Source organism: Variovorax paradoxus (assembly GCF_030815975.1).
Classification (GTDB): domain Bacteria; phylum Pseudomonadota; class Gammaproteobacteria; order Burkholderiales; family Burkholderiaceae_C; genus Variovorax; species Variovorax paradoxus_N.
The window spans coordinates 5167086-5222812 of the sequence record NZ_JAUSXL010000002.1 but is presented as its reverse complement, the minus strand read 5'-3'; the positions used below and the strand labels follow the sequence as shown (position 1 = coordinate 5222812).

The 55727-nt window shown below is 68.1% G+C and carries 53 protein-coding genes and 1 pseudogene (2 of these 54 cut by a window edge); 32 read left to right on the top strand and 22 right to left on the bottom strand.

Annotated elements, in window-relative coordinates:
- The 5 genes from QFZ47_RS28385 to QFZ47_RS28365 all read left to right on the top strand — a co-directional run.
- Positions 1 to 590: the 3' portion of a Bug family tripartite tricarboxylate transporter substrate binding protein gene (locus QFZ47_RS28385; RefSeq protein WP_307658795.1), read on the top strand. It extends 379 nt beyond the left edge of the window; 590 of the gene's 969 nt are visible here — the last part of the coding sequence; its start codon lies beyond the left edge, outside the window; the stop codon is at positions 588 to 590.
- A gap of 90 nt (positions 591 to 680) precedes the next feature.
- Entirely contained in the window at positions 681 to 2072 is a 1392-nt protein-coding gene (locus QFZ47_RS28380; protein ID WP_307658794.1) for an acyclic terpene utilization AtuA family protein, read from the top strand.
- Positions 2069 to 2437: an AtuA-related protein gene (locus tag QFZ47_RS28375; protein ID WP_307658793.1), complete on the top strand. Its 369-nt coding sequence runs from the start codon at positions 2069 to 2071 to the stop codon at positions 2435 to 2437. Before QFZ47_RS28380 ends, QFZ47_RS28375 begins: the two co-directional genes overlap by 4 nt.
- A 44-nt stretch (positions 2438 to 2481) precedes the next feature.
- Complete coding sequence (locus tag QFZ47_RS28370; protein WP_307658792.1) at positions 2482 to 3450, top strand: Bug family tripartite tricarboxylate transporter substrate binding protein; 969 nt, start codon at positions 2482 to 2484, stop codon at positions 3448 to 3450.
- A gap of 61 nt (positions 3451 to 3511) precedes the next feature.
- Complete coding sequence (locus tag QFZ47_RS28365; protein WP_307658791.1) at positions 3512 to 5596, top strand: alpha/beta hydrolase domain-containing protein; 2085 nt, start codon at positions 3512 to 3514, stop codon at positions 5594 to 5596.
- Positions 5597 to 5605: 9 nt separating this feature from the next.
- Here QFZ47_RS28365 and QFZ47_RS28360 read toward each other — a convergent pair whose 3' ends face one another.
- Complete coding sequence (locus tag QFZ47_RS28360; protein WP_307658790.1) at positions 5606 to 6412, bottom strand: NAD(P)H-dependent oxidoreductase; 807 nt, start codon at positions 6410 to 6412, stop codon at positions 5606 to 5608.
- An 89-nt stretch (positions 6413 to 6501) separates the two neighbouring features.
- On the opposite strand from QFZ47_RS28360, the gene QFZ47_RS28355 reads away from it, so the two are divergent.
- On the top strand, positions 6502 to 7395 hold the full coding sequence (locus QFZ47_RS28355) for a LysR family transcriptional regulator (RefSeq protein WP_307658789.1): 894 nt from the start codon (positions 6502 to 6504) through the stop codon (positions 7393 to 7395).
- 227 nt (positions 7396 to 7622) lie between these two features.
- Positions 7623 to 9128: a PPC domain-containing protein gene (locus tag QFZ47_RS28350; RefSeq protein WP_307658788.1), complete on the top strand. Its 1506-nt coding sequence runs from the start codon at positions 7623 to 7625 to the stop codon at positions 9126 to 9128.
- Positions 9129 to 9211: 83 nt separating this feature from the next.
- Here the strand turns inward: QFZ47_RS28350 and QFZ47_RS28345 are convergent, their stop codons facing one another.
- The gene (locus QFZ47_RS28345; protein WP_055805010.1) at positions 9212 to 9649 is read right to left on the bottom strand and encodes an Lrp/AsnC family transcriptional regulator; all 438 of its coding nucleotides are present in this window, start codon (positions 9647 to 9649) and stop codon (positions 9212 to 9214) included.
- A 122-nt stretch (positions 9650 to 9771) separates the two neighbouring features.
- Here QFZ47_RS28345 and ilvB point away from each other — a divergent pair, with 122 nt between their 5' ends.
- Positions 9772 to 11565: a biosynthetic-type acetolactate synthase large subunit gene (ilvB, locus tag QFZ47_RS28340; protein WP_307658786.1), complete on the top strand. Its 1794-nt coding sequence runs from the start codon at positions 9772 to 9774 to the stop codon at positions 11563 to 11565.
- Positions 11566 to 11648: 83 nt separating this feature from the next.
- Here the strand turns inward: ilvB and prpR are convergent, their stop codons facing one another.
- Complete coding sequence (prpR, locus tag QFZ47_RS28335; RefSeq protein WP_307658785.1) at positions 11649 to 13598, bottom strand: propionate catabolism operon regulatory protein PrpR; 1950 nt, start codon at positions 13596 to 13598, stop codon at positions 11649 to 11651.
- A 215-nt stretch (positions 13599 to 13813) separates the two neighbouring features.
- Here prpR and QFZ47_RS28330 point away from each other — a divergent pair, with 215 nt between their 5' ends.
- The 3 genes and pseudogenes from QFZ47_RS28330 to QFZ47_RS28320 all read left to right on the top strand — a co-directional run bounded on the left by QFZ47_RS28330 (position 13814) and on the right by QFZ47_RS28320 (position 16548).
- A complete protein-coding gene (locus QFZ47_RS28330) occupies positions 13814 to 14791 on the top strand; it encodes a Bug family tripartite tricarboxylate transporter substrate binding protein (protein WP_370880623.1) in 978 nt (325 codons plus the stop codon).
- 11 nt (positions 14792 to 14802) lie between these two features.
- A pseudogene (locus QFZ47_RS28325) lies at positions 14803 to 15664 on the top strand (isocitrate lyase/PEP mutase family protein).
- A 473-nt stretch (positions 15665 to 16137) separates the two neighbouring features.
- The gene (locus QFZ47_RS28320) at positions 16138 to 16548 is read left to right on the top strand and encodes a PaaI family thioesterase (protein ID WP_307658784.1); all 411 of its coding nucleotides are present in this window, start codon (positions 16138 to 16140) and stop codon (positions 16546 to 16548) included.
- A 44-nt stretch (positions 16549 to 16592) separates the two neighbouring features.
- Here QFZ47_RS28320 and hydA read toward each other — a convergent pair whose 3' ends face one another.
- From hydA to QFZ47_RS28280, 8 genes are all read right to left on the bottom strand, one after another.
- A complete protein-coding gene (hydA, locus tag QFZ47_RS28315; protein ID WP_307658783.1) occupies positions 16593 to 18023 on the bottom strand; it encodes a dihydropyrimidinase in 1431 nt (476 codons plus the stop codon).
- A 22-nt stretch (positions 18024 to 18045) separates the two neighbouring features.
- A complete protein-coding gene (locus tag QFZ47_RS28310) occupies positions 18046 to 18726 on the bottom strand; it encodes an amino acid ABC transporter permease (RefSeq protein WP_307658782.1) in 681 nt (226 codons plus the stop codon).
- 21 nt (positions 18727 to 18747) lie between these two features.
- Entirely contained in the window at positions 18748 to 19584 is an 837-nt protein-coding gene (locus QFZ47_RS28305) for an ABC transporter substrate-binding protein (protein ID WP_307658781.1), read from the bottom strand.
- Between the two features lie 64 nt (positions 19585 to 19648).
- Positions 19649 to 20110 (bottom strand): MaoC family dehydratase, encoded by a 462-nt coding sequence (locus QFZ47_RS28300; RefSeq protein WP_307658780.1) that lies wholly within the window; start codon positions 20108 to 20110, stop codon positions 19649 to 19651.
- Positions 20107 to 21711, bottom strand: coding sequence for an acyl CoA:acetate/3-ketoacid CoA transferase (locus QFZ47_RS28295; RefSeq protein ID WP_307658779.1), 1605 nt, complete (start codon positions 21709 to 21711; stop codon positions 20107 to 20109). The genes QFZ47_RS28300 and QFZ47_RS28295 overlap by 4 nt, the downstream gene beginning before the upstream one ends.
- A 13-nt stretch (positions 21712 to 21724) precedes the next feature.
- On the bottom strand, positions 21725 to 22867 hold the full coding sequence (locus QFZ47_RS28290) for an acyl-CoA dehydrogenase family protein (RefSeq protein WP_307658778.1): 1143 nt from the start codon (positions 22865 to 22867) through the stop codon (positions 21725 to 21727).
- Positions 22868 to 22872: 5 nt separating this feature from the next.
- Complete coding sequence (locus tag QFZ47_RS28285; RefSeq protein ID WP_307658777.1) at positions 22873 to 23256, bottom strand: tautomerase family protein; 384 nt, start codon at positions 23254 to 23256, stop codon at positions 22873 to 22875.
- Between the two features lie 17 nt (positions 23257 to 23273).
- Positions 23274 to 24284, bottom strand: a complete 1011-nt coding sequence (locus QFZ47_RS28280) for a LacI family DNA-binding transcriptional regulator (protein WP_307658776.1) — start codon at positions 24282 to 24284, stop codon at positions 23274 to 23276.
- Between the two features lie 177 nt (positions 24285 to 24461).
- Between QFZ47_RS28280 and QFZ47_RS28275 the strand changes: the two genes are divergently transcribed.
- Genes QFZ47_RS28275 through QFZ47_RS28260 form a run of 4 tightly spaced genes read left to right on the top strand, consistent with a single transcriptional unit; the run spans position 24462 to position 27549 of the window.
- Positions 24462 to 25415, top strand: coding sequence for a dihydrodipicolinate synthase family protein (locus QFZ47_RS28275; protein ID WP_307658775.1), 954 nt, complete (start codon positions 24462 to 24464; stop codon positions 25413 to 25415).
- 12 nt (positions 25416 to 25427) lie between these two features.
- Positions 25428 to 26321: a dihydrodipicolinate synthase family protein gene (locus QFZ47_RS28270; protein WP_307658774.1), complete on the top strand. Its 894-nt coding sequence runs from the start codon at positions 25428 to 25430 to the stop codon at positions 26319 to 26321.
- A gap of 12 nt (positions 26322 to 26333) precedes the next feature.
- Positions 26334 to 27116 carry an amino acid ABC transporter ATP-binding protein gene (locus QFZ47_RS28265; RefSeq protein WP_307658773.1) on the top strand — a complete coding sequence of 261 codons (783 nt, stop codon included), beginning with the start codon at positions 26334 to 26336 and terminating at the stop codon, positions 27114 to 27116.
- Positions 27117 to 27138: 22 nt separating this feature from the next.
- Positions 27139 to 27549, top strand: a complete 411-nt coding sequence (locus QFZ47_RS28260; protein WP_307658772.1) for a DUF3830 family protein — start codon at positions 27139 to 27141, stop codon at positions 27547 to 27549.
- 21 nt (positions 27550 to 27570) lie between these two features.
- On the opposite strand, the gene QFZ47_RS28255 is transcribed toward QFZ47_RS28260, so the two are convergent.
- From QFZ47_RS28255 to QFZ47_RS28245, 3 genes are read right to left on the bottom strand one after another with little or no spacing between them, the layout of a single operon-like run.
- Positions 27571 to 27909 carry an antibiotic biosynthesis monooxygenase gene (locus QFZ47_RS28255; RefSeq protein WP_307658771.1) on the bottom strand — a complete coding sequence of 113 codons (339 nt, stop codon included), beginning with the start codon at positions 27907 to 27909 and terminating at the stop codon, positions 27571 to 27573.
- Between the two features lie 35 nt (positions 27910 to 27944).
- Positions 27945 to 28844 (bottom strand): NAD(P)-dependent oxidoreductase, encoded by a 900-nt coding sequence (locus QFZ47_RS28250; RefSeq protein ID WP_307658770.1) that lies wholly within the window; start codon positions 28842 to 28844, stop codon positions 27945 to 27947.
- Positions 28845 to 28846: 2 nt separating this feature from the next.
- Positions 28847 to 29608, bottom strand: coding sequence for an SDR family oxidoreductase (locus tag QFZ47_RS28245; RefSeq protein WP_307658769.1), 762 nt, complete (start codon positions 29606 to 29608; stop codon positions 28847 to 28849).
- Positions 29609 to 29816: 208 nt separating this feature from the next.
- On the opposite strand from QFZ47_RS28245, the gene QFZ47_RS28240 reads away from it, so the two are divergent.
- Both QFZ47_RS28240 and QFZ47_RS28235 read left to right on the top strand, forming a co-directional pair.
- Positions 29817 to 30737, top strand: coding sequence for a 2-hydroxyacid dehydrogenase (locus tag QFZ47_RS28240; protein WP_307659038.1), 921 nt, complete (start codon positions 29817 to 29819; stop codon positions 30735 to 30737).
- Between the two features lie 21 nt (positions 30738 to 30758).
- On the top strand, positions 30759 to 31832 hold the full coding sequence (locus tag QFZ47_RS28235) for an L-idonate 5-dehydrogenase (protein WP_307658768.1): 1074 nt from the start codon (positions 30759 to 30761) through the stop codon (positions 31830 to 31832).
- Between the two features lie 6 nt (positions 31833 to 31838).
- On the opposite strand, the gene QFZ47_RS28230 is transcribed toward QFZ47_RS28235, so the two are convergent.
- From QFZ47_RS28230 to senB, 3 genes are all read right to left on the bottom strand, one after another.
- On the bottom strand, positions 31839 to 32849 hold the full coding sequence (locus QFZ47_RS28230; RefSeq protein WP_307659037.1) for a LacI family DNA-binding transcriptional regulator: 1011 nt from the start codon (positions 32847 to 32849) through the stop codon (positions 31839 to 31841).
- Between the two features lie 208 nt (positions 32850 to 33057).
- Positions 33058 to 34131, bottom strand: coding sequence for a selenophosphate synthetase SenC (senC, locus tag QFZ47_RS28225; protein WP_307658767.1), 1074 nt, complete (start codon positions 34129 to 34131; stop codon positions 33058 to 33060).
- Complete coding sequence (senB, locus tag QFZ47_RS28220; protein WP_307658766.1) at positions 34128 to 35120, bottom strand: selenoneine biosynthesis selenosugar synthase SenB; 993 nt, start codon at positions 35118 to 35120, stop codon at positions 34128 to 34130. Before senB ends, senC begins: the two co-directional genes overlap by 4 nt.
- Here senB and senA point away from each other — a divergent pair.
- The 7 genes from senA (at position 35108) to QFZ47_RS28185 (ending at position 41810) form a co-directional block, all read left to right on the top strand.
- The gene (senA, locus tag QFZ47_RS28215) at positions 35108 to 36367 is read left to right on the top strand and encodes a selenoneine synthase SenA (RefSeq protein WP_307658765.1); all 1260 of its coding nucleotides are present in this window, start codon (positions 35108 to 35110) and stop codon (positions 36365 to 36367) included. The two genes, senB and senA, sit on opposite strands and share 13 nt — an antisense overlap.
- Positions 36368 to 36420: 53 nt before the next feature.
- Positions 36421 to 37278 carry a putative selenate ABC transporter substrate-binding protein gene (locus QFZ47_RS28210; protein ID WP_307658764.1) on the top strand — a complete coding sequence of 286 codons (858 nt, stop codon included), beginning with the start codon at positions 36421 to 36423 and terminating at the stop codon, positions 37276 to 37278.
- A gap of 25 nt (positions 37279 to 37303) precedes the next feature.
- Positions 37304 to 38122 carry a phosphonate ABC transporter ATP-binding protein gene (locus QFZ47_RS28205; protein ID WP_307658763.1) on the top strand — a complete coding sequence of 273 codons (819 nt, stop codon included), beginning with the start codon at positions 37304 to 37306 and terminating at the stop codon, positions 38120 to 38122.
- A gap of 2 nt (positions 38123 to 38124) precedes the next feature.
- The gene (locus QFZ47_RS28200; RefSeq protein WP_307658762.1) at positions 38125 to 38961 is read left to right on the top strand and encodes a PhnE/PtxC family ABC transporter permease; all 837 of its coding nucleotides are present in this window, start codon (positions 38125 to 38127) and stop codon (positions 38959 to 38961) included.
- Between the two features lie 18 nt (positions 38962 to 38979).
- Positions 38980 to 39819, top strand: a complete 840-nt coding sequence (phnE, locus tag QFZ47_RS28195) for a phosphonate ABC transporter, permease protein PhnE (RefSeq protein ID WP_307658761.1) — start codon at positions 38980 to 38982, stop codon at positions 39817 to 39819.
- Positions 39820 to 39870: 51 nt separating this feature from the next.
- On the top strand, positions 39871 to 40872 hold the full coding sequence (gene dusA, locus QFZ47_RS28190; protein WP_307658760.1) for a tRNA dihydrouridine(20/20a) synthase DusA: 1002 nt from the start codon (positions 39871 to 39873) through the stop codon (positions 40870 to 40872).
- 152 nt (positions 40873 to 41024) lie between these two features.
- On the top strand, positions 41025 to 41810 hold the full coding sequence (locus QFZ47_RS28185) for an IclR family transcriptional regulator (protein ID WP_307658759.1): 786 nt from the start codon (positions 41025 to 41027) through the stop codon (positions 41808 to 41810).
- A 124-nt stretch (positions 41811 to 41934) separates the two neighbouring features.
- Here QFZ47_RS28185 and QFZ47_RS28180 read toward each other — a convergent pair whose 3' ends face one another.
- The gene (locus QFZ47_RS28180) at positions 41935 to 42582 is read right to left on the bottom strand and encodes a GntR family transcriptional regulator (RefSeq protein WP_307658758.1); all 648 of its coding nucleotides are present in this window, start codon (positions 42580 to 42582) and stop codon (positions 41935 to 41937) included.
- Positions 42583 to 42711: 129 nt separating this feature from the next.
- Here QFZ47_RS28180 and scpA point away from each other — a divergent pair, with 129 nt between their 5' ends.
- The 7 genes from scpA (at position 42712) to QFZ47_RS28145 (ending at position 51725) form a co-directional block, all read left to right on the top strand.
- Entirely contained in the window at positions 42712 to 44874 is a 2163-nt protein-coding gene (gene scpA, locus QFZ47_RS28175) for a methylmalonyl-CoA mutase (protein WP_307658757.1), read from the top strand.
- An 8-nt stretch (positions 44875 to 44882) separates the two neighbouring features.
- Positions 44883 to 45356: a GNAT family N-acetyltransferase gene (locus QFZ47_RS28170; RefSeq protein WP_307658756.1), complete on the top strand. Its 474-nt coding sequence runs from the start codon at positions 44883 to 44885 to the stop codon at positions 45354 to 45356.
- 47 nt (positions 45357 to 45403) lie between these two features.
- Positions 45404 to 46402: a methylmalonyl Co-A mutase-associated GTPase MeaB gene (gene meaB, locus QFZ47_RS28165; RefSeq protein WP_370880651.1), complete on the top strand. Its 999-nt coding sequence runs from the start codon at positions 45404 to 45406 to the stop codon at positions 46400 to 46402.
- A gap of 40 nt (positions 46403 to 46442) precedes the next feature.
- Entirely contained in the window at positions 46443 to 47987 is a 1545-nt protein-coding gene (locus QFZ47_RS28160) for an acyl-CoA carboxylase subunit beta (protein ID WP_307658754.1), read from the top strand.
- Positions 47988 to 48005: 18 nt separating this feature from the next.
- On the top strand, positions 48006 to 50054 hold the full coding sequence (locus QFZ47_RS28155; protein ID WP_307658753.1) for an acetyl-CoA carboxylase biotin carboxylase subunit: 2049 nt from the start codon (positions 48006 to 48008) through the stop codon (positions 50052 to 50054).
- 139 nt (positions 50055 to 50193) lie between these two features.
- Positions 50194 to 51240 carry a biotin synthase BioB gene (gene bioB / locus QFZ47_RS28150; RefSeq protein ID WP_307658752.1) on the top strand — a complete coding sequence of 349 codons (1047 nt, stop codon included), beginning with the start codon at positions 50194 to 50196 and terminating at the stop codon, positions 51238 to 51240.
- Positions 51237 to 51725, top strand: a complete 489-nt coding sequence (locus QFZ47_RS28145; protein ID WP_307658751.1) for a VOC family protein — start codon at positions 51237 to 51239, stop codon at positions 51723 to 51725. Before bioB ends, QFZ47_RS28145 begins: the two co-directional genes overlap by 4 nt.
- On the opposite strand, the gene QFZ47_RS28140 is transcribed toward QFZ47_RS28145, so the two are convergent.
- Positions 51715 to 52212 (bottom strand): Lrp/AsnC family transcriptional regulator, encoded by a 498-nt coding sequence (locus QFZ47_RS28140; protein ID WP_307658750.1) that lies wholly within the window; start codon positions 52210 to 52212, stop codon positions 51715 to 51717. The genes QFZ47_RS28145 and QFZ47_RS28140 overlap by 11 nt on opposite strands.
- A 117-nt stretch (positions 52213 to 52329) precedes the next feature.
- Here QFZ47_RS28140 and yedA point away from each other — a divergent pair, with 117 nt between their 5' ends.
- The gene (gene yedA, locus QFZ47_RS28135; RefSeq protein WP_307658749.1) at positions 52330 to 53256 is read left to right on the top strand and encodes a drug/metabolite exporter YedA; all 927 of its coding nucleotides are present in this window, start codon (positions 52330 to 52332) and stop codon (positions 53254 to 53256) included.
- 12 nt (positions 53257 to 53268) lie between these two features.
- Here yedA and QFZ47_RS28130 read toward each other — a convergent pair whose 3' ends face one another.
- The 3 genes in view from QFZ47_RS28130 to QFZ47_RS28120 are tightly spaced (each overlapping or abutting the next) and all read right to left on the bottom strand, a layout consistent with a single transcriptional unit that may run on beyond the window.
- A complete protein-coding gene (locus tag QFZ47_RS28130) occupies positions 53269 to 53907 on the bottom strand; it encodes a LysE family translocator (RefSeq protein WP_307658748.1) in 639 nt (212 codons plus the stop codon).
- A complete protein-coding gene (locus QFZ47_RS28125) occupies positions 53904 to 54539 on the bottom strand; it encodes an RnfABCDGE type electron transport complex subunit B (protein ID WP_307658747.1) in 636 nt (211 codons plus the stop codon). The genes QFZ47_RS28130 and QFZ47_RS28125 overlap by 4 nt, the downstream gene beginning before the upstream one ends.
- Positions 54536 to 55727: the 3' portion of a polyhydroxyalkanoate depolymerase gene (locus QFZ47_RS28120; RefSeq protein ID WP_307658746.1), read on the bottom strand. Its footprint extends 224 nt past the window's final position; only the last 1192 of its 1416 coding nucleotides appear in the window; the start codon falls outside the window, past its right edge; it ends in the stop codon at positions 54536 to 54538. Before QFZ47_RS28120 ends, QFZ47_RS28125 begins: the two co-directional genes overlap by 4 nt.

Genomic DNA, 55727 nt, shown 5'->3' with positions numbered 1-55727 from the left:
CCGTGCAGGCGGGCAATCCGGCAAACAGCCTGAAGGAGTTCGTGGCGTGGGCGAAGAAGCAGGGCCACCAGTTCAGCTATGCCTCGGTGGGCGCGGGGAGTTCGTCGCACCTGACGATGGAACTGTTTCGCGGCGTTGCAGGCATCGAGGCGGTGCACGTGCCCTATGCCGGGTCGCCGCCCGCGGGGCTCTCGGTGGCAGCGGGCGACACCCAGGCGCTGTTCACCGTGGCGCCTGCGCTGCTGCCGCTCATCCAGGGCAAGCGCATCAAGCTGCTCGCAGTCACGAGCGCGAAGCGCTCCGAGCTCATGAAAGACCTGCCGACCGTCGCGGAGTCGGGCTACCCGGGCTTCGAGGCGCTGGCCTGGAACGGCCTCTTCACCGCGAGCGGCACGCCGCCCGATGTCGTCCGCCGCATCAACGCCGATGTGAACACCGTGCTGCAGGAGCCCGCCGTGCGCGAACTGCTGGCCAACCAGGGCCTGGTGGCGGGCGGCGGGTCCGCCGAAGAATTCAGGTCGTTCATCGACAGCGAGGGCCGCAAGTGGGGCGCGATCATCGCCAAGCGCGGCATCCGGCTCGACCAGTGAGCGAGAATTTTTGGATGATTTGAAATCCAGATCAATTGATCCGAATTTTCGATTTTACGGATGGTGGCGGCCTGCCTAGAGTCCGCCCCAATGAATGCCAACGCACCGCCCCCACTGCTGATCGGCTGCGCGGCCGGCTTTTCCGGCGACCGCACCGATGCGGCCGGGCCGGTGGTCGACACGCTGATCGCGCGGCTTGCCAGCGGCCCGGCCGGCCAGCGCGCTTTCCTGATCTTCGAAACGCTGGCCGAACGCACGCTCGCGCTCGCCCAGCTGCGCCGCCGCGACAACCCTGACGCCGGCTACGAGCCCTTGCTCGACGCCATGCTGCGGCCCGTGCTGGCGCGCTGCCTGGCGCACGGCATCCGCATCGTGAGCAACTTCGGCGCGGCCAATCCGCGCGCCGCGGCCCGCCACATCGCCCGCATGGCGCGCGAGCTCGGCACCGATGCGCCGCGCATCGCGGTGGTGGAGGGCGACGACCTGTCCGGCGCCGCGCACCGCGCGCTGTTGCATGAAACGCTGGGCGCGCAGATGGAGGGCCTGCGCATCGTCAGCGCCAATGCCTATATCGGGGCCGAGCCGATTGCCGCCGCGCTCGACGCCGGCGCGCAGATCGTGGTGTGCGGCCGCGTGGCCGATCCTTCGCTCGCGGTCGGTCCCGCCATGTCGCACTTCGGCTGGCGCGCCGACGACTGGCACCGGCTGGGCCGCGCCACCATGGCGGGCCATCTGCTCGAATGCGGCGCGCAGGTGTGCGGCGGCTACTTCGCAGACCCCGGCTACAAGGATGTGCCGGGGCTCGACACCGTGGGCTTTCCGATTGCCGAGATCGATGCCGACGGCCACAGCAGCATCGGCAAGGCCGACGGCACCGGCGGCCTCGTGAGCGAAGCCACGGTGAAGGAGCAGCTGCTGTACGAGGTGCACGACCCGAGCGCCTACCTGACGCCCGACGTGGTGGCCGACATTGCCGAAGCCGAGGTGCGCGCGCTGCCCGGCCGAGACCGCGTCGAACTCTCCGGCGTGCGCGGCCACGCGCGGCCGAGCCACTACAAGGTCAACGTCTGCCATGAAGGCGGCTGGCTCGCCGAGGGAGAAATCTCCTACGCGGGGCCGCGCGCCGAGGCGCGTGCCCGGCTCGCGGCCGAGGTGCTGCGCAAGCGCCTCGACGGGCTCGCGCTGCGCGTGGACCTGATCGGCGCGCTCAGCATCCTGGGCGACGACGCCGGCCGCATGCTCGCGGACACGCCCGACACCGGCCTGCGCGACGTGCGCCTGCGCGTGGCGGCCACGCATGCGGAGCGCGCGCAGGCCGAGCGCCTGGCGCGCGAGGTCATGGCGCTCTACACCTGCGGACCCGCAGGCGGCGGCGGCGTGCGCACCGCGCTCACGTCGCGGCTCAACACCTTGTCCTGCCTGCTGCCGCGAGAAGCCGTGCCGGTGCGCTTCGAACTGCTCGGCGCGGAGGCCCTGGCATGAACACATCGACAGACGACATGATCGAAGTGCCGCTCTACCGCGCGGCCCACGGCCGTACCGGCGACAAGGGCGACCGCTCCAACATCAGCGTGATCGCCTGGCATCCGGAGCTCTATGCCTTGCTGGCCGAACAGCTCACGCCCGAGCGCGTGTCGATGCAGTTCCGCCATCGCGCACCGGCGCGGGTGCAGCGTTTCCTGCTGCCCCGGCTGCACGCGATGAACTTCGTGCTCGACGCGGTGCTCGACGGCGGTGTCAACGATGCGCTGAACCTCGATGCGCACGGCAAGGCGCTGTCGTTCCTGTTGCTCGACATGCCCATTCGCGTGCCGCGCGCGCTTGCGCCGCTGCTGGCGGGGCCGTAACAGCCATCCATTTTTTCCTTAGCCATCCATCCGGAGACAAAACAATGAAACGACGTTCCCTGACCCTTTCGGCCGCTGCGCTGGCCCTGGCGCCGCTGCTGGCCCACGCGCAGCAGGCCTTTCCCGAAAAGCCCATCACCTTCGTCGTGCCCTTCGCAGCCGGCACGGCCACCGACCAGATCGCGCGCGCACTGGGCAACAGCATCACGGCCGAAACAAAGCAGCCCGTCGTGATCGACAACAAGGCCGGCGCCAGCGGCTTCATCGCCTCGCAGCAAGCGGCCAAGGCCGCGGCCGACGGCTACACCGTGCTGATCACCACCAACACCACGCACGCCGCCAACGAGCATCTGTTCAAGAAGCTGCCCTACGATCCGGTGAAGGACTACGCGCCCATCACCGCGCTGGGCAAGGGCGGGCAGATCATGGTGGTGAATCCGTCCTTCCCCGCGAAGAACGTGGCCGAGTTCGTGGCGCTCGCGAAGAAGGAGCCGGGCAAGTACAGCTTCGGCAGCGGCAGTTCGTCGAGCCGCATGGCGGGCGAGTTGCTGCAGCAGATGGCCGACATCAAGCTGCTGCACGTGCCCTACAAGAGCAACACGCTCGCCGTCACCGACCTGCTGGGCGGGCAGATCCACATGATGATCACCGACGCGGCCACGGGCCTGCCGCAGGTCAAGGCTGGCAAGCTGCGCGCGCTGGGCGTGTCGAGCGCTGCGCGTTCGCCGCTCGCACCCGACGTGCCCACCATTTCCGAAGCCGGCGTGAAGGGCTACGAGATGGGCTACTGGTTCGCGGCCTATGCGCCCGCCAAAACACCGCCGGCCGTGGTCAAGCGGCTCAACGAACTGCTGGTGAAGGCCGCGAAGAGCGAATCCGCGAAGACGGCGTTCTACGAACCCACCGGCACCGAGGTGTTCACGACGTCGCCCGAAGAGCTCGCCAAATTCCAGACGGCCGAGTCGCAGAAGTGGGGCCGCATCGTGAAAGCCGCCGGCATCGAGGCCGAGTAGGCGCGCGCTGGCCGTAGCGGAGATCGGCACCGCGCAGACACCACAACGAAGGAGACAAACCATGAAACGCTGGAGCCTGTTGGCTGCCACGGTGGCTTCGGCCGCCCTTTTTCTGAGCGCTTGCGGCGGGAGCGGTGGTGGAGGCGGTGGCTTCGCGCTGCCGCCGCCGGCCGCAACGACACCGCCGCCGGCGGCCGCCGCGGTAGCACCGAAGTTCAAGCTCGCCATCTCGAAGACCGAGGACGTTGCCGGCACCTTCGGCAACACCGGTGCCTACGAGAAGATCACCGGCACCTTCACGGGCGAGGTCGATCCGAAGGACGCGCACAACGCCATCATCCAGGACCTGTCGCTCGCGCCGCTCAATGCCAACGGCAAGGTCGAGTACAACTCCGACTTCGTGCTCTTCAAGCCCAAGGACATGGGCAAGGCCAACGGCGTGCTGCGCTATGACGCACCGAACCGCGGCAACATCGTCAACCTCGATCCGTACTTCGCCTCGCGCGGCTACGTGTTTCTCACGGCCGCCTGGCAGGGCGACGTGCCGGCCGCGGCGGGCAAGCTCACGCTCAAGGTGCCCGTGGCCAGGAATGCGGACGGCAGCACCATCACCGGCACCTACCGCGCCGAGCTGCTGCCCACGGCGGCCACCAGCGATTCGCTGCCGCTGCCTGGCGGTCCGTACAACGCGGCCATGCAGGCCTATGCGACGGCGAGCCTCGACAACACCCAGCCCGGCTATGTGCTCACGCGGCGCATCAACGAAGCCGATGCGCGCCAGCTCATTCCCGCGAGCGACTGGAAGTTTGCCAAGTGCAGCGCCGCCGCGCCATTCCCCGGCACGCCCGATGAGACGAACGTGTGCCTCAGGGGCAAATGGGACCCGGCCTACATGTACGAGCTGGTCTATGTCGCGAAGGACCCGAAGGTCATGGGCCTGGGGCTCGCGGCCGTGCGCGACATGATCGCCTTCTTCCATCGCGAGGCGAGCGATGCTGCGGGCACCGCCAATCCGGTGGCTGCCGCCATCAAGAACACCATTGCTTCGGGCGTTTCGCAGTGCGGCAACTTCATGAAGACCTTCGTGCACCTCGGCTTCAACGAGGACCGCGCGGGGCGCAAGGTGTTCGACGGGGTGTTTGCGCAGATCGCGGCGCGGCAGACCAACATCAACATGCGCTTCTCGATTCCCGGCGGCGGCGGGGGCGTGCGCACCGACCACACGGCCTTCGGCCAGTCCGGCACGCGCGGCCTTTCGAAAGACTATGTGGACGACGTGGCGCAGCGCCGCGGCGGCATCCTGTCGCGCTGCGAGGCGAGCGGCACCTGTCCCAAGCTCTTCATCGGCTTCAGCGGCACGGAGTTCTACGTGCTGCAAGGTTCGCCGCTGCTGACCGACGCCTGGGGCACGGCCGACCTCGTGCAGCCAGACAACGCGCGCATCTACTACTACGCGAGCACGCACCACCTGCTGGGCCTTCCCTCGCTGCCGGGCGCGAGCGCAGGGGCGCTCTACGCCACCAACGCGAACGCGGGCGTGGTGCCGGTGGCGCGCGCGCTCTACCAGAACCTGGAGGAATGGGTCGTCAAGGGAATCACGCCGCCCGACAGCCAGGTGCCCAAGCTGGCCGACGCCACGCTGGTGCGGCCGCAGCAGCTGAAGTTTCCGGCCATTCCGGGTGCGAGCTACACGGGCCTGGTCAACACCTATTCGCTGCTCGACTGGGGACCGAACTACCGGCCGCAGGACGAGACCGGCATTGCCACGCAGGTGCCGCCGGCGTACCTTGGCCGCGACTACGCCATCCTCGTGCCTCAGGTGGATGCGGACGGCAACGACATCGCAGGCATCCGCAGCCTCGACGTGGCCGTGCCCGTGGGCACCAACACCGGCTGGAACTACACCGGCAAGCCGGGCACCATCGACCTGGCGGGGCTGTTCGGCTCGTACTTTCCGTTCGCGAAGACGGCGGCACAGCGCGGCGCGGATCCGCGCCTCTCGCTGCAGGAGCGCTATACCGATCAGGCCGGCTATGTGGCGGCCGTGACCGCGGCTGCCAACGAGCTGGTGGCGAAGCGCTTCATGCTGCGCGTGGATGCCGACGCGGCCATTGCGAATGCGGCCGCCAACCCGGTGCTGCCGTAGCCGCGGGGCTCAGCGCGGCGCTTCGGCCGTTGTTGCCGGCGCGCTGCTGTGCACCTCGAAGCCCGTCTGGCCCGGCGCGATGTCCTCGCGCAAGGTGAGGGCCGGAATCTCGTAGTCGCCGGCGTTCTGCGGGCGGAACGGAATCGGGGCCGTCGTCCACAGCGCGTCGAGCCGGTGGCCGAGGTCCTCGGTGATCCGTGCATAGGCCGCCTCGTCGACCTTGCCGGTGCGGTACACCACGAAGGGCGGCAGCACCTCGAAGCCCGGGTAGTAGAGGATGCCGTGGTGGATGGGAAAGAGCAGGTCGTCCATCGGCCCGTTGATGCCGCGCGGGCTGTAGTGCGGCGCCCAGCCGCCGGTGGTCACCACCAGCATCGCGCGCTTGCCGGCCATCACGCCCTGGCCGAAGCGGTCGCCCCAGTGCGTGTCGGAATGCTCGCCCACGCCGTAGGCAAAGCCATAGGCGTAGACCCGGTCGACCCAGCCCTTGAGGATGGCCGGCATCGTGTACCACCACAGCGGAAACTGGAAGATCACCGTGTCGGCCCAGAGCAGCTTGGCCTGTTCGGCGGCGACTTCCTCGCGCTGGGTGCCGGCCTCGAAGGCGCGCTGCGAATCGCTGATGGGATCGAAGGGCGCGCCGGGCTCCAGGTGCGCGAAGTCGTCGGCCGCCAGCGTCGCTTTCCATTGCATGGCGTAAAGGTCGGACACCTGCACCTCGTGTCCGGACTGCACGAGGCGTTCGAGCATGAACTGTTTCAGAGAGCCGTTGAGCGAGCGGGCTTCGGGGTGGGCATGGACAAGAAGGATTTTCATGGCTGCATGGTTCGTTGGATGAAGATGCAGGCAGGTTAGGAGTTGCCGAGCTATATTGGAAATGAATATTCAGAATTCCAGGAATAGCAATGGACAATTTCAAGCGGCTCGACCTCAACCTGCTGCTCACGCTCGACGTGCTCCTGGCAGAGCGCAGCGTGACCCGTGCCGCCCAGCGCCTGAACCTGTCGCAACCGTCGGTGAGCGTGCAGCTCGCCCGGCTGCGCGAGGCCTTCAACGACCCGCTGCTGGTGCCCGTGCAGCGCGGCATGCTGCCCACCGCGCGCGCCGAGGAACTGCGCGAGCCGCTGCGCGAAGCGCTCGAGTCACTGGGCCGCGCGGTGGCGCCCACGCAAGCCTTCGATCCCGCGAAGGCGACGACCACCTGGCGCGTGGCCGCGGCCGACTATGCCGAATCGGCGATCCTGTTGCCGGCACTGGCCGGGCTGCGCGCGGCGGCGCCGAACACGCGGCTGGCCGTGGTGGAGGCGGTGCCCTCGCGCATGGCGCGGCAACTGGAGCAGGGGGAGATCGACCTGTTCTTTCACACCAGCGTGGGCGCACCGCCCGGGCTGCACCGGCGCGTGCTGTTTCATGAGCGCTACGTGCTGGCCGGGCGCACCGGCCATCCGCGCCTGAAACGCCGGCCCACGCTCGCGCAGTTTTGCGCGCTGGAGCATGTGGTGGTGTCGCTCGGCGGCGGCGGCTTCGTCGGGCCCACCGATGAGGCACTGGCGGAACAAGGCCTGGCGCGGCGCGTGGTGCTCTCGGTGCCGCACTTCCTTTTCATGATGTCGGTGCTGGCCGGCACCGACATGGTCGCGATGCTGCCCGAGCGATTGGCGCGCGGCGCGCCGGGGCTGCGCGTGGTGGAGGCGCCGCTGGAGGTGCCGGGGTATGAGATGGCGATGCTCTGGCATGAGCGGCGGCATCGCGATGCGGGGCATCGGTGGCTGCGGGAGCAGATCGCGGGGAGCTTGTAAAAGTGCTTCCCGGGATTCGTGCAGGCGATGCCGCTCGCTGGTCGGGAGCACCGGGCGCGCTTTGATTCCGGTCAAGAGAAACACAACGTCTAGCTTCGACCCACGCAGAGCGCCGACGGCAACTTAACTCTACGTTGACAACTTGATCGACCAAGACATCATCATCCTGCCGAGCTGCCAATCGAAGAACAAATCATCGAAATCACAACTTGGGAAAGAAGGACCCCATGCCTCATACCTTGCTGACACGGCTTTTGATGTCATTGGGCTGCCTGTCGGGACTTGCCGTTGCTGCGCAGGCGCAGGCTGCGCCGCTCGGGGATCCCGTCATGGTGAATACCGCCACGGCCGGCAATCAGCGTCCGATTTACTTCTCCGCAGGATCAAACGGAGAAAAGCTCCTGATCTGGTTCGACGCCGCAGCAAATGCCACCTACGCTCAAAGAGTCAGGTCGTCAGGGACACCTTATCTGACCAAGCACCTGATCCTGGCGCCCCCGGCGTATGCGAATTTCTCGGTCGACCGCGCCGGCAATTTCGCTTTCGGAAGCCATCCCGGAAGAGTCATGGCCTATGACAGAAACGGGAACCTGCTCTCCAGTTTCCAAACAACCCCGGATTCGACGAGCACGGTCGCCAGCATGGATACGGATGGCAATATCACCGCAGCCTATTCGCGATCGAGCTCGCAAGAGGCTCCCCGGACAATTGCGATCAGGCGGTTCAATACCAGCGGCATTCCGATCGGCCCTGAAATCATCGTTGCATCGGATGCCGCGGACAAACTCTCCGGCCCCAGTTCGATCGCCACGGACGATGCCGGAAACATCGCACTGTCATTTGCGACCAGACCCGGTCCTACGGCCAACCAGTCCAACATCATGATGCAGCGCTTCAGCCGCGCAGGTGTTGCGCTGACGCCGGCACTCGTCGTCAGCGCCATCCGGTCGATCTACAGTTCAGGCGGCCTTATTGCCATGGAACCCGGGGGGAAATCCGTGATTGCATGGAGCGCGTCCCAGGACGACAACTACACGTGGAACATCTACGCCCGGCCCTACGACGCGAATGGCAACCCCACCGGGCTCGTGCGGGTCAACCAGCGCATCCACGAGGGCGAGCCCGGCCCCAATCCGGCAGTTGCGGAGAATGGAGATTTCGTTGTTTCATGGATTGCATCGAGTGGCGTGGTCGGTGGTCCCCAAACCTCCACATTGGCCGCACGACAATTTCGCAGAGATGGAACTCCGATCACCGATGAATTTCGCGTCGACCCGCCCCAGCCCCAATTTGCAGCCAGCCCGCTTCTGGCCATGGATCCGGTGGGAAATTTTGCCGTGGCATGGCTCAGCAACACTGCCGCGACCGGATGGGACGTCATGGTGCGCTCCTTCAAGATGGACACCCGGCCGCCCCTTGTGCAACTCCTGAACAATCAGCCCGCCCAAGGCCTGGCAGGCGGCGCCGACAGCTGGAGCTATTACAGGATCACGGTCCCCCCCGGCATCGCGCAGCTGAACATCAACATGACCGGCCCCGTCGGCGGTGGTGATGGCGACATGTACATCCGCCTCGGCGCACTCCCTTCGTTGACGGCCTGGGACTACCGCCCCTACGTCAACGGCAGCAACGAAGCCATCGCGATCAGCAATCCGCTGCCCGGTGACTTCTACATTGCGATCCACGGACGCAGCGCCTACTCGTCGGTCGGCCTGAGCGCCAGCTACGACTGATGCTCGTCCGGCCACGGCCTGCGTTTTGCGCGAAGAACCGGCGGGTCGAGCTGATCCGGCTCTGAGCCGGTGCCGGCCGCCCGTCAGATGACCGGCACGCTCGTTTCCTTCAGCACGCGCAGCACGAAGTGCGACTTGCTGTGGCGGATGCCCGGGATCTTGTAGAGCTTTTCGCGCAACAGCCGTTCGTAGTCGCGCGTGTCGCGCACCGCGATGCGGATGTAGTAGTCGTAGTCGCCCGACACCAGGTAGGCCTCCTGGATCTCCGGAATGGTCGCGAGCACGCGGCCGAAGTCGTAGAGCGTTTCGTCGGTGTGGCTTTCGAGCGTGACCTGCACGATCACCGAGTCGTGGTAGCCGAGCTTGGCCGGGTCCACGTCGATGGTGTAGCGCTTGATCACGCCCTGGGCTTCGAGCTTCTTGATGCGCGTCCAGCAGCTGGTGGGCGACAGGCCGACCTCGTGGCCGATCTCCTGCAGGGTCTTGCGCGAGTCGAGCAGCAGCACCCGGAGGATCGCCATATCGATCTTGTCGAAAGATCCTTCTTCGTTTGCCGCTGTTTTCCGAAGGGTTTTCATGATTGAGGCCAAAAGAGCCAAAAGAAAGAAGCAAATTCTGCATCAGAACCGGAAGAATCGACGGCATGCGACTGCTCGACCTTCCCCTTCCGTCCTCCCTGTCCCTTCACCCTGAGGATGCCTCCAGGGCGGCCATCCGCGTGCGCAACGGAGCCGAGGCCCTGCTCGACACGCTGGTCGAGTGCGGCGTCGACACCATCTTCGGCTACCCCGGCGGCGCCGCGCTGCCGCTGTACGACGCGCTGCATGGCGAAGCGCGGCTGCGCCATGTGCTGGTGCGGCACGAGCAGGCCGCGGTGCATGCGGCCGAAGGCTATTCGCGCAGCACGGGGCGCGTGGGCGTGGTGCTGGTCACCTCGGGGCCCGGCGTGGGCAACACCATCACCGGGCTGCTCGACGCGATGAGCGATTCGGTGCCGGTGCTCTGCATCAGCGGGCAGGTCGCGACCGCAGTGATCGGCACGCAGGCCTTCCAGGAAAGCGATGCGCTGGGCATGTCGCGCCCCGTCACCAAGTGGAACCGGCAGGTGCGTGCGGCCGACGACGTGCCGGGCCTGGTGCGGCGCGCGCTGGAGATCGCCTCGTCGGGCCGGCCGGGGCCGGTGCTGCTCGACGTGCCGAAGGACATCCAGCTCATGCGCCTCGGGCACGGCACCGCGCCTGCGCCGATGCGCGCGCTGCGCACGGGCAGGGCGGCGCTGCCACCGAAGGCGATGCTGCAGCGCGCGGCTGACCTGCTCTCGACCGCGCGCCGGCCGGTGCTCTACGGCGGCGGCGGGCTGATCAACTCGGGGCCGGCTGCCTGCGAGGCCTTCGCGCAGCTGGTGCGCCGGCTGCATGCGCCGTGCACGCTCACGCTGATGGGGCTCGGCGCCTTCCCGGCATCGGACCCGAAATTCATCGGCATGCTGGGCATGCACGGCATGCTCGAAGCCAACCTTGCGATGCACGAGGCCGACCTGGTGGTGTGCGTCGGTGCGCGCTTCGACGACCGCGTGACGGGCAAGCTCGACGAGTTCTGCCCGCATGCGCGCAAGATCCACATCGACATCGACCCCGGCAGCATCAACAAGGTGGTGAAGGTCGATGTGCCCATGGTGGGCGATTGCGCCGCGATCCTCGGCGCCGTGCTTGACCTGCTGCCCGCCGAAGGCCTGGCGCCCGAACGGCTCGCGCCCTGGTGGGAGCGCATCGAGCGCTGGCGCGCGCAAGAGTGCCTGCGCTTCGCGCCGCGCGGCGATGCGATCCTGCCGCAGCAGCTGATGTCGTCGCTGCAGCGGGCGATCGCGGGCCGCGGCGCGATCGTCTCGACCGACGTGGGCCAGCACCAGATGTGGGCCGCGCAGTACCTGCGCTTCGACAGCCCGCGCCGCTGGCTCACGTCGGGCGGCGCCGGCACGATGGGCTACGGGCTGCCCGCGGCCATCGGCGCGCAGATCGGCCACCCCGATGCGCTCACCGTCTGCGTGAGCGGCGATGCGTCGGTGCTCATGAACATCCAGGAGCTGTCAACGGCCGTGCAGCACCGCGCGCCGGTGAAGCTGGTGCTGTGCAACAACGGCTACATGGGCATGGTGCGGCAGTGGCAGGAGCTCAACCATGGCAACCGGCTGAGCCACAGCTGGAACGAGGCGCTGCCCGACTTCGTGGCGCTGGCCAAGGCCTTCGGCTGGGGCGCGCGGCGTGTGTCGGACCCGGCCGAGCTCGAAGCGGCGCTGGCCGAATGCCTGGCCAGCGAAGGACCGTTCTTCCTTGACGTGCAGGTCGCGGCGCAGGAGAACTGCTTTCCGATGATGCCGGCGGGGCAGGGGCACCACCGGGTGATGCTGGCGAAGGACCGCTGGTACGAGGAAGCGTAGGCGATCCCTCGTGGCGGCTCATTGGGTAACCTCCGTGCTTCGCACTGCGGTGCGAGCCCCCTTCGGAGCGGCCGGGCGGGGGCTCATGCCGCCGGTTCTTCCTCGCGCAGCCGCCGCCACAAGGTCGAGCGGCTGATGCCGAGGATGGCGCAGGCCTGGTTCTGGTCGCCCTGCACCGACTGAAGCACTTCGCGCACGCGCTGCCGCTCCGCGGCAACCCGAGCGCCCTTGAGCAGGCGTTCGCGCACCGGCGCCGGGCGGGGCTGCGTGCATTCCGGGAACACCTCGAGCAGCCGGCCGCGGTCGAGCCGGCCGGCCGGCGACAGGTAGTCGTGGCAGGCCAGCAGGCGCTCGACAAAATTCTCCAGCTCCCGCACATTGCCGGGCCAGCTGTAGCCCGCGGCCAGCTCCAGCAGGGCCGCAAGCCAGGCCGATGCCTGCGCCGCCGGCACGCCCGCCGCGCCGCCGCGGCGCGCCAGCAGGCCAGCCGCCAGGGCGGCGATGTCGCTGCCACGCTCGCGCAGCGGCGGCGTCTCGATGCGCAGCACCGCAAGCCGGTAGTACAGATCGCGGCGGAACAGGCCGCGCTCCACCTGCGCCGCCAGATTGGCATGCGTGGCCGCGATCACACGCAGGTCCACCGGCACCGCCGCGGTCGCGCCCAGGCGCAGCACCTCGCGCTCCTGCAGCACGCGCAGCAGCCGCGTCTGCAGAGCCAGCGGCATGTCGCCGATCTCGTCGAGGAACAGGGTGCCGGTATGGGCGGCTTCGATCAGGCCGGTCTTGCCGCCGCGCCGCGCGCCGGTGAAGGCACCTTCCTCGTAGCCGAACAGCTCGCTTTCGAGCAGGCTCTCGCTCAGCGCGGCGCAGTTCACGGCCAAGAAGGGCTGCGACGCGCGCCGGCTGGCCGTGTGGATGCCCTGCGCCACCAGTTCCTTGCCGGTGCCGCTCTCGCCGATGACGAGCACGGTGGCGTCGCTGGCCGCGCACTGCGCCGCCAGCTCGCGCACGCGCCGCGCCGCGGCACTGTCGCCGGCAAAGGCCTCGATCCGGTAGCGCGCGGGGGCGCCCCGTTGCCGCTGGTTGGCGCGCAAGTGGCGATCGGCGCGCTGGATGACGGCCGGGTCGCGGCACACCAGCAGCGCGCCGGTGACCTCGCCGTTTTCGACGATGGGCGCGCGCCGCACGACCAGCGTGCGCATGCCGATCTGCAGCACCTCCTCGGGCGGGGTTTCGCGCAGGAGCAGCGTGGCGCCCAGGTCCAGCACGGGCTCCACGTCGCTCAGCACGCGGCCGGCGAGTTCGGCCACCGGCGCGCCCAGCAGGTTTGCCATCACGGGGTTCAGGGCCTCGATGCGCTGGCGCAGGTCGACCGCGACCACGCCGTCCTGCAACTGGCCGAGGATGGTGCCCAGCCGTTCGTGGCGCGCGCGGTCCGCGCGGCTGTGGCGGGCCAGATGCACGGCGTCCTGCAGCGCCTGGCGCACCGCGTCGTCGGAATACATCAGCACGCTGGCAATGCCGGCCTGTTCGGCCAGGTCGGACACCAGCCCAGGCGCGACCACCGCCCCGACGCCGGCCGCGCGCAGCGCCTCCACACAGGCGGGCGCATCGTCCGGACTGCGGTAGCTGAACTGCGCGATGCCCATGGCAAACAGGGCGTCCAGCTGGGCCAGATGCTCCGACGGGCCGTCGAACGAGACCAGGCCCACCTTGGGCGAGATGGCGCGCGCGGCGGCCAGTGCGCGCATCAGGTCGAAGCCGCGCACCTCCACCATCGCCACCGGGATGTCCAGGTGTTGGCGCAGCCATTCGCCACTGGCGCCCGCGGCCACCACCGCGTCGACGGGAGAGCGGGCATGCAGTGCGCGCACGGCGGCCACGGCGTCGTCAAAGGCATGTCCGACCAGCTCGATGTGCGCCTCTGCAGCCAATTCGGGGACCAGCCGCGCGAGCACGCGGCCCAGCCGATGGCGGGCCACGGCGACGATATGCAGCGGCCGCGGCGCGGATGAGGAAGAGGGCGAGAGCATGGGCGGCTTGTTCAGTTCAGCTGGTTTGATTGTGTCATTTGTGAACAACAACTGAAATGACGGGCGCGCGCACGGCACCATGCGGCATCGTGGATATGTTTGAAATCAACGACTTGGGACGGATCGGGTGCGCCCCGGATCGGTGGTACGGCGTTTGCGCAGAACTCGAGGCAACCCCGCGGAACGCTTGTCCGCTCACATACCCAGGAGACCCCATGAAACTCAACCGCCGTTTCGCCATGGCCAGCGCCGCTGCCGCCGCGCTGGCCTGCGTCCTGCCGCTGTCCGCGCAGGCCCAGGCCTGGCCCGCCAAGACCATCCGCTTCGTCGTTCCGTTCGCGCCGGGCGGTGCGAACGACCTCATGGCGCGCGCGGCGGCGGAAGGCGCCGCGAAAGTGCTGGGCCAGCCCGTCATCATCGACAACCGGCCCGGCGCGGGCGGCTCGCTCGGTGCCGACCTGGTGGCCAGGAGCGCGCCCGATGGCTACACATTCCTGATCAGCGCGGCCGGCGTCATCTCCAATAGCATGATCAAGAAGTCGCTGCCCTTCAAGGACGAGGACCTGGTGCCGGCGGTCATGATCGGACTGGCGCCATCGGTGGTGGTGGTGCCCAAGTCGGCGCCGTACAACAACCTGCGCGATTTCGTCGAGGCCTCGAAGAAGGGCGTGGGCTTCAACTTTGCCACCGCCGGCACCGGCAGCACGCCGCACTTCGTGGCCGAGATGCTCAACGTGAAGTACGGCGCCAAGCTGCAGCCCGTGCCGTACAAGAGCGGTTCGGAGAGCACCACGGCCGTGCTCGGCGGGCAGGTCGAGGGCACGTCCGAGGCCAGCATCATCGCGCTGCCGCACATCCGCGGCGATGGCAAGTTCAAGGCGCTGGCCACCACCTGGACGCAGCGCATCTCGGCGTATCCGGAACTTTCCACGGCCGTGGAGCAGGGCTTTGCCGATCTGCAGATCGCGCACTGGGCCGGCCTTCATGCGCCGCGCGGCACACCCGACGACATCCTCGACAAGCTGGCTGCCGCCGTGGACAAGGCCATGCGCGAACCCGCCACGGTGGCCAAGCTCAAGGGCCTGGGCATCGAGCCCATCGGCGGTACGCGCCAGGAGTTCGTGAAGTTCACCGATGCCGAACGCAAGCGCCTGGGCGAGATCGTCAAGGCCGCCCAGATGCAGGAAAAGTGATGAGCACACCCATGAACACCAAACAACAACTCCGCGCCCTGGTGGAGGCCCGCCGCGGTGCCCTGGTGCCGGGCGCCTTCAATGCGTTGTCGGCCAAGGTGGTCGAAGACCTGGGCTTCGAGGCAATCTACATCACCGGCGCCGGCGTCACCAACATGTGGTTCGGCCTGCCGGACCAGGGCTTCGTGGGGCTGGCCGAGATGGCCGACCACACGGCGCGCATCCGCGATGCCGTCGGCTTGCCGCTGATCGTCGATGCCGACACGGGCTTCGGCAATGCGCTGAACGTGCGCCACACCGTGCGCACGCTGGAGCGCGCGGGCGCCGACTGCATCCAGTTCGAGGACCAGGTCGCGCCCAAGCGCTGCGGCCACTTCTCGGGCAAGGGACGTGATTTCCACCGAGGAGGCCGTCAACAAGATCAAGGCCGCGGCCGATGCCAGGCAGGACGCCGACCTGCTGATCCTGGCGCGCACCGATGCCTGCGCGGTGCACGGCTTCGAGGCGGCCGTCGAGCGCGCGCAGAGGTTCGCGGAGGCCGGCGCCGACATCCTGTTCGTCGAAGCCGTGACCAGCGCCGACGAGATCCGCGCTCTGCCGCAGCGCCTGGATCGCCCGCAGCTCATGAATATGGTGGTCGGCGGCAAGACGCCCATCTTCGGTGCCCGGGAGCTCGGCGGCATGGGCTACGGGCTCGTGCTCTATGCGAATGCCGCGCTGCAGGGCGCGGTGGCCGGCATGCAGAAGGCGCTGACGGTCCTGCGTGACACAAGGCGCCTCGACGAAAACCCCGCGCTGGTCACTCCGTTCGCGGAGCGCCAGCGGCTCGTCGGCAAGCCTGAATGGGATGCGCTCGAGCGTCGCTACGCCTGAGCGGCGCGACGCCCCGCCCGCTCAGGACTTGATGAACGCCAGCAGGTCGGCGTTGAACTTATCCTTGTGCCCGGCGCGCAGGCCATCGAACGCTTCCATCGGCAGGCCGCCACGTACGCCGATCAATCCGGCGACTTGCGGTGGGCCCGTGCCGCACCGCGAGCGGTGTCGAGGCGAAGCTGATCGCCAGGCCGCCGCCCACGAGGCGGCAGGCCTTGAGGCTCATGCGCGGATTGGTGTCCCGCGCGCTGAGTTCGCCGGGATAGACCAGCGAATCGAGCGCGGTGGAGTAGCCCTGAACGTCGCCCGGAGAGACGGGGCGCAAAGCTCAGTTCGGGTGCCGTGTCATGGTGCATGGTGGGGCTCCTGCCGTTGGCCCGCACGCTTCGTGCCAAGCGGCTGCAGTGTAGGCGCCGCCAAGCCTCGCAATGATCGAGGCTTTCCACTAGGCTGTCCGCCCCAAGGAGACTTCGATGACCGATATGGAAGGCATTCAAAAGCTGTTCGCCGGACTGTTTCCCGACCTGATGGGCATCAGGCTCACGGCGCTGGCGCCCGATCGCGTGGTGGCGGAGATGGCGGTGCGCCAGGACCTCTGCACCGCCGGCGGCATCCTGCACGGCGGCGCCTCGATGGCCTTTGCCGACACGCTGGGCGCCATCGGCACGATCGTAAACCTGGCGGAGGGCAAGCGAACGACGACCACGGATTCGAGCACCAAGTTCATTGCCGGCGCACGCCTCGGCAGCACGGTGACCGGCACCTGCGTCGCATTGCACCGCGGGCGCACCACGATGGTCTGGCAGACCGCGATCACCAGCGCGGAAGGCAAGCTCTGCGCCGTGGTCACGCAGACGCAACTGGTGCTCGACGCGGCACCGTGAGCCTCATGGCCGACTGACCTGGACGGTTGGCACGGGCAGGGCGATCAGGCGGGCCTGGGCATCAATGTCGGCACGCCGCAGTGCAGCAGCTCGCCGCGTCCGGGCATCGGCCGAAAGCCATCGTCGCGGCTCCACACGACCTCGCCGCGGCTGAGCGTGACGCCGGGCCACGCCCGCAGCGTCATGCCCTCGTAGGGCGTGTAGTCGACCTCGTGGTGCAGCAGCTCGTTCTTCAGCACGAACTCGCGCTGGTCCCAGATCACCAGGTCGGCGTCGGCGCCGACCGCGATCGTGCCCTTGCGCGGATGCAGGCCGTAGGCCTTGGCCGGCCCGGTGGCCGTGAGCTCGACGAATCGGTGCGGCGTCATGCGCCCTGCGAGCACGCCCTCGGACCACAGCAGCGGCATGCGCGTCTCCAGGCCCGGAATGCCGTTGGGAATGTGTCGGAAGGCCACCTCTTCGCCGCCGGGCTTCTTGCCCTCGGGCGCGTCGTACCTGAAGGGGGCGTGGTCGGACGAGAACACCGTGAACAGCCCATCGTTGAGTCCGTCCCAGATCACCTGCTGGTTGGCCTTGTCGCGCGGCGGCGGGCTGCACACGCACTTGGCGCCTTTGTAGCTGTCGTCCAGCCCCAAGTCCTCGGCCGTGAGGAAGAGGTATTGCGGGCAGGTCTCGGCAAACACGTGGAGGCCGTGCGCGCGCGCCCAGCGAATCTGCTCCACCGCCTCGCGGCCCGACACGTGCACGATCAGGATCGGCACGTCGACCAGCTCGGCCAGCGCGATGGCGCGGTGCGTAGCTTCGCGCTCCACCAGCATCGGCCGTGCATGCGCGTGGTAGCGCGGCGCGGTGCGCCCGGCGGCTTCGAGGCGGCGCGTGAGCCATTCGATGCAGTCGGCGTTCTCGGCGTGGATCATGGCCATGGCGCCGTGCCGCCGCGCAACGTCGAGCACGTCGAGGATCTGGCCGTCGTCCAGCTTCATGTCGTCGTAGGTCATGTAGATCTTGAACGAGGTGAAGCCTTCGCGGATGAGCGCGGGGAGTTCCTCGTTCAGCACGGTGGGCGTCGGATCGCTCACGATCAGGTGGAAGGCGTAGTCCACGTGCGCCTTGCCGGCCGCGCGGGCGCGGTAGTCCTCGACCGCGGCGCGCAGCGACTGGCCCTTTTGCTGCGCGGCGAAGGGAATCACGGTGGTGGTGCCGCCGCAGGCCGCGCTGCGCGTGCCGGTGTCGAAGTTGTCGGCGTTGCGCATGGGCGCGGGCATCGGCTGGTCGAGGTGGCAATGGGCGTCGACGCCGCCGGGCGTGACGGTGCGGCCGGCCGCATCGATCTCGCGCGCGCCGCCGTCCAGCGCGAGGCCGAGCTGCACGATGCGTCCATCACGAATGCCGATGTCGCAATCGAAGGTGTCGCAAGCCGTGACGACGCGCGCGTTGCGCACGACGAGGTCGAAATCAGAGGTTGAAGTGGACATGGTTGGTTCAGATGAATCCGGTTCAAGCCGCGCCGCGCGCCACCGCGTAGCCCCTGCCGTAGTGCCGCTCCAGCCGCACCTGCACGCGATCCCAGAGCGTGGTCAGCACGAGGTAGAAGCAGGCCGCAACGCAATAGAGTTCGAGCACTTCGAATTTCTCCTGCATGAGCACCTGCGCGCGGCGCATCAGCTCTTCCATCGAGATCACCGAGGCCAGCGACGTGGCCTTGAGCAAGCCGTTCACCGAATTGCCCAGCGGCGGAATGATCACGCGCAGCACTTGCGGCAGCGTCACCAGCCGCAGGGTGGCAAAGCGCGACAGGCTCAGCGCTTTGGCCGCTTCGATCTGCCCCTTGGCGATGGCGGAGAATCCGCCGCGAATGGTCTCCGACAGGTATGCGGCTTCGTTCAGGCTCAGTGCCAGCACCGCGGAGGTCAGCACGTCGAAGCGCAGGCCCAGCTGCGGCAGGCCGGTGTAGATGATGACGATTTGCACCAGCAGCGGCGTGCCGCGAAAGACCCAGATGTAGAAGCGCGCCGGCGCCGACAGGAATCGATGCGTAGACATGCTGCCCAGCGCCAGGGGAAGCGCCAGGGCCAGGCCGATCGCGATGGTCGCAATGGTCAGCCCGATCGTGATTCCCACGCCCCCCAGGAGGAACGGGTTGACGAAGTAGGACAGGAAGGCATCGAAATTGAACACGCCCGGGCCCTCTCGGCTTGCTTACTTCGGTACCGGGCCGGGGCCGCGGATCGCGAACTTGGTGGTGTCCTTGAGGCGCGTCATGCGGAACTTGTCGAACAGCTTGTCGTAGGTGCCATCGGCCTTCAGGTCGGTCAGGGCCTGCGCGACGGCATCGGCGACCGCGCGGTCGCGGAACGACAGCGTGATGTCGGTGCCGTAGAGACCGCTCGCGCGGATCTTGACGATGCCGCGCTCCTCGAAGGCAATGGCCGTCTCGTCGATGTTGATGCCCGCTTCGAGCTGTCCGGCGCGCAGTGCGGCCGTGGTTTCGGAGGCCGTTGCAAAGGTGCGGAAGTCGATCGGTGCCATGCCCTTGGCGACCATGGCCGCATTCGATTCGCGCGACTTGCGCTCCGCGTAGGTGCCGGTCTCGATGCCGACGACGTGGCCCGAGAGGTCTTCGAACTTGCTCACGGCGAGCTTGCTGTTGGGCACGGTGTAGATGCTCATCGATTGCTGGCCGTACGGCACCTGGAACATGAGCTTGGAGCGCTCCTCGGTCCAGAACAGGCCGGTGTTGATCACGTCGAAGCGGCCGGCCTGCAGCGCGGGCACCATCGGCGGCATGTCCATGCGCACGAAGACGGGTTCCAGGCACAGCTGCTTCGCGACGGCGCGGCCGAGTTCGATGTTGAGCCCCTGGAGCTCGCCCTTGCTGTCGACGAACTGCTGTGGCGGCAGCGTCGGGTTGGTGGACATCTGGAGCTTGCCGGGTGCGGTCAGGTGTTCGGCCGAGACCTTGGGTGTGCAGGTCTGGGCAAGGACCGAGCCGCTCAGCACGAGGCCGACGAAGAAACCCAGGGACAGTTTGATCATGTGCATGAGATGCTTTCGTTGAAGACAGGGAGGAATGAAAGAGAAGAACTCAGGGCAATCGGAATCAGGCCGGCTCGGCCGCTTCTCGACAAGCGACCAATGCCACGTGCACGGCTTCGATCACGGGCTCTGCGCGCTGGTTGACGAGCTGCAGGCTCTCGGTCACCACGCCGCGGCCGCCACGCGCCGAAAGACGTTTGTCGGTGAAGCGGAACACCACGTGCACCGCATCGCCTGCAACCACAGGCCGCAAGAATCGGACCTGATCCCAGCCGAGCGAAGCGATGGAGCTGTTCTCGTAGATCTTCAAGGCGGTCTTGAGCCCCTCCATCAGCGAGAGGCCGAACAGACCGTGCGCAATGACGCCCGGAAAGCCGCGCGACTGCGCGTAGCCAGCATCGGTGTGCAGCGGGTGGTGGTCGTGCGTGAGGTCGCAGAAGCGGCCGATGTCTTCGGCGCTCACGACGTGGCTCTTGCTGCGCAGCTCGGCGCCGATCGCGACGTCTTCGAAATACACGTCGCTCATGCCCGTTCTCCCTGCGCCGCGTTGCCCGCGTGGCGCGGCGCTTTCGCAATGAACTCGTCGTGCACGCCCATGGGGCCGCTGCGGAAGATGCGTGCGTCCATGGTGCGCAGCTGCTCGCTGACGCGCACCGCGAAGCCGATCTTCTCGAGCACGTCTTCCTTCAGGCGCACTCCGGGCGCGATCTCGGTGAGCACGAGCCCGTCGGCTTCGAGTTCGAACACGGCGCGGTCGGTCACGAAGCTCACTTGCTGGCCGCGCTCGCGCGCGAGCCGCCCCGAGAAGCTGATCTGGTCGACGGCCGGCACGAACTTCTTGAATGCGCCGTCGCGGCGAATGTCGAGCTTGCCGTCAGTCACGCCGATGTCGAAGTCGCCGCCTGTCAGCGAGCCGTTGAACACCAGGCGCTGCGTGTTCTGCGTGATGTTGATGAAGCCGCCCGCGCCGTCGTAGCGCTTGCCGAAGCGCGTGACGTTAACGTTGCTTTGCGGGTCGACCTGCGCGAACGAAAGGAACGCGCAGCTCAGGCCGCCGCCGTCGTAGAAGTCGAACTGGTACGACTGGTCGAGGATCGCGCGCGGGTTCACCGAGGTGCCGAACTCGCGCGCATGGCCGGGCACGCCGCCGACCACACCCGACTCGACCGTGAGCGTGATGAGATCGGCAATGCCTTCTTCCGAGGCCACGTTGGGAATCATCGCGGAGATGCCCACGCCGAGGTTCACCACATCGCGCGGGCGCAGCTCGAAGGCCGCGCGCCTTGCCACCACGCGGCGCACGTCGAGCGGGTCGGGCGCGATGCTCGAAGCGGGCACCACCGTCTCGCCGCAGCGCGCCGGGTCGTAGCGCGTGGTGTAGGTCTGCATCTGCTCGGGCTCGACCACGAAGTGATCGATCAGGAAGCCCGGGATCTTGACCATGTGCGGATGCAGCGTGCCGCGCTTCACGATGCGCTTGACCTGGCAGATGACGATGCCGCCGGCGTTGTGCACGGCCTGCGCCATCGAGAGGTCTTCGCGCGCGGTGGCTTCGTGCTCCATGCTCACGTAGCCATCTTCGTCGGCCGAGGTGCCGCGGATCAGCGCCACCTTCGGCACGCCGGGCGCGCGGTAGAACAGCCAGTCGCGCCCGGCCACGTGCACCAGCTCGACCAGCGCCTCGGTGGTGCGCGCGTTCATGCGGCCGCCGTCCTGGCGCGGGTCCATGTAGGTTTCGAGGCCCACGTGCGTGAGCACGCCGGGCTGGCGGCCCGCCATGGCGCGGCACAGGTGCGTCATGACGCCCTGCGGGAAGTTGTAGGCCTCCACGTCCTGCGCGAGGATCATCTTCATGAACGGCAGCTGCATGCCGAAGTTGCCGCCGATCACGCGGCGCACCAGGCCCGGGTGCGCGAAGTGGCACAGCCCCTTTTCGGTGAGCGCGCCCACGCCGGTGACGTGGAACAGCGTGAGGCCGTGCGGGCCGTCGCCGGCCGTGAAGCGCCGCTCGATGGCTTCGAACACGGCTTCGGGCACGCCCGAGCCGCCGTTGCCGCCGGCCAGCACCATGTCGCCATCGCGCAGCAGCGCGGCGGCGGCGGCGTCGGGGGTGATGCAGTCGATCATGATGGCCGCGTCCTCAGGCCAGTTCTTTGACGACCTGGCGCGAGATGATCAGGCGCTGGATCTGGTTGGTGCCTTCGTAGATCTGCGCCAGGCGCACGTCGCGGAAGATGCGCTCGATGCGATAGTCGCGCGAATAGCCGTTGCCGCCGTGGATCTGCAGCGCATTCGACACGTGGCGCATCGCCATGTCGGTGGTGAAGAGCTTGGCCTGCGCGCCTTCCTTGGCGATCGAGTGGCCGGCGTCCTGCAGCCGCGCGCCGTGATGGATCAAGAGGCGCGCCGCGGCAATGTCGGTGGCCATGTCGGCCACCATGAACTGGATCGCCTGGAAGTTCATGATCGGCTCGCCGAACTGCTTGCGCGTGGTGGCGTAGGCCACGGCGTCTTCCATCGCGGCCTGCGCCATGCCAAGCGCCATGGACGACATCAGCAGCCGGCTGAAGTTGAAGTTGCCCATGGCCGTCTTGAAGGCCTGGTTCTCGGCGCCGATCAGCGCGGTCCTGGGCACGTGCACGTCCTGCAGCACGATCTGGCAGTCTTCCAGGCCGTGCATGCCGAGCAGTTCTTCGTTCTTGCCGCGGCTCACGCCGGCCTGGTGCGCATCGACCATGAAGCAGCTGATCGACTTGTGGCCGGCCTCCTTGCCGGTGCGCGCGAACACCATGATGCGGTCGGCCACGCCGCCGAGCGTGACCCAGGCCTTGGTGCCGTTGAGCACCCAGCCGTCGTCCACGGCGCGCGCGGTGGTGGTGATGCTGGCCACGTCGGAGCCGAAGTCGGGCTCGGACATGGCGGTGGCCATGACGATGGAGCCGTCGAGGATGCCGGGGATCAGCGCCTTCTGGCTCGGGTTGCCGTGGTGATGCAGGAACAGCGCCGCCTCGACGGGAATCGCGAACGCGTTGCCGATGGCGCCCGAGCAGCGCGCCAGTTCTTCCATCACGAGGCAGGTGCTGACGGTATCGAAGCCCGAGCCGCCGGCCGCCTCGGGCAGGCTCACGCCGAACAGGCCGAGCTCGGCCATGCCGCGGTACAGCACGCGGTCGAACTTGTCTTCGCGGTCGATGGCTGCGGCGCGCGGCAGCACTTCGCCCTCGGCGAAGCGGCGCGCGGTGTCGCGCAGCGAGATCTGGTCTTCGGTGAGGAAATGGGTCATGGTCTTCAGGCGGATTCGTCGCTGGCCAGGTGGCCGTCGTGCGCGACTTCGTCGCGTTCGCGGTCGAGGAAATAGACGGCCACGTTCTCGCCGGTGGTGGCGAAGCACGCCGCCAGCGCGGGCGTGATGGCGGCCGCCAGCGCGCGGCGCTGGTCACGCGTGCGGCGGTAGGCATGCACCTTGACGAACACGCGCGGGCCCTCTTCGCCACCGTCGTGGCCCAGCTGGCCCTCGTGGGCGTAGTCGTGCGGCGCGACGGGCATGAAATAAAGGGTCACGGTCGAGGGCTCGACGCCGAACGACGCGACGACGCCGTCGGTCAGCGCGCGGCTGGCGGTGCGCTTGCGGGTTTCGGGCGCGCTCGGCGCCAGGATTTCGAGATAGGGCATGTCGGGGAGAAGTTGTTTCAGTCCGGTGCGATGGCGCGGCACGAGGCGCGCTGGATCAGCCGCGAGCCGACGCGGTATTCGCGGCCGCTGTTGGCCACGCCGCCCAGGCGCTGCACCAGCCGGTCGACCGCGAGGTTGGCCATTTCGACCGCGCCGCTGTCCACCACGCTGATGGCGGGGCGCTGCCATTCGAACCAGGGCGAGTCTTCGTAGAACAGCAGCGACAGGTCGTCGGGAATCAGCAGCCCGCGCTCCGACACCACGCGCAGCACGCCGAGCGAGGACTCGTGGTTGGCCACGAACAGGGCCGAAGGCGGCGTGGGCATCGACAGCAGCGCATTGGCGGCCGCCACGCCGGTCTCGGGCGCATAGCGGCCGGCCTGGATCAGCGCCGGATCGATGGGCAGGCCCGCTTCCTGCATGGCCCGCTTGTAGCCCGCGAGGCGCTCCTTGCCGGAGGTGGTGTCGCTCATGCCCACGATCAGGCCGATGCGCCGGTGCCCGAGGTCCAGCAGGTGCCTGGTGCCGGCGTAGGCGCCGTCGAGGTCGCCCGCAAGCACCGATTCGAGCGTGGCGCCCTCGACGCGGCGCACCGCGCAGATCACCGGGATGTCGGCGTGCTCCATGGCCAGCAGCTGGGCGCCGTTGGCGCCGTTGGGCACGGCGATCAGGCCATCGACGCTGTGGTCGACAAGGGTCTTGAAGATGTCGCGTTCCTGCTCGGGATCGTCGGCGCTGATGCTCAGGATGACCTGGTAGCCGAGCGCCTGCATGCGCTTCTGCACCACCGAGGCGAGCACCTGGAACGAGGCGTTCTCCAGGTTGTGCACGGTGAGGCCGATGAGCCGCGAGCGCTTGGTCTTGAGCGCCCGGGCGAAGGTGTTGGTGCGGTAGCCCAGGGCAGCGGCCACCTGGATCACGTGCCGCTGCGTGGCGTGGTTGGTCAGGCTGGAGCCGGCCAGTGCGCGCGAGGCCGTGGCAATGGAAACGTCGGCGGCACGGGCCACGTCGCGCAGCGTCACCGCCATGGTGCGGCCTTACGAAAGCGGTTTTTTGTAAACGATTGCATTTTTTTATCCTAGTTCTGCAAGAGGTGAATGGTCAAGAAGAAATTGATTGTTGATCAGAATTGTCGGCGACGATTGCAATCGTTTCCAGCGTTATTGCATACTGGCGGCTTTCGCGACGCTACAAACAGGATGGCCATGCACATCTCCGGAGTCGGCGGCATCTGGCCCGCCACCCTGACCCCCTTCATGCCGGACGGCCGCGTCGACGACGACGCACTGGCCGCCCATGTGCGCGACATCGCCGGCACGCCCGGGGTGCGTGCGGTGGTGGTCAACGGACACGCGGGCGAAGCGACATCGCTCGATCGCGCGGAACGCGCCCAGGTGGTGCGGGTGGCGGTGGCCGCGGCCGGCCAGGTGCCCGTTGTGGCCGGCGTGGTGGCCGACGACACCCGCGGGGCCTGCGCGTTGGCACGCGACGCGGCGCAGGCCGGAGCCTCGGCCTTGCTGCTGTTTCCGCCCGCGGTGTTCGCGCAGGGTGCGGGCGCGCGCCCCGACATGGCCCGCCGCTTCGTGAGCGAGGTGGCCGCCGCGAACAACCTGCCGATCGTGCTGTTCCAGCTGTCGCGTGCCTCGGGCCTCGCTTACTCGACCGACATACTGGCGCAGCTTTGCACGGACGTGCCGGCCATCGTGGCGGTGAAGGAGGGCAGCGACATTCCCGAGCTCTACGAGGACAACCTGCGGGCATTGCGCGCGCTGCCACGTCCCGTCGCGCTGCTGAGCAGCAGCAACAGCTGGCTGTTCGCTTCGCTGGCCTATGGCGCGGACGGCATTCTTTCGGGGCTGGGCAGCGTGGCCGCCGGGCTGCTGGTGGCGCTGCACGAGGCCGTCGCGCGCGGCGACCTGCTCGCCGCACGCGCGGTCAACGAGCGGCTGGTGCCGCTGTGCCGGGCCTTCTACCGCGCGCCCTGGCTCGACGCCCACAACCGCATGAAGACGGCGCTGCATCTTCTCGGCCGGCTGCCCCATCCGGACCCGCGCCCGCCGCTCCTGCCCGTGCCGGCCGACGACACGGCGCGCATCCGCGCGGCGCTGCTGGCCTCAGGCCTGCTGGGTGGCGGCCACTCCGACTTCCCGTCCTCTTGAACGATCCATTCCATGGCTGATTTCCGCGGCACCTACACCATCATGGTCACGCCCTTCGACGCCGAAGGCAACGTCGACGTACCCACCCTCGAGCGCTATGTCGACTGGCAGATCGAATCCGGCATCCATGGCCTGATCCCGCTCGGCTCGACGGGTGAATTCATGTCGATGTCCGACGACGAAATCGCGCTCGTCGCCCGGACCGTGATCGACCGCGCCGCGGGCCGCGTGCCGGTGCTCATCGGCACCACCGCCGAAGACACGCGCGCCGCCGTGCGCCTGAGCCGCCGCGCCGAGGCGCAAGGCGCCAACGGCGTGATGGTGCTGCCGCCTTTCTACTGCACCCCCACCGATGACGAGCTGTTCCTGCACTACAAAACCATCTCGGACGCCATCGGCATTCCGATCATGGTCTACAACAATCCGGCCGTCGCCAACGTCGACCTGAAGCCGCCGCTGGTGGCGCGGCTCTCGCAGATCGACAACTGCCGCTACATCAAGGAATCGACGCTCGAAGTGACCCGCGTGCGCGACATCATGCGGCTGTCCGAAGGCCGCATGGCGGTGTTCGGCGGCATCATGGGCTTCGAGTCGTATGTCGAAGGCGCGGTGGGCTGGGCGGCCGTGCCTTCCAACGGCGCGCCGGGCGAAATGGCGCGGCTGTACGACCTCGTCATGGCCGGCCAGCTGGCCGAAGCGCGCGCACTGGCGTTCAGGCACTTTCCGATGATCGACTTCGTCGCCGGCCAGTCCTACGTGGCGGGCACCAAGGCATTGCTGGCGGCCATGGGCTTGCCGGTCGGCGCGCCGCGTCCGCCGCGCCTGCCGATGGGCCCCGAGGGCATCGCCGCCGCGAAGCGCCTGGTCGACGAGCTCGGCCTCCAGATCCAAACCACCCCCGCCTGAGGAATCCCCACCATGAGCGCCTTGCAACCGAACACGCCCGCGCCAGCCGCCGACGGCCGGGCCGAACTCGTCATCCGCATGATCGGCGTGCAGAAGTGGTATGGCGACTTCCAGGTGCTGCGCGACATCGATCTCGAAGTGCAGCGCGGCGAACGCATCGTGATCTGCGGGCCCTCGGGCTCGGGAAAATCGACGCTGCTGCGCTGCATCAACCGGCTCGAAGAGCACCAGCAGGGACAGATCGTGGTGAACCGTGCCGAGCTCACGGCCGACATGCGGCGCATCGACGCGGTGCGGCGAGACGTGGGCATGGTGTTCCAGCACTTCAACCTGTTTCCGCATCTCACCATCCTCGAGAACTGCACGCTCGCGCCGGTGTGGAGCAAGAAGTACACGCCCAGCCAGGCGAAGGAAGTGGCCATGTCGTACCTGGAGCGCGTGCGCATTCCGGAGCAGGCCAACAAGTATCCGTCGCAGCTTTCAGGCGGCCAGCAGCAGCGCGTGGCCATTGCACGCGCGCTGTGCATGGGGCCGAAAGTCATGCTGTTCGACGAACCGACTTCAGCGCTGGACCCCGAGATGGTCAAGGAAGTGCTGGACACCATGGTCTCGCTCGCCGACGACGGCATGACCATGCTGTCGGTGACGCACGAGATGAACTTTGCGCGCCAGGTGGCCAACCGCGTGATCTTCATGGACCAGGGCGCCATCGTCGAGCAGGCCGCGCCGCAGGAATTCTTCGCAAACCCCAAGCACGAACGCACCCGGCTTTTCCTGAGCCAGCTGCTGCACTGATCAACCCTTACTTCAATCTCTCATGGCAAGAATCGGCATTGAGGCGGCGGGCATGCGCTTCGTCGCGGAAACGAATCCGGAAGCACCGAACACCGTCGCTGCGTTCACCAGGCTGCTGCCCTACCGGCAGAAGATCATCCATGTGCGCTGGAGCGGCGAAGGCTGCTGGATCCCGTTGGGCGACTTCGAACTGGGCGTCGGGTTCGAGAACCACACGAGCCATCCTTCGGTCGGCGACATCCTGTTCTACCCCGGCGGCTACAGCGAGACCGAGATCATCCTGGCCTACGGCAGCTGCAGCTTCGCCAGCAAGATGGGGCCGCTCGCGGGCAATCACTTCCTGACGATCGTCGAAGGCAAGGAGCAGCTGCGTGCCCTCGGCAACAAGGTGCTGTGGCAGGGTGCGCAGGACATTGCGTTCGAATTGCTCTGAGCCGGCGCAGCGTGCGCCGCATCAGCGGTTGGCGAGCGGAAATTCCTCGGCGCTGAACACCGTGTGAAAGACCGTGCCGTCGAACATCTCGAACAGGTGCCTGGAGACCTCGCGGCTTTCGTAGCGCACCGGTGAATCGAGCGCATGCGCGATGTCTTCGCGGCTCGCATAGCGGGTCGACAGCACCATGGCCAGTTCGGGATCGCTCACATCGCTTTCGATTTGCCGCAGCACGCGCACTTCGAGCACGCCGGGAAAGCGGGTCCAGAGCGGCACCAGCCTGTCGTGCACGTGCCGGTCGAAAGCCTCTTCCATGCCGGGCTTGACCCGGCCCCGGAAAAACGCGCAACGGATGAACATGGTGATCTTCTTTCTGTGGATGGCCAATATGCGCTTCAGTCGCGCGCGTAGCCGTTGAACTGCCGCATCATGGCGGCCGTGTCCTCGGCCCCGAGGCCGGCCGCCACGAAGGCGCGATGCAGCTCGGAGACCGCACCCGCCAGCGGCAGCGGCAGGCGCTCGCCCTGTGCAAAGGCCTGCACCGCCTCGAGGTCCTTGAGCATGTTGTCGATGCGTCCGGTGGGCGTGAAGTCGCGCGCGGCCATCTTGGGGCCGAACTCGCGCAGGATATTGCTGTCGGCCCGGCCGCCGGCCAGCGCAGTGTGCAGCTTCGACGCATCGACGCCACCGGCCTCCGCCAGCCGCACCGCCTCGGCCACCGCCTGGAAGCCGATGGCGCAAAGGAGCTGGTTGACCAGCTTGGTGGTCTGGCCCGCGCCGCTCTCGCCCATGCGGGTGTAGTTGGCGCACAGGCTGTCCATCACGGCGTGTGCGCGCGCCACGTCGTCCTCGCTGCCGCCGGCCATGACCGTCAGCTGGCCGACCAGGGCCTTGGGAGCGCCGCCCGACAGCGGCGCATCGACGAAACCCATGCCCGTGCGCTCGCGCAGCGACTGCGCGAGCCGGCGCGTGGAGACCGGGTCGATGGACGACATGTCGATCAGCAGCCGGCGCGAATCCGCGGGCACGGCGGCGGCCACGCCGGCTTCGCCGAAGAGCGCGCGCTCCAGCACCGCGGCCGAGTTGAGGCTGGTGATGACGAAGTCGCTCGCCGCCGCGGCGGTGGCCGCGCTGCTGGCGGCCTGCGCGCCCAGCTGCTCCATCGTGGCGACCCTGGCGGCATCGGGATCGAACACGCACACTGCGTGGCCGCATTCGAGCAGGCGGTATGCAATGGCCGAGCCCATGATGCCGACGCCGATCACGGCCACGCGCTGGCCCGGCTGCGCGGACATGGTTAGAGGCTGGCGGTGATGCCGCCGTCCACGTAGAGGATGTGGCCGTTGACGAAGCTCGATGCGTCCGACGCGAGGAAGATCGCCGCACCGCCGAGTTCTTCCACGTCGCCCCAGCGCCCGGCGGGCGTGCGGCCGGAGAGCCATGCCGTGAAAGCTTCGTCGGCGACCAGCGCCTGCGTCAGCTCGGTCTTGAAATAGCCCGGGCCCAGGCCGTTGACCTGGATGCCGTGCTTGCCGAGGTCGATCGCCATGCCCTTGGTGAGCATCTTCACCGCGCCCTTGGTGGCGGCGTAGGGCGCAATGCCCGGGCGGCCCAGCTCGCTTTGCACCGAGCAGACATTGATGATCTTGCCGCGCTTGCGCTCGATCATGCGCTGCGCCACGAAGCGGCCGACGAAGAACACGCTGTCGATGTTGGTGGTGGTGATCTTGTGCCAGGCGTCGAGCGGAAACTCCGCGAACGCACCGCGGTGCTGCATGCCCGCGTTGTTGACGAGGATGTCGATGGGGCCGACCTCGGCCTCGACGCGCGCCACGCCGGCTTCCACCGCGGCGGCGTCGGTCACGTCGAAGGCCATGGCCTCGGCCGCCACGCCCCGGGCGCGCAGGGCGTCGCGCGCGGCTTCCAGCGCGCCGGCATCGCGCGCGTTGAGCACGATGCGCGCGCCGGCCGAGCCCAGTGCCGCAGCCAGCGCAAAGCCGATGCCCTTGCTGGAGCCGGTGATGAGGGCGGTGCGCCCGGTCAGGTCGAACAGTTTCAAAGCGGAGCTCCAGGAGGATGGGCGGGCGGTGGCGATGCAAATACGTTACCGGTATCTTGTTTGATCGTCAATGGTGAAAACCTTCGTGAGAGTTTCCGTCGGGCTAGCCCCGGCCGCTGTTAAAGTTACCGGTATCCGTTTTTGCGCATCCGCGCCATCCCGCAGGAGATTCCGCTTGACCGCTGTCCCGAGACCCCCGCACGTGCTGATGCCCGGCCCCTATCCGGAATGGGACATGGTGCCGATGCAGGCGAGCTACACGCTGCTTCGCTGGTGGGAGGCGCCGGACCGGCAGGCCTTCGTCGCCGAGCACGCCCCGCACATCCGCGCGGTCGCAACCCGTGGCGAGCTGGGTGCCAGCGCCGAGCTCATCGCATCGCTGCCGAGGCTGGAGCTGGTCGCCTGCTATGGCGTGGGCACCGACGGCATCGACCTTGCGGCCTGCCGCGCGCGCGGCATCCGCGTCAGCAACACGCCTGACGTGCTCAACGGCGACGTGGCCGACCTTGCCGTGGGCCTCACGCTGGCGCTGCAGCGGCGCATTCCGGCCGGCGACCGCTTCGTGCGCAGCGGCGAATGGGCCCAGGGCCCGATGCCGCTGGCCACGCGGGTCTTCGGCCAGCGCATCGGCATTGCGGGTTTCGGGCGCATCGGCGGCACCATCGCGCGGCGGCTCTCGGGCTTCGACGTGGAGCTGGGCTATTTCAGCCGCACGGCGCGCGAAGACAGCCCGCATCGCCACTTCGGCAGCCTCGCGGCCATGGCCGAATGGTGCGACGTGCTCATCGTCATCCTGCCCGGCGGCGAGGCCACGCGCGGCATCGTAAATGCCCAGGTGCTGCAGGCGCTGGGCCCCAAGGGCTGGCTCGTGAACGTGTCGCGCGGCACCACGGTGGACGAGGGCGCGCTGCTGCAGGCGCTCGAGCAGCGCACCATCGCGGGCGCGGCGCTCGACGTGTTCCTGAACGAGCCGCGCATCGACCCGCGCTTTGCGGCGCTCGACAACGTGGTGCTGCATCCGCACCATGGCAGCGGCACCGAGCAGACGCGCCGCGCCATGGGCGAGCTGGTGCGCCGCAACCTCGAGGCCCACTTCGCGGGCCAGCCCCTCGTCACCCCGGTCGCCTGACGGCCCGAAGGAAGAAACATCATGCGTCTACGTTGCATGTGCCTCGTGATCCACGCCCCCGACGATCTGCGCCTGGAGGAACAGGACGCCGGAGACATCGGCCCGGGCCAGGTGCTGGTGAAGGTCGGCATGGGCGGCATCTGCGGCTCCGACCTGCACTACTTTCACAACGGCGGCTTCGGCACCGTGCGCATCAAGGAGCCGATGGTGCTGGGCCATGAAGTGGCCGGCACCGTGGTGGCCACGGCGCCCGGCGTTGACAGCGTGCGCATCGGCGACAAGGTGGCGGTCAACCCGAGCCGCCCATGCGGCGCCTGCAAGTTCTGCCTCGAAGGCCTGCCCAACCAGTGCCTGGACATGCGCTTCTACGGCAGCGCCATGCGCATGCCGCACGTGCAGGGGGCGTTCCGCAACATGCTGCTGTGCGAGGCCACGCAGTGCGTGAAGGTGGCCGAGCACGTGCCGCTGCGCCTGGCGGCGCTGGCCGAGCCGTTCTCGGTGGGGCTGCATGGCGTGTCGCGCGCAGGCCCGCTGCTGGGCAAGCGCGTGCTGGTGTCGGGCTGCGGGCCCATCGGCGTGCTGGCCATCGCAGCCGCGCGCGCGCACGGCGCGGCCGAGATCACCGCCACCGACGTGGTCGACGAGCCGCTGGCCATTGCGCGCGCCATGGGCGCCGACCACGCCATCAATGTTGCCGAGGACAAGGCCTGGGTGTCGCGCTATTCGGCCGACAAGGGCACTTTTGACGTGATGCTCGAATGCTCGGGCAACGAGCGCGCGCTGCGCGACGGGCTCGAAGTGATGCGCCCGCGCGGCGTGGTCGTGCAGCTGGGCCTGGGCGGCGACGTGAGCATTCCGCAGAACATGGTGGTGGCGAAGGAGCTCAGCATCTGCGGCTCGTTCCGCTTCCACGCGGAGTTCGCGCTTGCGGTGCGGCTCATCAACGAAGGGCGCGTGGACCTGTCGCCGGTGGTGTCGCACACCTTCCCGATGCTGCAGGCGCGCGAGGCCTTCGAGCTGGCGAGCGACCGCAGGCAGGCGATGAAGGTGCTGATCGATTTTGCCGACACCGGCGTGGAAGCCGCGGCGGCCTGACCGGCCTCAGGAGCTTTCGCGCTGCTCGACGCGAAACGGGATCAGCACCGTTTCCGCGGGCGGCCGCTGGCCTTCGCGCGCGCCGTCGATCACGCGCAGCAGCAATTCGCCCGCGGCCCAGCCCATGCCCACGCAGTCCACCGCCACGGTCGTGATGCGCGGGTGGCAGGCGCGGGCCACCTCGAAGTCGCCGAAGCCCGCGATCGCGATGCGGCCCGGCACGTCCCAGCCGCGGCGCCGGCATTCCATCAGCGCGCCGAAGGCCGAGAGGTCGGACACGCACATCACCGCATCCACGTCGGGCCATTGCCGGATCAGCTGCACCACGGCCTCGCCGCCTTGCGCCATGGAGATCGGCGGCTGCCCGAAGCTGATGACGCGCCCGGCGGGCAGGCCCAGTTCGCGGATCGCCTCGGCATAGCCGCGCTGCCGGTCGGCGCCGCGCGTGTCGCGGTTCGAGGTGCCGCCGATGAAGGCGATGCGCCGGTAGCCCTGGCCATGCAGGTGCCGCACCATCGCGGCGGCGGCTTGCGCATTCGAGAAGCCGACCGTGTGCTCGACGGGCGTGGCGGGCAGGTCCCAGGTCTCGACCACCGGCACGCCGGCCGCCTGCAGCATGGCGCGCGCGGCGGGCGTGTGGGCGCCGCCCGTGAGGATCACGCCCTCGGGCCGGCGCGCGAGCATGGCGCGCAGCAGGCGCTCTTCGGTCTCGACGCGGTAGTCGGTGTAGCCCAGCAGCAGCTGCAGTCCACGCGCTTCCAGGGCGGCGGCGATGCCCTGTGCCGTCTCGGAAAAATTGGAGTTGTTCAGCGACGGAATCAGCACCGCGACGAAGCCCGAGCGCTTGCTGGAGAAGGTGCGCGCGGTCTGGTCGATCACGTAGCCCATCTCCTCGCAGGCCTCGAGGATGCGCTGGCGCAGCGCCTGCGAGGTCGCCCGGTCGCTGCCCGTGCGGCGGTTCAGCGCACGCGACACCGTCATCTTCGAGACGCCGACGCGCGCGGCGACATCGGCCATCGTCGCCGGACGGGGCAGGGGGGCGGATGCTTTGGTCGAGGGCAAGGGACGGGTCTCTCTGGAGTGCTGGAACGCGGGTCCGAGGATAGGCGACAGCCGGGCTGAAATGGCAGTTCAGGTGCGACAACCGGGGCGACTTCCGGAACAACCTCAGAGTGCGATGTGGCTTGAGCCGCGGCCTCGACAGCGCGGCCCACGCGCCAGCGCGTCAGCGGATCACCAGGCGCGCCCCGGTGCCTTGCGGGCTGGCGCTGCCAATCACTGCGGCGTCGTCGAAGCCATGCCGACGGAAGATGGCCAATACCTCGCCGAGTGTCTCGGGCGCGCACGAAACGAGCAGTCCGCCACTGGTCTGCGGGTCGGTGAGCAGCGCGCGCTCCTCCTCGGCGAAGTTCTGCGGCAGCGCCACGTCGGACCCGTAGCCGGCCCAGTTTCGGCCGGAAGCGCCGGTGACGTGCCCCGACTGCACCAGATCGCGCACCCCCTCCAGCACGGGCACCTGCCGCCAGCCGATTTCCAGCGACAGGCCCGCGCCGCGCGCCAGTTCCAGCGCATGGCCGGCCAGGCCGAAGCCCGTCACGTCGGTCAGCGCATGCACGCCATCGAGCGCCGCGAGCTCGGGGCCCGGCGTGTTCAGCTGCGTCGTGGTGGCAATCATGCGTTCGTAGCCGGCCGCGTCGAGTGCTTCCTTCTTGAGCGCCGCGGACAGGATGCCCACGCCCAGGGGCTTGCCCAGCACCAGCACGTCGCCGGCCTTCGCGCCGGCATTGCGCTTGACGCGTTTCGGATGGACCAGCCCGAGCGCGACCAGCCCGTAGATGGCTTCGACCGAATCGATGGTGTGGCCGCCCGCGATCGGAATGCCTGCGGCCCGGCACACCGATTCGCCGCCCTCGAGGATGCGCGCGATGGTCGCCGTGCCGAGCACATTGATCGGCATGCCGACCAGGGCGAGCGCCAGGATCGGCTTGCCGCCCATCGCATACACGTCGGAGATCGCGTTGGTTGCCGCGATGCGGCCGAAGTCGAACGGATCGTCGACGATCGGCATGAAGAAGTCGGTCGTGGCGATCAGCGCCTGCTCGTCGTTGAGCTGGTAGACGGCCGCGTCGTCGGCCGTTTCGATGCCGACCAGCAGCTCGGGCGGCATCGGCATGCGCGCGGTGCCCTTGAGGATTTCCGACAGCACGCCGGGCGCGATCTTGCATCCGCACCCGCCGCCATGCGACAGCGAGGTGAGGCGGGGCTCGGCGGCGGAGGCTTGCGGGAGGGCAGCGTTCATGGTGGTGGCTGGAGTTCGTTCAGGAGTTGGAACAGTGCGGCCTGTTCGGCCCTCGGGTCGAACAGCGGCGCGCGCAACGCGCATTGTGTGCGCAGGCTATCGAGCAGGCCGGCTGCGCGGTCTTTAGAACGCTGGCCAGCGCGGCAGGCCTCGAGCAGCGCCACCAGTGCGGCGGCATCCCCATGCGGAAAGTAGCCCGCGTAGTCGCCGCCGAGCATGCCGACATTGCCGGGCACGCGCGACGCCAGCACCGGCGTGCCGCTGCGCACCGCCTCCATGATCACGTGGGCCCCGCCTTCCAGCGCGCTGGTGTGCACCAGGACGTGGGCGCGCTGGATGCGCTGGCGGGTCTGCGCATGGGGCAGGGCGCCGAGCCAGCGGTAGCCCGGGCAGTCGCTTGCGAGCGAGCGCGCGAGCTCGCCCAGGCCGCCGTCGCCCGCGTCCCCGATGTGGTCGATGCGGATGTCCTCGCGCCCGCACAGCAGGCGCGCCGCCTCGAACAGCGTCTGCGGCGACTTGACCTGCCGCAGGTGGCCGACCATCACCGCGCGCAGGTGGTGTGCGGACTTGGGCAGTTCGGCGCGCGCGGAGGTCGACTGGTACACCACGCGCGCCTTGGCCCGGTATTGCGGCGGCAGGGCCTGGGCGCCCAGCGCCTGCAGCACGACCAGGCGCTGCGCCAGCTGCAGCGAACGCTGCGCCTGCGGATCGCTGCCGATGTCCTGGTACAGGTCGGTGCCGGTCAGCACCACGGCCAGGCCGCGGCCGGGGTGGGCCTTCGCCCAGTGCCCGATGGAATCGGCCGAGCGCCGCGCGTGCAATGCCAGCATCACGGTGTCGGCCGGCGCGGCTGCATCGGGCCATTGCTGCACCACGCGTGCGCTGCAGGTGGGCGACAGCATGGCCTTCCAGCGCTGGGCGGTGCGCCAGTTGCCGTTGTTGGCGCCGGGCAGTGCCGGGCTTACGATGACAACCGATGGATTCGACATTGCCTGTTTATAGCGTGGCCGCGGCGCCCGAGGCGCTGGCGCTTCGCGCGGGGCCGCCGGCATCGGTGCGCGCGGCGTTGCTGGCCGCGCGGCAGCGCACGCTCGATCTTGCGGACGACTTCCGGGCCGCGCTGGGAGACGCCTATCCCGGCATCGACTACGCGCCCGAGCTCAACCCGCCGCTCTGGGAGCTGGGCCATGTGGCCTGGTTCCAGGAATGGTGGATCGGCCGCAACCGGCAGCGCGCGCGGGGCGTGGCCTGCGCGCCGGACCCTGCGCGCGAGCCCTCGCTGCTGCCGCAGGCCGACGCCTGGTACGACTCCAGCCGCGTGGCGCACCGCACCCGCTGGGCGCTCCCGCTACCCGATGCCGAGGCCACGCGCGGCTACCTCGAACGCACGCTCGCGCAAACGCTGGCACTGCTGGACGGGCTCCCGCCCGATGCGGATGACGATGCGCTGTACTTCTTCCGCCTGGTCGCCCTGCACGAGGCCATGCATGCGGAAGCGGCGGCCTACATGGCCGAGGGCCTGGGCATCGCGCTGCGCGAGGGCGGGCCTGCGCCGCAGCCGGCCGCGGATGCCGAACTGGAACTGCCGGCGCAGCGTTTCCGCATGGGTTCCGAGGCCGGCACCGGCTTTGCGTTCGACAACGAGCTGCTGCCGCACGACGTGGCCATCGAGCCGCTGCGCATCGACGCGCAACCCGTGAGCTGGGCGCGCTTCCTGCCGTTCGTGCAAGGCGGCGGCTACGACAACCCGGCGTGGTGGTCCGACGCGGGCCGCGACTGGCTCGCGCGCCAGCCGCTGCGCCAGCCCGCCCATCTGCGTGCGGCGGGCACGGGCTGGCAGCAGCGGCATGGCGACCGCTGGCTGCCGCTGAACCCGCTCGATGCAGCGGTTCACCTGAACGCACACGAAGCCGAAGCCTGGTGCCGCTGGGCCGGGCGGCGGCTGCCGACCGAAGCCGAATGGGAGTGCGCGGCGCTCACGCTGCCGGGCTTCGCCTGGGGCCGGGTATTGGGGGTATGGGAATGGACCTCGAGCCCGTTCGAGCCCTACCCGGGCTTCACACCCCATCCCTACCGCGACTACTCGGCGCCGTGGTTCGGCACCCGGCGGGTGCTGCGCGGCGCCTGCCATGCCACCTCGGCGGCGCTCGCGCATGCGCGCTACCGCAACTTCTTCGAGCCGCACCGCCGCGACGTCTTCGCCGGCTTCCGCAGCAGCCGGGCCGCCGGCGGTTGAACCGGGCTCTTGCGGTCTAATCCCCGCTTTGTTCTTCGCTTTTCGGGAGTTTCATGAAATTTGCTGTCTTGCCGCGCTTCGTGCTGGCGCTGGCCCTGCTGGCTGGTGCCGTGGCCGCGCAGGCCCAACAAACGTTCCGCATCACCGCGATCCCCGACGAGTCGCCGACCGAGCTGGCGCGCAAGTCGGCGCCGCTGGCCGCCTACCTGGAGCGCAAGCTGGGCGTGAAGGTTGAATTCACGCCGGTCACCGACTACGCGGCCGCCGTCGAGGCGCTGGCCAACAAGCAGGTGGACCTGGCCTGGCTCGGCGGCTTCACCTTCGTGCAGGCGAGCCATCGTTCCGGCGGCAAGGTGGTGCCGCTGGTGCAGCGCGAGGAAGACGAGAAATTCCGCTCGGTCTTCATCACCACGAATCCGGACATCCGCTCGCTCGCCGATCTCAAGGGCCGCAACCTGAGCTTCGGCTCGCAGTCGAGCACCTCGGGCCACCTGATGCCGCGCAGCTTCCTGCTGGCGGCCGGCATCGACCCCGACCGCGACCTCAAGCGCGTGGCCTATTCTGGCGCGCACGATGCCACGGTGGCCGCGGTCGCATCGGGCAAGGTGGACGCCGGGGCGCTCAACATCTCGGTGTGGGACAAGCTCGTGGCCGACAAGAAGGTCGATCCGGTGAAGGTGCGGGTGTTCTACACCACGCCCGCCTACTACGACTACAACTGGACCGTGCATGCCGACATGCCGGCCGCCAGGCGCGAGCAGCTGGTGCGCGCGTTCGTCGAGCTGAGCCCGGCCACCGCCGAGGGCAAGGACATCCTCGCGCTGCAGCGCGCCACGCGCTTCGTGCCAACGCGCGCCGAGAACTACAAGGGCATCGAAGCCGCGGCGCGCAACGCCGGCCTGCTGAACTGAGCGGCGCGATGCAGGAGCGAAGCCGGTGAACATCGAACTGCGGTCGGCGTCCGGCCGGCACCCGGCGGCCCCCGCCGCGGCGCCGGCCGCGCTGCGGGCACTGAACCTGCACGTGGCGGCGGGCGAGCAGGCCGCGGTGATCGGTCCTTCGGGCGCCGGCAAGACGACGCTGCTGCACCTGATGGCCTGCGCGCTCGCGCCCGCGGCCGGCAGCATCGAACTCGACGGCCGCGATCCGTGGCGGCTGCCCCGGCGCGAACTGCAGCGCCTGCGCGGCCGGCTGTTCCTGGCGCCCCAGGTGCCGCCGCTGCCGCCGCGCCAGCGCGTGGTGACCGCGGTGCTGGCCGGCCGGCTGCCGCGCATCGGGCTGTGGCAGGCGCTGCGCAGCCTGTTCTATCCGACCGGCATCGCGCAGGCCGACGCCGCGCTGGCGCACTTCGACATGGCGGACAAGCTCTTCGCGCGCGTGGACCGCCTGTCCGGCGGCGAGCGGCAGCGCGTGGGTCTGGCGCGCGGCCTGCTGTCCGAGGCGCAGCTGCTGCTCGTCGACGAGCCCTTGTCGGCGCTGGACCCGGCCCGCGCCGGGCAGGCGCTGGACAGCCTCACGCAGTGGGCGCGCGACGGCGGGGCGACGCTGGTGGCCACCCTGCATGACGTGCCGCTTGCGCTGCAGCACTTTCCGCGCATCATCGGCTTGCGCGACGGATCGCTGGCCTTCGACCTGCCCACCGCGCAGGTGACGCCCGCCTTGCTGCGCGAGCTGTATGCACAGGAGCCGGCGCAGGCCGGCGTCCTTGACCGGGGCCCTGTCGAAGCGGGTCCTGTCGTCATGCACTGCCGCTGACCATGGCCGCCGTCCCGTCACGCACACCGGCGCAGCGCGACCCCGCCTGGGCGCACCGCGTGTTCTGGCTGCTGGCCGCGGCCGTGGTGCTGTGGCCCATGCTCGTGCTGGCCGAATTCAAGCCCTGGCTGCTGCTCGCGCCCGGCAGCCTGGAACCGGCGCTGCGGTTTCTGGCCGGCTTCGTGCCGCCGCGCATGGACGCGGAGTTCCTGGCGCTGGTGGCACGGGAAACCTGGCGCACGGTGGCCATCGCCACCGCCGGGCTGACGCTGGCCATGGTGCTGGCGGTTCCGCTCACGCTGCTGTCGGTGCGCTCGCTCTCGATCTCCGGGCTGGCCGGCCGCATGGCGGCGCTGCCGGCAGTGCTGCGCTTTTCGGTGCGCGGTCTGCTCATCGTGCTGCGCAGTGTGCCGGAACTCATCTGGGCGCTGGTGTTCGTGCGCGTGGTCGGGCTGGGCGTCACGGCCGGCGTGCTGGCGATCGCGCTGACCTATGCCGGCATGCTGGGCAAGGTCTACGGCGAGATCCTGGAGAGCGGCGATGCCCATCCCACCGAGACACTGCTGCGCAACGGCGCGGGCCGCATCCAGGCCTTCTTCTACGGGCTGCTGCCGCAGAACGCGGGCGAACTCACCAGCTACACCGTCTACCGCTGGGAATGCGCCATCCGCTCGTCGGCCGTGCTCGGCTTCGTGGGCGCGGGCGGGCTCGGCCAGCAGATGGATGCGTCGATGAAGATGTTCAACGGCGCCGAGGTCAGCACCATGCTGCTCGTATTCGTGCTGCTGGTCGCCGCCACCGACCGGCTGAGCGCGTGGCTGCGGCGCGCATTGGCTTGAGAGCCTGAGAGCCTCGACATGCCCAAGACCGAACCGAAGTCATCCGCCGCCAACGAGGTCTACCGGCTGCCGCCGCCGCTGTTCGATGCGCGCTGCCGCGCCTGCTGGATGGTCGCTGCGCTGGCGGCGCTGGTGGTCGCGAGCTTCTGGTCGCTCGACCTGCAGTGGGCGCGCTTCTTCTCGACCGAGTCGCTGGCCCGCATGGGCCGCTTCGCCGGCGAACTCGCGAAGCCGGCCCTCGGCGCGGCCTTCCTGCAGAAGCTGCTGCCGGCCGCGCTCGAGACGCTGGCGATGTCGGTGGTCGGCACCTTGCTGGCCGTGGTGGCCGGCCTGCTGCTCGCGCTGCCCGCGAGCAAGCTGCACGCCGCCGATCCGGCGCGCTGGCGCGGTCCGACGCGGCTGCTGCTCAACGCCCTGCGCAGCGTCCCGGAACTGATGTGGGCCGCGCTGCTGCTGATCGCGGCCGGCCTCGGGCCTTTCGCGGGCACGCTGGCGCTGGCGGTGCACACCTCCGGCGTGCTGGGGCGCTTGTTCGCCGAAAGCATCGAGAACGCGGCGCAGGGCCCGGCGTTCGCCCTGCGCGTGCGCGGCGTGCCGGAAGGGCGGGTGTTCCTCTATGCGACGCTGCCGCAGGTGCTGCCGCAACTGATGAGCTATGCGCTCTACCGTTGGGAGAACAACATCCGGGCGGCGGCCGTGCTGGGCGTGGTCGGTGCCGGCGGGCTGGGCCAGATGCTGGCCTTCCACCTGGGCCTGTTCCAGATGGGCGAGACCGGCACGGTGCTGCTGGCCATGATCGTGCTGGTCGCCCTGGTGGATGCCGGGAGTTATGTCGCCCGGCGCTTCATGGGGCGGTGAGCCGCGCCCGGGCGGCCGCTGCATGAGAAACTACAGCTGAAGGCCATCTGTATGAACGAAAGCGCCAAGCTGTTGAATTTGAAAGAAAAAGTCATTTCGGTTGCACCGATGATGGATTGGACGGACCGCCATTGCCGTTACTTCCATCGCCTGATGTCGCGCCATGCGCTGCTCTACACCGAGATGGTGACCACCGGTGCGCTGGTGCATGGCGACGTCCCCCGGCACCTGCGCTTCAACGTGGAAGAACACCCCGTGGCCTTGCAGCTGGGCGGCAGCGAGCCGGCCGACCTGGCGCATTGCGCCAGGCTCGGCGAAGAGTGGGGCTACGACGAGATCAACCTCAACTGCGGCTGTCCCAGCGAGCGCGTGCAGCGCGGCGCTTTCGGCGCCTGCCTGATGGCCGAGCCGGCGCTGGTGGCCGATTGCGTGAAGGCCATGGTCGACGCCACCCGCCTGCCGGTCACGGTCAAGCACCGCATCGGCATCGACAAGATCGAGAGCTACGAGTTCGTGCGCGACTTTGTCGGTGCGGTGAGCGAGGCGGGCTGCAAGACCTTCATCGTGCATGCGCGCAATGCCTGGCTGAAGGGCCTGAGCCCGAAGCAGAACCGCGAGATTCCGCCGCTGCGCTACGAACTCGTGCACCGTTTGAAGCACGAGTTCCCGGAGCTGAATTTCTCGATCAATGGCGGCATTTCGGCCAACGCGCAGGTGCATGAGCATCTGCGGCTGCTCGACGGCGTGATGGTCGGCCGCGAGGCCTACCACAATCCCTGGTGGCTGGCCGAGTGGGACGCGCAGTTCTACGGCGCCGCGCCGCAGCCGCTCACGCGCGAAGACGTCGAATCGCTGATGTGCGACTACATGGTCCGCGAGGCGGCCGAACACGGCACGCCATGGTCGTCGATCGCGCGGCACATGCTGGGCTTGCGCAACGGCCTGCCCGGCGCACGGCGCTGGCGCCAGGTCTGGAGCGATCACCGGCGGAAGGCGTGCTCGCCGCACGAGGTGATGGCGCTGGCGCATGAGCCCGTGGCGCAGGCGGCGTAGCCGGGCGAGCCGTGTGCCGGGCTGCGGGCGGCAAGGTTTCGCCGCCCAGCAACGCCAAGTGTTCCAAAATGATAATGATTGGGAAGGGGACGAAACTTTCCAACTTTTCTGTTAAAGAATCAAGAAATACCAATAAGCAAGGGTTTCGATTCATGAACGACTCGGCGGGGAGCAAGGAAGAAGTCGGCGCACTCGGCAGGGGCCTGGCCTTGCTCAAGGTCATCGGGATGGCCGCGGCGCCGATGAGCAATCGCGAGCTGGCCGACACCACGGGCCTGCCCAAGGCCACGGTGTCGCGCCTCACGGCCACGCTGGTGGGCGCGGGGTACCTGCGGCAGTCGCAGGACAGCGAGCGCTTCAGCCTCGGTCCGGCGCTGCTCGACATGAGCAGCAGCTATCTCCGTCATTTCGATCTGCGCACGGTGGCACGACCCTATTTGTCGGAGCTGTCCGAGTTTGCGGGCGCCAGCGTGCACGTCGCGGTGCGCGACGAGCTCGACATGGTCGTCATCGATTCGCTGCGCCCCCGCTCGGTGCTGATCAGCTCGCGCCTCGAGGTCGGCACGCGCATGACCATGGTCACCTCGGCCGCGGGCCGTGCTTCCCTTGCGGCGCTGCCTGCTGCCGAGCAGGCAACGGTGCTCCAGCAGATTCGGCAGGAAAGCGGCGAGAACTGGGCCTCCATCGAACCCCGCTTGCTGGCCGGGCTCGACGAATACGCCCGCCTGGGCTATTGCAGCTCGTTCGGCGAATGGCACCCGCACATCCATGCCCTCGGCTTCGCGCTGCATGGTCCGCACGGCGAGCGCTACGGCGTGAGCTGCGGCGGCCCCGCCTACTTGCTGCCCAAGGAAATGATGCTCGGCCGCGTAGCCTCCAAGCTCCTGGAAATCGCCCAGAGAATCTCCGGGGAAACCGGAACCGTCAGCACCGACTGAGCCCTCGCGGCGCCCCGGATCTGTTCGTGGAACACCGAGGATCCGGCTCCGCCGGTCCCCTGGTGTTGCCCCCGGCGAGGGGGTTGGCGAAGCGACACGAAGTGCGCGAAGACTGGGGGAGAGCCTAGCCAGCGGCTTCCAGGCCGTTCCTGAAGTGCTCGCGCATGCGAGCCATGGCCCCCGCGGCGTCGCGCGCCTCGATGGCCGCCATCACCGACCGGTGCTCGGCCAGCGATTCCGCGATGCGCCCCGCCTTCAGCAGCGAGTTGTGCCGGTTGAGCTTCATCACCTTGCGCAGGTCGGCCACCATCTGGTCGCGCCACTTGTTGTTGGCAATGGCCAGGAGGCGCATGTGGAAGCGTTCGTTGACCGCAAAGAAATGCTCGCGGTCTTCCTTGCCGGGGGCGCCCGCCGCTTCCAGTTCGGCGTGCAGCGCCTTCAGTTCCGCGCGCTCGGCTTCGCTGGCGCGCTCGGCCACCACGCCGGCCGCATCGCTCTCCAGCAGCGAGAGCAGGTGGTAGACGTCCGCCAGGTCCTGCTCGGACACCTCGGTCACGTAAGCGCCGCGCCGCACCTTCATTGTCACCAGGCCTTCGGCCGCCAACACCTTCAGGGCTTCGCGCAGCGGCGTGCGGCTGATGCCGTATTCCTCGGCCAGCTTGAGTTCGTCGATCCAGCCGCCCGGCTCGAGCTCGCGGCGGAAGATCCGCTGGCGCAGCAGTTCGGCCACCTCTTCATAGAGGGCGCGCGGGGTAAGAGTGACGGCGGACATGGGGCGGACTGTACCGCAAAAACGGGTTTGAATTAATAATTATGGATCGGTTAGACTCGCGGCCGGCTTGCAAATCCTTGCAGGCGAATTTGCGACTACCCTGCAAGACACTGCGAAACAGAGCCCCTCATGAGCAGCACACCCGAACCCACCTTCAAGCCCGCCAATCTCGCTGACTGGGCCAAGGCCGCTGCCAAGTCGGCGCCGGGCGGCGACCTGGGCGCACTCAACTGGCTCACGCCGGACGGCATCACCGTGAAGCCGCTCTACACCGCCGCCGACCTGCAGGGCCTGAAGTACGCCGACACGCTGCCCGGCTTCGAGCCCTACCTGCGCGGCCCGCAGGCCACCATGTACGCGGTGCGCCCCTGGACCATCCGCCAGTACGCGGGCTTTTCCACTGCGGAAGAGTCGAACGCCTTCTACCGCAAGGCGCTGGCCGCCGGCGGGCAGGGCGTGAGCGTGGCCTTCGACCTCGCCACCCACCGCGGCTACGACAGCGACCATCCGCGCGTGACGGGCGACGTCGGCAAGGCCGGCGTCGCCATCGATTCGGTCGAGGACATGAAGATCCTGTTCGACCAGATCCCGCTCGATAAAGTGAGCGTGTCCATGACGATGAACGGGGCCGTGCTGCCGGTGCTCGCGGGCTACGTGGTCGCGGCCGAAGAGCAGGGCGTGAGCCAGGACCAACTGAGCGGAACCATCCAGAACGACATCCTCAAGGAGTTCATGGTCCGCAACACGTACATCTTTCCGCCTGCGCCGAGCATGCGGATCATCGGCGACATCATCGAGTACACGGCGCAGCACATGCCCAAGTTCAACTCGATCTCGATCAGCGGCTATCACATGCAGGAAGCCGGCGCCAACCAGGCGCTGGAGCTGGCCTTCACGCTGGCCGACGGCAAGGAATACGTGAAGACCGCGCTGGCCAAGGGCCTGGACGTCGATGGCTTTGCCGGGCGCCTCTCCTTCTTCTGGGCCATCGGCATGAACTTCTACCTCGAAGTGGCCAAGATGCGTGCCGCGCGCCTGCTGTGGTGCCGCATCATGAAGGAGTTCAATCCCAAGAACCCCAAGAGCCTGATGCTGCGCACCCACTGCCAGACCTCCGGTTGGAGCCTCACCGAGCAGGACCCGTACAACAACATCGTGCGCACCACCATCGAGGCGATGGCCGCGGTGTTCGGCGGCACGCAGAGCCTGCACACCAACGCGCTCGACGAAGCCATTGCGCTGCCTACCGAGTTCAGTTCGCGCATCGCGCGCAACACGCAGCTCATCATCCAGGAAGAGACGCACATCACGAACGTGGTCGACCCCTGGGCCGGCAGCTACATGATGGAGAAGCTCACGCAGGACATGGCCGATGCGGCCTGGGCCATCATCGAGGAGGTCGAGGCGATGGGCGGCATGACCAAGGCGGTCGACAGCGGCTGGGCCAAGCTCAAGATCGAGGCCGCCGCCGCCGAGAAGCAGGCGCGCATCGACTCGGGCCGCGACGTGATCGTGGGCGTCAACAAGTACAAGCTCAAGAACGAAGACGCGATCGACAGCCTCTCCATCGACAACGTGATGGTGCGCGACCAGCAGGTGGCGCGGCTGCAGAAGATCCGCGCCTCGCGCGACACCGCCAGGGTGCAGGCCGCGCTCGACGCGCTCACCGAAGCCGCCGAAAACGGCACCGGCAACCTGCTCGCGCTCAGCATCGACGCGGTGCGCCAGCGCGCCACGGTGGGCGAAATTTCCGACGCGCTCGAAAAATCATTCGGCCGCCATCGGGCCGACACGCAAAAGGTGACCGGTGTGTACGCTGCTGCCTATGACTCGGCCGAAGGCTGGGAAGCCCTCAAGACCGAAATCAACGCCTTCGCCGAAGAACAGGGCCGACGCCCGCGCGTGATGATCTCCAAGCTGGGCCAGGACGGGCACGACCGCGGCGCCAAGGTGGTGGCCACGGCCTTCGCCGACCTGGGCTTCGACGTGGACATGGGGCCGCTGTTCCAGACGCCCGAAGAATGTGCGCGCCAGGCGATCGAGAACGACGTGCACGCAGTGGGCGTGAGCACCCTCGCAGCCGGCCACAAGACGCTGGTGCCCGCCATCATCGACGAGCTGAAGAAGCAGGGCGCGGACGACATCATCGTGTTCGTGGGTGGCGTGATTCCGCGGCAGGACTACGACTTTCTCTACGAGGCCGGCGTCAAGGGCATCTATGGTCCGGGCACGCCCATTCCGGCCAGCGCCAAGGACGTGCTGGAGCAGATCCGCGCGGCGGTCTCGGCCTGAGAAGCGGCGTGAGCGATCTCTTGTCGCGGCTGTCGCTGCAGCCGGTGGAATCCGGCGATTTCGAGGCCATGCTGGCCCTGCGCGTCGATGCGATGCGCCCCAGCCTGGAGCGCGTGGGGCGCTTCGATCCCGCGCGCTCGCGCGAACGGCTGCAGGCCGGTTTTGTCGTGCCCTTCATGCACCACATCGTGCTCGACGGCGAGCTGCGCATCGGCTTCGTCACGCTCAAGCCCGAGGACGCGGATGCGCTGCGCCTGGACCATCTCTACCTGCGCACCGGCTTCCAGGGCCTGGGCATCGGCGAGTGGGTGCTCGAATGGGCCAAGTCGCTGGCGCGCGAACGGCTACTGGACATCAAGCTCACCGCGCTCGTGCAGAGCGACGCCAACCGCTTCTATCTGCGGCACGGCTTCGTGCTCGAAGGCGAAGAGGGCGTCGACCTGCACTACCGCTGGCGCGTGTCTTCGGAGGCCGCGTGCTGAACAAGCCAGCTGCTGCGCTGGAGCGTGCGATCGCCGGATCGGACGGCATGGCGCAGCGCCGCGCCATTGCCAAGGCCATCACGCTGCTCGAATCGACCCGCGCCGACCATCGGGCCCAGGCCGACGAGTTGCTCACCGCGCTGCTGCCGCGCACCGGCAATTCGTTTCGCCTTGGCATCTCGGGTGTGCCCGGCGTCGGCAAGTCGACCTTCATCGAAACGCTGGGCCTGCTGCTGATCGGCAAGGGCCACCGCGTGGCGGTGCTCACGATCGACCCCTCGTCCACCGTCTCGGGCGGCTCCATCCTCGGCGACAAGACGCGCATGGAGCGGCTCTCGGTGCACGAGCGCGCCTACATCCGGCCCAGCCCCTCGAGCGGCACGCTCGGCGGCGTGGCCGAGAAGACGCGCGAGGCCATGCTGGTGTGCGAGGCCGCGGGCTACGACATCGTGATCGTCGAGACCGTGGGCGTGGGCCAGAGCGAAACTGCCGTGGCCGGCATGACCGACATGTTCGTGCTGATGCAGCTGCCCAATGCGGGCGACGACCTGCAGGCGATCAAGAAGGGCGTGATGGAACTGGCCGACCTGGTCGTCATCAACAAGGCCGACATCGACAAGGACGCCGCGACGCGCGCGCAGGCGCAGATCACCTCTGCCCTGCGCCTGTTCGGCCACCAGGGCAACCCGGACCACGCGCATGCGGTGCATGACGCGCACAGCGGCGTGGAGGTGCGCTTCTGGCTGCCCAGGGTGCTGCAGCTCAGCGCATTGGCGGGCACCGGCATCGACGCATTCTGGGAGGCAGTGATGCAGTTCAAGTCGCTGCAGACGGCCAACGGCAAACTCGCAAAGCGGCGAGAAAAGCAGGCCACCGCTTGGATGTGGGAGCGCATCGACGCTGGCCTCAAGCAGGCTTTCAGGCAGCACGCGCAGGTGCGCGAACTGCTGCCGCAGCTCACGCAGCAGGTGGCAGAGGGCTCGCTGCCCGCATCGACGGCGGCGCGCCAGCTGCTTGCGGCGGCCGCCATCACCGCCCGGCCATGACCACACACGAAATTCAGGACCACAGCTTCGGAAGCACACCATGCAAGAACTGATCGAACAACTCGAAAAGCGCCGCGCCCAGGCGCGCCTGGGCGGCGGGCAGAAGCGCATCGACGCGCAGCACGCCAAGGGCAAGCTCACGGCGCGCGAGCGCATCGAGCTCCTGCTCGACGACAACACCTTCGAAGAATGGGACATGTTCGTCGAGCACCGCTCGGTCGATTTCGGCATGGCCGAGCAGAAGATTCCCGGCGACGGCGTGGTCACCGGCTACGGGATGATCAACGGCCGCCTCGTGTTCGTGTTCAGCCAGGACTTCACGGTGTTCGGCGGCGCGCTCAGCGAGGCGCATGCCGAGAAGATCTGCAAGGTGATGGACCAGGCCATGAAGGTCGGCGCGCCGGTCATCGGCCTTAACGATTCGGGCGGCGCACGCATCCAGGAAGGCGTGGCCTCGCTCGGCGGCTATGCCGACGTGTTCCAGCGCAATGTGATGGCCTCGGGCGTGGTGCCGCAGATCAGCATGATCATGGGCCCGTGCGCGGGCGGCGCGGTGTATTCGCCGGCCATGACCGACTTCATCTTCATGGTGAAGGACTCCAGCTACATGTTCGTCACCGGCCCCGAGGTGGTGAGGACCGTGACGCACGAGAGCGTCACGGCCGAGGAACTCGGCGGCGCCGTCACCCACACCACGCGCAGCGGCGTGGCCGACATGGCGTTCGAGAACGACGTCGAGGCGCTCATGATGCTGCGCCGCCTGTACAACTACCTGCCGCTCAGCAACCGCGAAAAGCCGCCGGTGCGCCTGGGCAACAACGGGCAGGGCGATCCGGCCGACCGGCCCGACTATTCGCTCGACACGCTGGTGCCCGACAACCCGAACAAGCCCTACGACATCAAGGAGCTGATCCTCAAGGTGGTGGACGACGGTGACTTCTTCGAGCTGCAGCCCGACTACGCGAAGAACATCGTGATCGGCTTCGCGCGCATGGAAGGCCAGACCATCGGCATCGTGGCCAACCAGCCGCTGGTGCTGGCGGGCTGCCTCGACATCAAGAGCAGCATCAAGGCCGCGCGCTTCGTGCGCTTTTGCGATGCCTTCAACATTCCGGTGGTCACCTTCGTCGACGTGCCCGGCTTCATGCCCGGCACCGGCCAGGAGTACGGCGGCATCATCAAGCACGGTGCCAAGCTGCTCTACGCGTACGCGGAGTGCACGGTGCCCAAGATCACCGTCATCACGCGCAAGGCCTACGGCGGTGCCTACGACGTGATGGCGTCCAAGCACCTGCGCGGCGACGTCAACCTGGCCTGGCCGCGCGCCGAGATCGCAGTGATGGGCGCCAAGGGCGCGGTGGAGATCATCTTCCGCGAGGACAAGAACGACCCCGAGAAGCTGGCCGCGCGCGAAGCGGAATACAAGGCACGCTTCGCCAATCCGTACGTGGCCAGCGCCCGCGGCTACATCGACGACGTGATCCTGCCGCACGAAACACGCAAGCGCATCTGCCGCTCGCTCGTGATGCTGCGCGAGAAGAAGCTCGAGAACCCGTGGCGCAAGCACGGGAACATTCCGCTCTGAGGAACGCAGGACAACAATATGTTCAAGAAAATCCTGATCGCCAATCGCGGGGAAATCGCCTGCCGGGTCATCCAGACCGCCAAGAAGATGGGCATCCTCACCGTCGCCGTCTATTCCGACGTCGACAAGGAAGCCCGCCACGTCGAACTGGCCGACGAGGCTGTGCACATCGGCGCCGCGCCGAGCCGCGAGAGCTACCTGCAGGCCGACCGCATCATCGAAGCCTGCAAGAAGACCGGCGCCGAGGCCGTGCACCCGGGCTACGGCTTCCTGTCGGAGAACGAAGCCTTCGCGCGCAGGGTCGAGGAAGAGGGCATCGCCTTCATCGGGCCGAAGCACTATTCGATCGCGGCCATGGGCGACAAGATCGCCTCCAAGAAGCTCGCGAACGAGGCCAAGGTCAACACCATTCCCGGCTGGAACGACGCCATCGAGACCGCCGAGCGCGCCGTCGAAATCGCCATGGACATCGGCTACCCGGTGATGATCAAGGCTTCGGCCGGCGGCGGCGGCAAGGGCCTGCGCGTGGCCTACAACGACAAGGAGGCTTTCGAGGGCTTCACGTCGTGCCGCAACGAGGCACGCAACAGCTTCGGCGACGACCGTGTGTTCATCGAGAAGTTCGTCGAGGAGCCGCGCCACATCGAGATCCAGGTGCTGGGCGATTCGCACGGCAACGTCATCTATCTGAACGAGCGCGAATGCTCGATCCAGCGGCGTCACCAGAAGGTGATCGAGGAGGCGCCTTCACCTTTCATCAGCGAGGCCACGCGCAAGGCCATGGGCGAGCAGGCGGTGCAACTGGCCAAGGCCGTGAAGTACCAGAGCGCGGGCACGGTGGAGTTCGTGGTCGGCAAGGACCAGAGCTTCTACTTTCTCGAGATGAACACCCGGCTGCAGGTGGAGCACCCGGTGACCGAATGCATCACGGGGCTCGACCTGGTCGAACTGATGATCCGCGTGGCGGCCGGCGAGGAACTGCCGCTCACGCAGGCCCAGGTGCAGCGCAACGGCTGGGCCATCGAATGCCGCATCAATGCCGAAGATCCGTTCCGCAGCTTCCTGCCTTCGACCGGCCGCCTGGTGAAGTTCCAGCCGCCGGCCGAGACCATGTTCGCGAGCGATACCGAGCACCTGAACGGTGTGCGCGTGGACACCGGCGTGTACGACGGCGGTGAGATCCCGATGTACTACGACTCGATGATCGCCAAGCTCATCGTGCACGGCAAGGATCGGCAGCATGCGATTGCCCGCATGCGCGAGGCGCTCAATGGCTTCGTGATCCGCGGCATCAGCAGCAACATCCCGTTCCAGGCCGCACTGCTCGCGCATCCGAAGTTCGTGGCGGGCGATTTCAATACCGGCTTCATCGCCGAACACTACGGCAAGGGCTTCCATGCCGAAGACGTGCCGCACGCCGATCCTTCGTTCCTGATCGCGCTCGCGGCCTATGTGCACCGCCGCTATCGTGCGCGCGCCTCGGGCATCAGCGGACAGCTCGAAGGCCACGGCGTGAAGGTGGGCGAGCAGTTCGTGGTGGTGGAGCTCGGGCCGGAGGGCAAGCATGTGCACCATCCGGTGTCGGTCACCGACTTCCACGGCAAGACCGGCGCCAGCGCCGTGGCCGTGGGCGAAAAAAACTACAAGATCGACAGCGGCTTTGCGCTCGGCGCCATCCGCGTGCAAGGCATGGTCAACGACCGGCCCTTCACCGCACAGGTCGAGCGCGGAGCCGGCAGGAACCCGCTGGCGCTGCGCGTGTCGCACGACGGTACGCAGGTCGAGGCGATGGTGCTGTCGCCCCGGGGCGCGCGCCTGCTCGAACTGATGCCCTACAAGGCGCCGCCGGACCTGAGCAAGTTCCTGATGTCGCCGATGCCGGGCCTCTTGGTCGAGGTGTCGGTGCAGCCGGGCCAGCAGGTGCGTGCCGGCGAGAAGCTGGCCGTGATCGAGGCCATGAAGATGGAAAACGTGCTGTTCGCCACGCAGGACGGCGTGGTCGGCAAGATTTCGGCGGACAAGGGCGAATCGCTCGCCGTCGATCAAATCATTCTGGAGTTTGAATAAAGCTCACCCCCAGGCTTCGCGCACTTCGTGTCGCTTCTCCAACCCCCTTCCGGGGGCAACACCTGCGGCCCGGCGAAGCCGGTTCCGCGGTGTTTCCCGAACAGGCAACGCTTCGCGCAGTTATGAAAGTCCCACTGATATGACGACCTCCGCTCCTTTTATTGAAGTTCCCATCTCGGCGCCTGTCACACTGCACCGGCCGGCCAAGGCCGCGGCACCGCAAGGCCCGTGGACGGTCGAGGCGATTCAGGCGCTGCTCGACAAGCCGCTGATGGACCTGCTGTTCGAGGCGCAGACGGTGCACCGCCAGCACTTCCCCGAAGGCGACATCGAACTCGCGACGCTGCTCTCGGTCAAGACCGGTGGCTGCCCCGAGAACTGCGGCTATTGCCCGCAGTCGGCCGAGTTCGACACCGGCGTGAAGGCGCAGAAGCTGATGGAGGTCGACGAGGTGGTGCGCGCCGCACAGGCCGCCAAGGACGCCGGCGCCACGCGCTTTTGCATGGGTGCCGCATGGCGTGCGCCGAAGGACCGCGACGTCGAGAAGGTGGCGGTGCTGGTCGAGGCCGTGAAGGGGCTGGGCCTGCAGACCTGCGCCACGCTCGGCATGCTGGAGCCGCACCACGCGCACCAGCTCAAGGCCGCGGGCCTGGACTACTACAACCACAACCTCGACACCGCGCCCGAGTACTACACCGACGTGGTCGACACGCGCACCTACCAGGACCGGCTCGACACGTTGGCCCATGTGCGCAGCGCCGGCATCAGCGTGTGCTGCGGCGGCATCGTCGGCATGGGCGAGCAGCCGGTGCACCGCGCGGGGCTGATCGCGCAGCTGGCCAACCTGAATCCTTATCCGGAGTCGGTGCCGATCAACAGCCTGGTGCGCGTGCCGGGCACGCCGCTGGCCGATTCGGAGCCGGTCGATCCCTTCGACTTCGTGCGCATGATCGCGGTCGCGCGCATCACCATGCCGACCGCGCGCGTGCGCCTGTCGGCAGGCCGCCAGCAGATGGGCGACGCGGTGCAGGCCCTGTGCTTCATGGCCGGCGCGAATTCGATCTTCTACGGCGACAAGCTGCTCGTGACCGGCAATCCCGACGTCGAAGCCGACACGGTGCTGCTGCGCAAGCTCGGCCTCAATGCGCGGCAGGTGCAGGAGCAGCCGGAAGGTTGCTCCGCATGACTGCCACGGCACGCCCCTTCAAGGTGCTGGGCATCCAGCAGATCGCCATCGGCGGGCCCGACAAGCTGCGTCTGCAGAAGCTCTGGGTCGACATGCTGGGGCTCGAAGTCACGGGTACCTTCAAGAGCGAGCGCGAGAACGTCGACGAGGACATCTGTTCGATGGGCAGCGGGCCGTTCAAGGTCGAGGTCGACCTGATGCAGCCGCTCGACCCCGAGAAGAAACCCGCCGTTCACGCGACGCCGCTCAACCATGTGGGCCTGTGGATCGACGACCTGCCCAAGGCCGTCGAGTGGCTCACCGCGCAGGGCGTGCGCTTTGCACCCGGCGGCATCCGCAAGGGCGCGGCGGGCTTCGACATCTGCTTTCTGCATCCGAAGGCGAACGACCAGTTTCCGATCGCGGGCGAGGGCGTGCTGATCGAGATGGTGCAGGCGCCGCCCGAGGTGGTGGCGGCCTTCAGCGCGCTGGCCGCTACGCGTTGAGCACTTTCCTGATCGGCGGCCTGACGTCCGAACGCTGAGGCGGCAGCATCGGCTGGTGCTCGCGCGCCGGGTTCAGGATGATCGAGGTGGCCGTCTCTGTGAGGATGCAGAACTTGGTCACGACCGCATCGAGGTGGCTCACGTCGATGACGGCGATCTCCAATATCCAGCTGTCGTCGCCGGTCACGTTGTAGGCATTGACGCATTCGGGCGTCTGCTGCACCAGCTCCACCACGCGCGCATAGTCGGCGCGGCCCACGCGGATAATCGCGCGAATGCCATAGCCGAGCTTGCCGAGGTTCACGGTTGCGCGGTAGCCGCTGATCACGCCCGCGGCCTCCAGCTTCTTCACGCGTTCGGTCACGGCCGGCTGGCTCAGGTGCACGCGGCGGCCGAGTTCGGCCATGGTGAGCCGCGCATCGCCCTGCAGTTCGGCCAGGATGCGGGTGTCATGGGCATCCAGCGCGGGGTTCAAGGTGAAGTCCATGCAACTCCTTCAAATCGACGGTACGAAACGGAAAGAACCATGAGATATGCATGGTTGCGAAAGGATCGCTTTCATACCATGGACGGCGTTCCAATACCAACAAGACAGAGACCCGCCATGCCCACTCTCGCATCCCCCGCCCAAGCCGCGCCCGGTTCCGCACGCGCTGCACTGCCGCCGCTGCTGTGGCTTTGCCTGGCCGCCACATGGGTGGTCTGGGGCTCGACTTATCTGGCGATCAAGTACGCGCTGATCAGCTTTGCACCGTTCCTCCAGATGGGCTCGCGCTTTCTGTTCGCGGGCGCGCTGCTCGCCGCCTGGATGCGCTGGCGCGGCGCCGCCTGGCCCTCGCGGGTGCAGTGGCGCAATGCCCTCGTGGTCGGCGCGTTGATGCTGGGCGGCGGCATGGGCGGCACGGCCCATGCCGAAGTGTCGATCGGCTCGGGGCTGGTGGTGGCCTTCATCGCGGTGGTGCCGCTGCTGATCGCATTGCTCAACCTGATCTGGGGCGTGAAGCCGACGCGCATGGAAGCCATGGGCATTGCGCTCGGCCTCGTGGGCGTTCTGATGCTGACGCAAGGCAGCGGCTTCCAGTCGTCGCCCGCGGGACTGGTGGCGATTTCGATTGCCTGCGTCTGCTGGTCGATGGGCAGCGTGCTGAGCCAGCGCAGCCTGCCGCTCGCGCCCGGCGCGATGGGCTTTGCAAGCGAAATGATCTGCGGCGGCGTCGTGCTGCTGGTGCTCGCGGCGATCTCCGGCGAGCAGCTGGTGTGGCCGCCGCAGCCCGAGGCCGCTGCGGCCTGGCTGTACCTCGTGGTGTTCGGCTCGCTGATCGCGTTCAACGCCTACATGGTGCTGCTCGCGAAGGCGCCCGCTGCATTGGCCGCGAGCTACACCTTTGTCAATCCGGTGATCGCGATGCTGCTGGGCGTATGGATTGCCAACGAGACCGTCACGCGCTTCGAGTGGTACGCGGTGGCCGTCGTGCTGGCCGGTGTTCTGCTGCTGCTGTTCAAGCGTCCGCAGAAGACGCAAGAGAGCTGAACCCCGCGCCGTTCAGGCGCCCGGGCGGCGCCAGAAAGCCAGCGTGGCCGCCAGCAGCCACATGCCCGCCGCGCAGCTGCGGTTCAGCGCCTTGAGGCCGCGGCGCGAGAGCCAGCGCACGGCCTGCGTGCCGGCGGCCGCATAAGCCAGCATCACGCAGGTGTCGAGCGCCACGAAGATCGAGCCGAGCAGCAGGTACTGCGCGCCCTGCGGCTTGGCGATGTCGATGAACTGCGGCAGGAAAGCGGCGAAGAACAGCACCGTCTTGGGGTTCGACAGCGCCACCAGCAGGCTGCGCATGAGCGCGACCCGGCCATGCGGGCGAACCTCGATGGCGGACTTGGCCAGCGCCGCGCCGAGGTCGGTCGCCTCACTGCGCCACAGCTTGACGCCGAGCCAGACCAGGTAGGCGACACCCGCCACGCGAATCGCGTTGAAGAGCAGTTCCGATGCGGCCAGCAGCGAGCCGAGTCCGAGCGCGACCACCGCGATCAGCGTGACGCTCCCGAGCGACGCGCCGGCAATGCCCCAGCTCGCGCGCCGCATGCCGCCGTCGATGCCATTGGACAGCGCCAGCAGCATCGTCGGGCCGGGAATCACGGCCAGGGCGAGCGAGGCGACGACGTAGATGAACAGGGTGTCGAGGGTCATGGCTTGGCGGCGGGTGGGCGGTGTTGCGAGGCGGCGCGGGCACGCGCCAGCGCGGCTTCGACGATGGATCGCTTGCGCGTGTCGGCGGCCTGCGGTTCGGCGATGGCGGGCGCTTCTTCCTTGCCCTTGTGCTTGTCGGCACGGCGATGCTCGCCATGCAGCTTGTAGCGCTGCAGCGCAGCCTCGGCCTGTGCCTGCGACCAGGCCTGCCAGCCGCTGCGGCCCGGCGTCTCGACCTCGAGCGAGATGCAATCGACAGGGCAGACCGGAATGCAGAGCTCGCAACCGGTGCAGTGCGCTTCGATCACGGTATGCATGCGCTTGTTGATGCCCACGATGGCGTCGGTCGGACAGGCATCGAGGCAGAGCGTGCAGCCGATGCACCACGCCTCGTCGATGACCGCCATGGCGCGCGGCCCTTCGGTGCCGAACTGCGGGTCGAGCGGCTGCGCCTCGCGGCCGGTGAGCCGCGCCAGCCTGGCAACACCTTCGGCGCCGCCGGGCGGGCACTGGTTGATGCCCGCCTGGCCGTCAGCCACGGCTTGTGCATACCCTGCGCAATCGGGGTAGCCGCAACGTGTGCACTGCGTCTGCGGCAGTGCATCGTGGATGCGTGCGGCCAGTCCGTTCACTTCCTGCGTGCCGCGGGCTTCTTGGCGGGGGCCGCCGCCACCGCCTTCCCGGCTCTGGCGCTCTTCGCGGCTGCAACGGCCGCCGTGTTCCGCCCCGGCTTGATCCGGTCTTCGGCCGGCAGGCTTTCGCGTGCACCGGCGCGGCGCTGGGGCTGGTCGTGGGCCGCGATGAACTTCTGTACCTTGGGGTAGACCAGCTCGCGCCAGCGGCGGCCGCTGAAGATGCCGTAGTGGCCCGCGCCCTTGACTTCGTAGTGTTCGCGCTGCGCGTCGTCAATGCCGGTGCACAGGCTGTGCGCAGCCTCGGTCTGCCCCGAGCCCGAAATGTCGTCGAGTTCGCCTTCGATGGTCAGCAGCGCGGCCGAATGGATGTCCTGCGGATGCACGCGCTCGATCTGGCCCTTGGGGTTCCTGACATCCCAGGTGCCGTTGACCAGGTCGAATTCCTGGAACACGGTGCGGATGGTGTCGAGGTAGTAATCGGCGTCCATGTCGAGCACGGCGTTGTACTCGTCGTAGAACTTGCGATGGGCCTCGGCGCTGGCGTCGTCGCCCTTGATGAGGTCCTTGAAGTAGTCGTAGTGGCTCGAGGCGTGGCGGTCGGGGTTCATGGCCACGAAGCCCGTGTGCTGCAGGAAGCCCGGATACACGCGGCGGCCTTCACCCGGGAAGCCCTGCGGTACGCGGTAGATCACGTTGTTCTCGAACCACTCGAAGCTCTTGTTCATCGCGAGGTTGTTCACCGCGGTGGGCGACTTGCGCGCGTCGATGGGGCCGCCCATCATCGTCATGGTGAGGGGCAGCGGCTCGCCGCGGGTGGCCATCAGCGAGACGGCCGCCAGCACCGGCACGGTCGGCTGGCACACGCTCACGACGTGGCAGTTGCCGTACTCGGCCTGCAGGCGGCGGATGAACTCCTGCACGTAGTTGACGTAGTCGTCGAGGTGGAACTCGCCCTCCGACATGGGCACGAGACGCGCATTCTTCCAGTCGGTGATGTAGACCTTGTGGTCCTGCAGCATGGTGCGCACCGTGTCTCGCAGCAGCGTGGCGTAGTGGCCCGACAGCGGCGCCACGATCAGCACCACGGGTTGGCTCTTGAGCGTCTTGAGGATGTGCGGCTCGTCGGTGAAGCGCTTGAAGCGGCGCAGTTCGCAGAAAGGCTTGTCGAGCTCGACGACCTCCTGG

Coding starts and splice junctions, on each gene's coding strand:
- QFZ47_RS28380 (WP_307658794.1), top strand. CDS start 681: ATGAATGCCAACGCACCGCCCCCACTGCTGATCGGCTGCGCGGCCGGC.
- QFZ47_RS28375 (WP_307658793.1), top strand. CDS start 2,069: ATGAACACATCGACAGACGACATGATCGAAGTGCCGCTCTACCGCGCG.
- QFZ47_RS28370 (WP_307658792.1), top strand. CDS start 2,482: ATGAAACGACGTTCCCTGACCCTTTCGGCCGCTGCGCTGGCCCTGGCG.
- QFZ47_RS28365 (WP_307658791.1), top strand. CDS start 3,512: ATGAAACGCTGGAGCCTGTTGGCTGCCACGGTGGCTTCGGCCGCCCTT.
- QFZ47_RS28360 (WP_307658790.1), bottom strand. CDS start 6,412: ATGAAAATCCTTCTTGTCCATGCCCACCCCGAAGCCCGCTCGCTCAAC.
- QFZ47_RS28355 (WP_307658789.1), top strand. CDS start 6,502: ATGGACAATTTCAAGCGGCTCGACCTCAACCTGCTGCTCACGCTCGAC.
- QFZ47_RS28350 (WP_307658788.1), top strand. CDS start 7,623: ATGCCTCATACCTTGCTGACACGGCTTTTGATGTCATTGGGCTGCCTG.
- QFZ47_RS28345 (WP_055805010.1), bottom strand. CDS start 9,649: ATGGCGATCCTCCGGGTGCTGCTGCTCGACTCGCGCAAGACCCTGCAG.
- ilvB (WP_307658786.1), top strand. CDS start 9,772: ATGCGACTGCTCGACCTTCCCCTTCCGTCCTCCCTGTCCCTTCACCCT.
- prpR (WP_307658785.1), bottom strand. CDS start 13,598: ATGCTCTCGCCCTCTTCCTCATCCGCGCCGCGGCCGCTGCATATCGTC.
- QFZ47_RS28330 (WP_370880623.1), top strand. CDS start 13,814: ATGAAACTCAACCGCCGTTTCGCCATGGCCAGCGCCGCTGCCGCCGCG.
- QFZ47_RS28320 (WP_307658784.1), top strand. CDS start 16,138: ATGACCGATATGGAAGGCATTCAAAAGCTGTTCGCCGGACTGTTTCCC.
- hydA (WP_307658783.1), bottom strand. CDS start 18,023: ATGTCCACTTCAACCTCTGATTTCGACCTCGTCGTGCGCAACGCGCGC.
- QFZ47_RS28305 (WP_307658781.1), bottom strand. CDS start 19,584: ATGATCAAACTGTCCCTGGGTTTCTTCGTCGGCCTCGTGCTGAGCGGC.
- QFZ47_RS28300 (WP_307658780.1), bottom strand. CDS start 20,110: ATGAGCGACGTGTATTTCGAAGACGTCGCGATCGGCGCCGAGCTGCGC.
- QFZ47_RS28295 (WP_307658779.1), bottom strand. CDS start 21,711: ATGATCGACTGCATCACCCCCGACGCCGCCGCCGCCGCGCTGCTGCGC.
- QFZ47_RS28290 (WP_307658778.1), bottom strand. CDS start 22,867: ATGACCCATTTCCTCACCGAAGACCAGATCTCGCTGCGCGACACCGCG.
- QFZ47_RS28285 (WP_307658777.1), bottom strand. CDS start 23,256: ATGCCCTATCTCGAAATCCTGGCGCCGAGCGCGCCCGAAACCCGCAAG.
- QFZ47_RS28280 (WP_307658776.1), bottom strand. CDS start 24,284: ATGGCGGTGACGCTGCGCGACGTGGCCCGTGCCGCCGACGTTTCCATT.
- QFZ47_RS28275 (WP_307658775.1), top strand. CDS start 24,462: ATGCACATCTCCGGAGTCGGCGGCATCTGGCCCGCCACCCTGACCCCC.
- QFZ47_RS28270 (WP_307658774.1), top strand. CDS start 25,428: ATGGCTGATTTCCGCGGCACCTACACCATCATGGTCACGCCCTTCGAC.
- QFZ47_RS28265 (WP_307658773.1), top strand. CDS start 26,334: ATGAGCGCCTTGCAACCGAACACGCCCGCGCCAGCCGCCGACGGCCGG.
- QFZ47_RS28260 (WP_307658772.1), top strand. CDS start 27,139: ATGGCAAGAATCGGCATTGAGGCGGCGGGCATGCGCTTCGTCGCGGAA.
- QFZ47_RS28255 (WP_307658771.1), bottom strand. CDS start 27,909: ATGTTCATCCGTTGCGCGTTTTTCCGGGGCCGGGTCAAGCCCGGCATG.
- QFZ47_RS28250 (WP_307658770.1), bottom strand. CDS start 28,844: ATGTCCGCGCAGCCGGGCCAGCGCGTGGCCGTGATCGGCGTCGGCATC.
- QFZ47_RS28240 (WP_307659038.1), top strand. CDS start 29,817: ATGCCCGGCCCCTATCCGGAATGGGACATGGTGCCGATGCAGGCGAGC.
- QFZ47_RS28235 (WP_307658768.1), top strand. CDS start 30,759: ATGCGTCTACGTTGCATGTGCCTCGTGATCCACGCCCCCGACGATCTG.
- QFZ47_RS28230 (WP_307659037.1), bottom strand. CDS start 32,849: ATGGCCGATGTCGCCGCGCGCGTCGGCGTCTCGAAGATGACGGTGTCG.
- senC (WP_307658767.1), bottom strand. CDS start 34,131: ATGAACGCTGCCCTCCCGCAAGCCTCCGCCGCCGAGCCCCGCCTCACC.
- senA (WP_307658765.1), top strand. CDS start 35,108: ATGGATTCGACATTGCCTGTTTATAGCGTGGCCGCGGCGCCCGAGGCG.
- senB (WP_307658766.1), bottom strand. CDS start 35,120: ATGTCGAATCCATCGGTTGTCATCGTAAGCCCGGCACTGCCCGGCGCC.
- QFZ47_RS28210 (WP_307658764.1), top strand. CDS start 36,421: ATGAAATTTGCTGTCTTGCCGCGCTTCGTGCTGGCGCTGGCCCTGCTG.
- QFZ47_RS28200 (WP_307658762.1), top strand. CDS start 38,125: ATGGCCGCCGTCCCGTCACGCACACCGGCGCAGCGCGACCCCGCCTGG.
- phnE (WP_307658761.1), top strand. CDS start 38,980: ATGCCCAAGACCGAACCGAAGTCATCCGCCGCCAACGAGGTCTACCGG.
- dusA (WP_307658760.1), top strand. CDS start 39,871: ATGAACGAAAGCGCCAAGCTGTTGAATTTGAAAGAAAAAGTCATTTCG.
- QFZ47_RS28185 (WP_307658759.1), top strand. CDS start 41,025: ATGAACGACTCGGCGGGGAGCAAGGAAGAAGTCGGCGCACTCGGCAGG.
- QFZ47_RS28180 (WP_307658758.1), bottom strand. CDS start 42,582: ATGTCCGCCGTCACTCTTACCCCGCGCGCCCTCTATGAAGAGGTGGCC.
- scpA (WP_307658757.1), top strand. CDS start 42,712: ATGAGCAGCACACCCGAACCCACCTTCAAGCCCGCCAATCTCGCTGAC.
- meaB (WP_370880651.1), top strand. CDS start 45,404: ATGGCGCAGCGCCGCGCCATTGCCAAGGCCATCACGCTGCTCGAATCG.
- QFZ47_RS28160 (WP_307658754.1), top strand. CDS start 46,443: ATGCAAGAACTGATCGAACAACTCGAAAAGCGCCGCGCCCAGGCGCGC.
- QFZ47_RS28155 (WP_307658753.1), top strand. CDS start 48,006: ATGTTCAAGAAAATCCTGATCGCCAATCGCGGGGAAATCGCCTGCCGG.
- bioB (WP_307658752.1), top strand. CDS start 50,194: ATGACGACCTCCGCTCCTTTTATTGAAGTTCCCATCTCGGCGCCTGTC.
- QFZ47_RS28145 (WP_307658751.1), top strand. CDS start 51,237: ATGACTGCCACGGCACGCCCCTTCAAGGTGCTGGGCATCCAGCAGATC.
- QFZ47_RS28140 (WP_307658750.1), bottom strand. CDS start 52,212: ATGGACTTCACCTTGAACCCCGCGCTGGATGCCCATGACACCCGCATC.
- yedA (WP_307658749.1), top strand. CDS start 52,330: ATGCCCACTCTCGCATCCCCCGCCCAAGCCGCGCCCGGTTCCGCACGC.
- QFZ47_RS28130 (WP_307658748.1), bottom strand. CDS start 53,907: ATGACCCTCGACACCCTGTTCATCTACGTCGTCGCCTCGCTCGCCCTG.